51 protein-coding genes and 1 pseudogene (2 of these 52 running past the window's edge) are annotated in these 56,871 nt (G+C 73.0%); 38 read left to right on the top strand and 14 right to left on the bottom strand.

Annotated features, from left to right (window positions below):
* Window positions 1–604: the end of an FAD-dependent oxidoreductase gene (locus tag ACZ573_RS13195; protein WP_471302961.1), read on the top strand. Its footprint begins 980 nt before the window's first position; 604 of the gene's 1,584 nt are visible here — the last part of the coding sequence; its start codon lies off the left edge, out of view; the stop codon is at window positions 602–604.
* Window positions 601–954: a 4Fe-4S dicluster domain-containing protein gene (locus ACZ573_RS13190; protein ID WP_471302958.1), complete on the top strand. Its 354-nt coding sequence runs from the start codon at window positions 601–603 to the stop codon at window positions 952–954. The genes ACZ573_RS13195 and ACZ573_RS13190 overlap by 4 nt, the downstream gene beginning before the upstream one ends.
* A gap of 76 nt (window positions 955–1,030) precedes the next feature.
* Here ACZ573_RS13190 and ACZ573_RS13185 read toward each other — a convergent pair whose 3' ends face one another.
* Window positions 1,031–1,951: an NADP-dependent oxidoreductase gene (locus tag ACZ573_RS13185; protein WP_471302956.1), complete on the bottom strand. Its 921-nt coding sequence runs from the start codon at window positions 1,949–1,951 to the stop codon at window positions 1,031–1,033.
* Window positions 1,952–1,993: 42 nt separating this feature from the next.
* Complete coding sequence (locus ACZ573_RS13180; RefSeq protein ID WP_471302954.1) at window positions 1,994–2,713, bottom strand: DUF2470 domain-containing protein; 720 nt, start codon at window positions 2,711–2,713, stop codon at window positions 1,994–1,996.
* A gap of 155 nt (window positions 2,714–2,868) precedes the next feature.
* Between ACZ573_RS13180 and ACZ573_RS13175 the strand changes: the two genes are divergently transcribed.
* The 4 genes from ACZ573_RS13175 (at window position 2,869) to ACZ573_RS13160 (ending at window position 5,931) form a co-directional block, all read left to right on the top strand.
* Window positions 2,869–3,264 carry a cell division protein SepF gene (locus ACZ573_RS13175; protein WP_030012729.1) on the top strand — a complete coding sequence of 132 codons (396 nt, stop codon included), beginning with the start codon at window positions 2,869–2,871 and terminating at the stop codon, window positions 3,262–3,264.
* Between the two features lie 328 nt (window positions 3,265–3,592).
* Window positions 3,593–4,894 carry an AAA family ATPase gene (locus ACZ573_RS13170; protein ID WP_471303314.1) on the top strand — a complete coding sequence of 434 codons (1,302 nt, stop codon included), beginning with the start codon at window positions 3,593–3,595 and terminating at the stop codon, window positions 4,892–4,894.
* Window positions 4,895–4,980: 86 nt separating this feature from the next.
* Window positions 4,981–5,322, top strand: a complete 342-nt coding sequence (locus ACZ573_RS13165) for a nucleotide pyrophosphohydrolase (protein WP_471303311.1) — start codon at window positions 4,981–4,983, stop codon at window positions 5,320–5,322.
* A gap of 123 nt (window positions 5,323–5,445) precedes the next feature.
* Window positions 5,446–5,931, top strand: coding sequence for a DUF6099 family protein (locus tag ACZ573_RS13160; protein WP_471302952.1), 486 nt, complete (start codon window positions 5,446–5,448; stop codon window positions 5,929–5,931).
* 44 nt (window positions 5,932–5,975) lie between these two features.
* On the opposite strand, the gene ACZ573_RS13155 is transcribed toward ACZ573_RS13160, so the two are convergent.
* Window positions 5,976–6,230 (bottom strand): hypothetical protein, encoded by a 255-nt coding sequence (locus tag ACZ573_RS13155; protein WP_471302949.1) that lies wholly within the window; start codon window positions 6,228–6,230, stop codon window positions 5,976–5,978.
* Window positions 6,231–6,433: 203 nt separating this feature from the next.
* Between ACZ573_RS13155 and ACZ573_RS13150 the strand changes: the two genes are divergently transcribed.
* From ACZ573_RS13150 to ACZ573_RS13110, 9 genes are all read left to right on the top strand, one after another.
* Window positions 6,434–7,357: an LLM class F420-dependent oxidoreductase gene (locus ACZ573_RS13150; protein ID WP_471302946.1), complete on the top strand. Its 924-nt coding sequence runs from the start codon at window positions 6,434–6,436 to the stop codon at window positions 7,355–7,357.
* A gap of 14 nt (window positions 7,358–7,371) precedes the next feature.
* Window positions 7,372–8,277: a homocysteine S-methyltransferase gene (gene mmuM / locus ACZ573_RS13145; RefSeq protein WP_471302944.1), complete on the top strand. Its 906-nt coding sequence runs from the start codon at window positions 7,372–7,374 to the stop codon at window positions 8,275–8,277.
* Window positions 8,278–8,380: 103 nt separating this feature from the next.
* On the top strand, window positions 8,381–9,874 hold the full coding sequence (locus tag ACZ573_RS13140; RefSeq protein WP_471302941.1) for a 3' terminal RNA ribose 2'-O-methyltransferase Hen1: 1,494 nt from the start codon (window positions 8,381–8,383) through the stop codon (window positions 9,872–9,874).
* Window positions 9,871–12,453, top strand: coding sequence for a polynucleotide kinase-phosphatase (locus tag ACZ573_RS13135; RefSeq protein WP_471302939.1), 2,583 nt, complete (start codon window positions 9,871–9,873; stop codon window positions 12,451–12,453). The genes ACZ573_RS13140 and ACZ573_RS13135 overlap by 4 nt, the downstream gene beginning before the upstream one ends.
* A 185-nt stretch (window positions 12,454–12,638) precedes the next feature.
* Window positions 12,639–13,145, top strand: coding sequence for a hypothetical protein (locus ACZ573_RS13130; protein ID WP_471302936.1), 507 nt, complete (start codon window positions 12,639–12,641; stop codon window positions 13,143–13,145).
* A gap of 46 nt (window positions 13,146–13,191) precedes the next feature.
* A complete protein-coding gene (locus ACZ573_RS13125) occupies window positions 13,192–14,418 on the top strand; it encodes an arginine deiminase (RefSeq protein WP_301365636.1) in 1,227 nt (408 codons plus the stop codon).
* Between the two features lie 147 nt (window positions 14,419–14,565).
* Complete coding sequence (argF, locus tag ACZ573_RS13120) at window positions 14,566–15,594, top strand: ornithine carbamoyltransferase (RefSeq protein ID WP_471302934.1); 1,029 nt, start codon at window positions 14,566–14,568, stop codon at window positions 15,592–15,594.
* Window positions 15,595–15,768: 174 nt separating this feature from the next.
* Window positions 15,769–16,596, top strand: coding sequence for an enoyl-CoA hydratase family protein (locus tag ACZ573_RS13115; protein ID WP_301365630.1), 828 nt, complete (start codon window positions 15,769–15,771; stop codon window positions 16,594–16,596).
* A 4-nt stretch (window positions 16,597–16,600) separates the two neighbouring features.
* Window positions 16,601–18,850: a bifunctional salicylyl-CoA 5-hydroxylase/oxidoreductase gene (locus ACZ573_RS13110; RefSeq protein ID WP_471302932.1), complete on the top strand. Its 2,250-nt coding sequence runs from the start codon at window positions 16,601–16,603 to the stop codon at window positions 18,848–18,850.
* Between the two features lie 18 nt (window positions 18,851–18,868).
* Here ACZ573_RS13110 and ACZ573_RS13105 read toward each other — a convergent pair whose 3' ends face one another.
* The 4 genes from ACZ573_RS13105 to ACZ573_RS13090 form a co-directional block, all read right to left on the bottom strand.
* On the bottom strand, window positions 18,869–19,708 hold the full coding sequence (locus tag ACZ573_RS13105; protein WP_471302931.1) for a GNAT family N-acetyltransferase: 840 nt from the start codon (window positions 19,706–19,708) through the stop codon (window positions 18,869–18,871).
* Window positions 19,709–19,752: 44 nt separating this feature from the next.
* The gene (locus ACZ573_RS13100) at window positions 19,753–20,103 is read right to left on the bottom strand and encodes a hypothetical protein (RefSeq protein WP_471302930.1); all 351 of its coding nucleotides are present in this window, start codon (window positions 20,101–20,103) and stop codon (window positions 19,753–19,755) included.
* A gap of 131 nt (window positions 20,104–20,234) precedes the next feature.
* Window positions 20,235–21,035 carry a PaaX family transcriptional regulator gene (locus ACZ573_RS13095; protein ID WP_471302928.1) on the bottom strand — a complete coding sequence of 267 codons (801 nt, stop codon included), beginning with the start codon at window positions 21,033–21,035 and terminating at the stop codon, window positions 20,235–20,237.
* A gap of 9 nt (window positions 21,036–21,044) precedes the next feature.
* Window positions 21,045–22,730 carry an AMP-binding protein gene (locus tag ACZ573_RS13090; RefSeq protein ID WP_471302927.1) on the bottom strand — a complete coding sequence of 562 codons (1,686 nt, stop codon included), beginning with the start codon at window positions 22,728–22,730 and terminating at the stop codon, window positions 21,045–21,047.
* A 146-nt stretch (window positions 22,731–22,876) separates the two neighbouring features.
* Between ACZ573_RS13090 and ACZ573_RS13085 the strand changes: the two genes are divergently transcribed.
* A complete protein-coding gene (locus tag ACZ573_RS13085) occupies window positions 22,877–24,037 on the top strand; it encodes an acyl-CoA dehydrogenase family protein (RefSeq protein ID WP_471302925.1) in 1,161 nt (386 codons plus the stop codon).
* Window positions 24,034–24,432, top strand: a complete 399-nt coding sequence (locus ACZ573_RS13080; RefSeq protein WP_471302922.1) for a RidA family protein — start codon at window positions 24,034–24,036, stop codon at window positions 24,430–24,432. The genes ACZ573_RS13085 and ACZ573_RS13080 overlap by 4 nt, the downstream gene beginning before the upstream one ends.
* Before the next feature lie 92 nt (window positions 24,433–24,524).
* Here the strand turns inward: ACZ573_RS13080 and ACZ573_RS13075 are convergent, their stop codons facing one another.
* On the bottom strand, window positions 24,525–25,283 hold the full coding sequence (locus tag ACZ573_RS13075; RefSeq protein ID WP_471302920.1) for an SDR family NAD(P)-dependent oxidoreductase: 759 nt from the start codon (window positions 25,281–25,283) through the stop codon (window positions 24,525–24,527).
* Between the two features lie 119 nt (window positions 25,284–25,402).
* Between ACZ573_RS13075 and ACZ573_RS13070 the strand changes: the two genes are divergently transcribed.
* A complete protein-coding gene (locus ACZ573_RS13070; protein ID WP_471302917.1) occupies window positions 25,403–26,311 on the top strand; it encodes a LysR family transcriptional regulator in 909 nt (302 codons plus the stop codon).
* Window positions 26,312–26,318: 7 nt separating this feature from the next.
* Here ACZ573_RS13070 and ACZ573_RS13065 read toward each other — a convergent pair whose 3' ends face one another.
* A complete protein-coding gene (locus ACZ573_RS13065) occupies window positions 26,319–27,692 on the bottom strand; it encodes an aminopeptidase P family protein (RefSeq protein WP_471302916.1) in 1,374 nt (457 codons plus the stop codon).
* Window positions 27,693–27,865: 173 nt separating this feature from the next.
* Here ACZ573_RS13065 and ACZ573_RS13060 point away from each other — a divergent pair, with 173 nt between their 5' ends.
* The 6 genes from ACZ573_RS13060 to ACZ573_RS13035 all read left to right on the top strand — a co-directional run bounded on the left by ACZ573_RS13060 (window position 27,866) and on the right by ACZ573_RS13035 (window position 35,426).
* Entirely contained in the window at window positions 27,866–30,244 is a 2,379-nt protein-coding gene (locus tag ACZ573_RS13060) for a collagenase (RefSeq protein WP_471302914.1), read from the top strand.
* A 100-nt stretch (window positions 30,245–30,344) separates the two neighbouring features.
* Window positions 30,345–31,547, top strand: coding sequence for an NAD(P)/FAD-dependent oxidoreductase (locus tag ACZ573_RS13055; protein ID WP_471302911.1), 1,203 nt, complete (start codon window positions 30,345–30,347; stop codon window positions 31,545–31,547).
* Window positions 31,547–31,858, top strand: coding sequence for a (2Fe-2S)-binding protein (locus ACZ573_RS13050; protein WP_471302908.1), 312 nt, complete (start codon window positions 31,547–31,549; stop codon window positions 31,856–31,858). The genes ACZ573_RS13055 and ACZ573_RS13050 overlap by 1 nt, the downstream gene beginning before the upstream one ends.
* The gene (locus tag ACZ573_RS13045) at window positions 31,839–33,413 is read left to right on the top strand and encodes an FAD/NAD(P)-dependent oxidoreductase (protein WP_471302905.1); all 1,575 of its coding nucleotides are present in this window, start codon (window positions 31,839–31,841) and stop codon (window positions 33,411–33,413) included. The genes ACZ573_RS13050 and ACZ573_RS13045 overlap by 20 nt, the downstream gene beginning before the upstream one ends.
* A 75-nt stretch (window positions 33,414–33,488) precedes the next feature.
* Complete coding sequence (locus tag ACZ573_RS13040; RefSeq protein ID WP_471302903.1) at window positions 33,489–34,403, top strand: dihydrodipicolinate synthase family protein; 915 nt, start codon at window positions 33,489–33,491, stop codon at window positions 34,401–34,403.
* 18 nt (window positions 34,404–34,421) lie between these two features.
* Window positions 34,422–35,426 (top strand): proline racemase family protein, encoded by a 1,005-nt coding sequence (locus ACZ573_RS13035; RefSeq protein WP_471302902.1) that lies wholly within the window; start codon window positions 34,422–34,424, stop codon window positions 35,424–35,426.
* Between the two features lie 64 nt (window positions 35,427–35,490).
* On the opposite strand, the pseudogene ACZ573_RS13030 reads toward ACZ573_RS13035, so the two are convergent.
* Window positions 35,491–36,578: pseudogene (locus tag ACZ573_RS13030) on the bottom strand (RNA-guided endonuclease InsQ/TnpB family protein).
* Between the two features lie 143 nt (window positions 36,579–36,721).
* Between ACZ573_RS13030 and ACZ573_RS13025 the strand changes: the two are divergent.
* The 7 genes from ACZ573_RS13025 (at window position 36,722) to ACZ573_RS12995 (ending at window position 42,957) form a co-directional block, all read left to right on the top strand.
* On the top strand, window positions 36,722–37,741 hold the full coding sequence (locus ACZ573_RS13025; protein WP_471302899.1) for a proline racemase family protein: 1,020 nt from the start codon (window positions 36,722–36,724) through the stop codon (window positions 37,739–37,741).
* Window positions 37,742–37,770: 29 nt separating this feature from the next.
* The gene (locus tag ACZ573_RS13020) at window positions 37,771–38,679 is read left to right on the top strand and encodes an ornithine cyclodeaminase family protein (RefSeq protein ID WP_471303308.1); all 909 of its coding nucleotides are present in this window, start codon (window positions 37,771–37,773) and stop codon (window positions 38,677–38,679) included.
* 70 nt (window positions 38,680–38,749) lie between these two features.
* Window positions 38,750–39,460, top strand: coding sequence for a GntR family transcriptional regulator (locus ACZ573_RS13015; protein ID WP_189739203.1), 711 nt, complete (start codon window positions 38,750–38,752; stop codon window positions 39,458–39,460).
* Between the two features lie 78 nt (window positions 39,461–39,538).
* Window positions 39,539–41,626, top strand: a complete 2,088-nt coding sequence (locus ACZ573_RS13010) for a CHAT domain-containing protein (RefSeq protein WP_471302897.1) — start codon at window positions 39,539–39,541, stop codon at window positions 41,624–41,626.
* 12 nt (window positions 41,627–41,638) lie between these two features.
* Window positions 41,639–42,073 carry a hypothetical protein gene (locus tag ACZ573_RS13005; protein ID WP_471302895.1) on the top strand — a complete coding sequence of 145 codons (435 nt, stop codon included), beginning with the start codon at window positions 41,639–41,641 and terminating at the stop codon, window positions 42,071–42,073.
* Window positions 42,074–42,280: 207 nt separating this feature from the next.
* The gene (locus ACZ573_RS13000) at window positions 42,281–42,511 is read left to right on the top strand and encodes a CD225/dispanin family protein (RefSeq protein ID WP_390798697.1); all 231 of its coding nucleotides are present in this window, start codon (window positions 42,281–42,283) and stop codon (window positions 42,509–42,511) included.
* Between the two features lie 11 nt (window positions 42,512–42,522).
* The gene (locus ACZ573_RS12995; protein ID WP_471302893.1) at window positions 42,523–42,957 is read left to right on the top strand and encodes a DUF2752 domain-containing protein; all 435 of its coding nucleotides are present in this window, start codon (window positions 42,523–42,525) and stop codon (window positions 42,955–42,957) included.
* Between the two features lie 50 nt (window positions 42,958–43,007).
* Here ACZ573_RS12995 and ACZ573_RS12990 read toward each other — a convergent pair whose 3' ends face one another.
* Window positions 43,008–44,930, bottom strand: coding sequence for a bifunctional metallophosphatase/5'-nucleotidase (locus tag ACZ573_RS12990; protein WP_471303306.1), 1,923 nt, complete (start codon window positions 44,928–44,930; stop codon window positions 43,008–43,010).
* Window positions 44,931–45,204: 274 nt separating this feature from the next.
* Between ACZ573_RS12990 and ACZ573_RS12985 the strand changes: the two genes are divergently transcribed.
* The 6 genes from ACZ573_RS12985 (at window position 45,205) to ACZ573_RS12960 (ending at window position 51,431) form a co-directional block, all read left to right on the top strand.
* Entirely contained in the window at window positions 45,205–46,950 is a 1,746-nt protein-coding gene (locus ACZ573_RS12985) for an ABC transporter substrate-binding protein (protein ID WP_471302890.1), read from the top strand.
* A 23-nt stretch (window positions 46,951–46,973) separates the two neighbouring features.
* The gene (locus ACZ573_RS12980) at window positions 46,974–48,023 is read left to right on the top strand and encodes an ABC transporter permease (RefSeq protein WP_471302888.1); all 1,050 of its coding nucleotides are present in this window, start codon (window positions 46,974–46,976) and stop codon (window positions 48,021–48,023) included.
* A complete protein-coding gene (locus tag ACZ573_RS12975; RefSeq protein WP_471302886.1) occupies window positions 48,020–49,006 on the top strand; it encodes an ABC transporter permease in 987 nt (328 codons plus the stop codon). Before ACZ573_RS12980 ends, ACZ573_RS12975 begins: the two co-directional genes overlap by 4 nt.
* Window positions 49,007–50,032 carry an ABC transporter ATP-binding protein gene (locus tag ACZ573_RS12970; protein ID WP_471302883.1) on the top strand — a complete coding sequence of 342 codons (1,026 nt, stop codon included), beginning with the start codon at window positions 49,007–49,009 and terminating at the stop codon, window positions 50,030–50,032.
* Window positions 50,029–51,009 carry an ABC transporter ATP-binding protein gene (locus tag ACZ573_RS12965; RefSeq protein WP_471302881.1) on the top strand — a complete coding sequence of 327 codons (981 nt, stop codon included), beginning with the start codon at window positions 50,029–50,031 and terminating at the stop codon, window positions 51,007–51,009. Before ACZ573_RS12970 ends, ACZ573_RS12965 begins: the two co-directional genes overlap by 4 nt.
* Window positions 51,010–51,101: 92 nt before the next feature.
* A complete protein-coding gene (locus ACZ573_RS12960; RefSeq protein WP_471302879.1) occupies window positions 51,102–51,431 on the top strand; it encodes a hypothetical protein in 330 nt (109 codons plus the stop codon).
* Window positions 51,432–51,489: 58 nt separating this feature from the next.
* Here the strand turns inward: ACZ573_RS12960 and ACZ573_RS12955 are convergent, their stop codons facing one another.
* Window positions 51,490–53,547, bottom strand: coding sequence for a S9 family peptidase (locus tag ACZ573_RS12955; RefSeq protein WP_471302877.1), 2,058 nt, complete (start codon window positions 53,545–53,547; stop codon window positions 51,490–51,492).
* Between the two features lie 89 nt (window positions 53,548–53,636).
* Between ACZ573_RS12955 and ACZ573_RS12950 the strand changes: the two genes are divergently transcribed.
* On the top strand, window positions 53,637–55,184 hold the full coding sequence (locus ACZ573_RS12950) for an MFS transporter (protein WP_471303303.1): 1,548 nt from the start codon (window positions 53,637–53,639) through the stop codon (window positions 55,182–55,184).
* Between the two features lie 22 nt (window positions 55,185–55,206).
* Here ACZ573_RS12950 and ACZ573_RS12945 read toward each other — a convergent pair whose 3' ends face one another.
* Both ACZ573_RS12945 and ACZ573_RS12940 read right to left on the bottom strand, forming a co-directional pair.
* Window positions 55,207–55,716, bottom strand: coding sequence for an FBP domain-containing protein (locus ACZ573_RS12945; RefSeq protein WP_471302875.1), 510 nt, complete (start codon window positions 55,714–55,716; stop codon window positions 55,207–55,209).
* 103 nt (window positions 55,717–55,819) lie between these two features.
* On the bottom strand, window positions 55,820–56,871 hold the 3' portion of the coding sequence (locus ACZ573_RS12940) for a cytochrome P450 (RefSeq protein ID WP_471302873.1). The gene runs 367 nt beyond the window's last position; only the last 1,052 of its 1,419 coding nucleotides appear in the window; its start codon lies off the right edge, out of view — the gene reads right to left on this strand; it ends in the stop codon at window positions 55,820–55,822.

Below are 56,871 nucleotides of genomic sequence, written 5' to 3'. Positions count from 1 at the left end.
CGACTGCGCCACCGGCGTCCCCGGGCTGTACGCCGCCGGGGACGCGGCCACCCGCGAGGAGATCTGCGGAGGCTTCACCGGAGGCGGCAGCCACAACGCCGCCTGGGCCATCTCCTCGGGCAGCTGGGCGGGCCGGGGCGCCGCCGGGCACGCCCTGTCCCTCGGCCCCGGCCGGGCCGCGGGCCGCCCCGTCACCGGCGCCGGCGGTGCGGGCCTGCGCCCGACGGGGAGAGCGGCCGCCGGACCGGACCACCGCGAGGCCGTGGCGCTCGTACAGCGGGAGGTGCTCCCCTACGACAAGAACTACCTCCGGCACGGCGAGGTCCTGACGGCTTCCCTGCGCACCCTCGACACGGCGTGGTCACAGCTGCGCGAGGGCCTGCACGGCGAGGGGGCCGACCTGGTCAGGGCCCGGCAGGCGGCGGCGATGACGGCGCACGCGCGGTGGATGTACGCGGCCGCCCTCGCCCGGTCCGAGACCCGGGGGATGGCCAAGCGCCTCGACCACCCGGACCAGGACCCGGCTCAGCACCACCGGATCCTGGCCGGCGGCCTGGACCGGGTGTGGACCAGGCCCGCGGCGAAGACGGTGGTGACGGCGTGATCGAACTCGTCTCGGCGGAGCGCTGCATCGCCTGCGACAAGTGTGTGGAGGTGTGCCCGACGGATGTCTTCGAACGGGGGCCCGAGGGGATTCCGCTGCTCGCACGGCAGGAGGACTGCCAGACCTGCTTCCTGTGCGAGGCGAACTGCCCGGTGGACGCTCTGTTCGTGGCTCCGCTGACCCGTCCCCTTCCGGAGGATCCGGCCGTACGGGACGAGGCGGGGCTGGCGAGCCGCGGGCTGCTCGGCAGCTACCGGCGCCACATCGGCTGGGGCGAAGGGCGGACTCCCGGATCGCTGCGGGCGATCGGGCCGCCGCTGGGCCGGTCCGCGCCGCCGATCACGTCCTGAGCGGGTGAGCGCCGCCGGAGCCCCGTGCTCCGGCGGCGCTCACGTGCGCCGCGGGGCCGGTCGGCCGGTCGGCGGGTCAGACGGTCAGGACGATCTTGCCGCGGGTGCGGCCCGCGGCGCTCAGCTCCCAGGCCCTGGCGGCCTCGGCGAGCGGCAGCGCGTGCTCCACGTTGACCGTGAGCTTCCCCGCGTCGGCCAGTTCCGCCAGGAAGGTCAGGTCGGCGGTGTCCGGGCGCACCCACAGCTGGTGGGCGCCCTTGGCGGCCGCGTTGTAGTCGGCGATGGAGACCACCCGGTGGCGTTCCCTGACCAGGGACTGGAGGGTCTCGACGACGTCGTCGCCGTAGAAGTCCAGGCCCGCGTCGACGCCGTCGGGCGCGAGCTCGCGGATCCGGTCCGCCAGTCCCTCCCCGTACAGCACGGGCTCCGCGCCGAGGGAGCGCAGGTAGTCGTGGTTGTGCGCGCCCGCCGTGCCGATGACCCGCAGGCCGAGCGCGACGGCGATCTGCACGCCGAAGGATCCGGTGCCGCCGGCCGCCGAGTGGATGACCACGGTCTCCCCGGCCTTGAGGCCGGCGCGGGTGAGGGACTGGTAGGCGGTGAGGCCGGCCAGCGGGAGGCCCGCAGCCTGCTCGAAGCTCAGCTCGCGGGGCTTGCGGGCGAGGGTGCGGACGGGGGCGGACACCAGCTCGGCGTACGTGCCGAGTTCGACCCACTCCTTGCGGACGTAGCCGTAGACCTCGTCACCGACGGCGTAGTCGAAGGTGTCCTCGCCGACCGCTTCGACGACTCCGGCCACGTCCCAGCCGGGTATGACCGGGTAGCGGACTTCGAGGATCGGGTCGAGGTATCCGGCGGCGAGCTTCCAGTCCACCGGGTTGACCCCGGCGGCCTTGACGCGGACGAGCACCTCGCCCGGGCCCACCTTGGGCTGCGGTACGTCAACGAGCTGGAGCGTGGCGGGAGTTCCGTATGTGCTGTATGTGATGGCCTTCATGATCGTCCCCAACGCGGGTCCGCGGCCGCGTATTCCGGCCCGTCAGGCCGGCAGGGAGTTGCGGTGCGAGCTCCGCCGGGCCGCGCTGAAGAGGGCCTGGATCTGGGTGCCGGCCTGCTCGACGTCGTCGAGGGGAGAGGGGAAGGGCAGCCGCGCGTCGCGGTGGCCGCGCCGCTCCTCCAGCCGCAGGGTGATCCCGTACCGGTCCATGGCGACCGGCAGCGCGCGGAGCACGGTGGCGGTGGGCAGCGGCCGGACCAGCCGCAGCAGCAGGGTCACCAGGTCGTGGTGGTCGTCGAGGAGGTGCGTGAGCATGCCCGCCTCGTACGGGGACAAGGGGTCGGGGCAGGCCGCGTCCAGCTCTTCGAGGCCGACGTGCGAGCGGCCTTCCGGGGTCTCCAGGACGGCCCGGTCGAATTCCATGCAGGTGGAGTCGGCGCCGGAGCCTTCGGCCAGGTCGGAGTAGGGGGTGAGCAGGCGGCCCAGCACGGTGACGCGGGCGCGCACCCGGTCCCGTACGGGGGTGGGGGCGATGTCGGTGAACTCCAGCCGGATCGACGGCCGGTACTCGGACTCGCCGCCGGGCTCGGCGGGGTGCAGGTGCAGCCGTCCCATCGGGTCGCCGCCGTCGAGGTGGCGGACCTCGGAGCGCAGCCCGTCGGTGACCACGGTCATGGAGTGGGCGGCGGTCAGGATCGACCGGATGCGCTCGGCATCGGTGGGCCGGTCGGCCGGGGTGGCGGGGGCACCGAACAGGCGCATGCGGATCTCTCCTCGTTCGAGTGACTTAGGTATGCCTAACCTAACTCATCTGCCTCTCCGAGAGTACCCGTCACGCTCGTGTCGTTGTTGGGCTGAACGGGTGAAACGCGAGAGGATGGGGGGATGCACATGAAGCGCACGGCCGAGGCGGCCCGGTGAGCAGGTACGACGTCACCGACGAACAGTGGGAGGGGCTCGCGCAGGTGGTCCCCCTGCGCAGTCGCAACGAATGGCCCTCCCGGGTGGACCACCGCACGATCCCGACGGCGCCCGGGGCGTCGGCGGCGGAGCAGCGGCGCTTCGTGGTGATCAGAGTTCAGATCTTCGCGGACGCTCGGGAGGTGGCGGAGTACCTGATCGCGCAGATCCCGGTCCTGCTCGACCTCACCGGGGCGGACAGCGAAGTGGCCAAGCGCATCCTGGACTTCAGCAGCGGCGTGGTCTTCGGCCTGGGCAGCGGGATGCACCGGGTGGACCGGAACGTCTTCCTGCTCGCGCCGGTGGGGACCGAGGTCGAGGGGATCGCGGCCGCGGCCGTCCCCCGATCGTAGGAAGGTCCCCGCGAGGGAACGGTTCGCCGGAGCCACGGGGGGTCCGGCGGGCCGTACCGTCCCGCGCATGGACGCCACCCTGGACGCGGCAACGGCGGGGCGCACGGCCGCCGTCGTCGTCGCGTTAGCCGATACCCGAACCGACTGCCCCGACGAGGCCGGACGACCGGACGGCGGCCGGCTCGCCACGGCGCCCCCGGCCCCACCCACCCCACCCGACGCACCGACCACGTCCGTGGCTTCCGGGGCTCCCGCGATCTCCGCGACCTCTGCGGCATCCTCGGCTTCCCGGGTCGCCGCCGTGACCGGCCCACGCCCCGTTCCCGCCATGGCGGCACCCGCGGCCCCGACTCGGCCCGGCCCTGCCGCTGCGGCACCCGCAGCCTCGGCTCCGCAGGGGCCTGTCGGGGTGGCGGCCGGGGTCGCCGACGACACGGTCGAGCCGTCGCAGGCGAGCCTCCGCGTCTCCGGTCGTCCTGCCGAGCCCGCGCAGCGGCAGCCGCGGCAGCCGCGGCCCGTGGTCACCGAGCTGAGGCTCTCCGCCTTCGGGCCGCACCGCTCGGCGGTCTTCCCGCTCGGCCCCCTCACCCTCTTCGCCGGGCCGAGCGGCAGCGGCAAGTCCCACGCCCTGGCCGCCTACCAGGCCCTGGCCGGGCTGGGCTCCGGGGCGACCCTGGAGGAGGCCTTCCCGGATCCGCGCGCCCGCATCCCCGACCGGGCCGTCCCCGACGCGCAGCGCCGGCGCGGGTTCCGCCTCGGCTGCACCGTGGACGGACCCGTCGGCCCGGTCCGGCTCGACCTCGCCGTCCAGGCCGAGCCCACGCTGCGGATCGTCGGCGAACGGCTCTCGCAGGACGGGCAGATCCTGCTCTCCACCGCCCTGCGCGACCCCGGCCGGCGCTCGGTCCAGGCCGCCTGGCTGACCGGCGGCGCCGTCGGCGCCACCAGGGCCCCGCTGCCCGACGACCGGCTCGGCACGGCACTGCTCCCGCTCCGCGTCGCCGGTTCCACCGCGGGCCAGCGCCAGGTCCTGGCCGCCGCCGAGCAGGTGGTCGTTGCCCTGCGCGCGGTCTTCCCGTGCGACCCCCGCCCGGACCGGATGCGCGCCGCCGTCCCGCCGGGCGAGGGCCGGCTGCTGGGCGACTGCGCCAACCTGGCCGACGTGCTGCGCCGGACCCGCAGCGAATGCGGCACCCGCCACGCGCTGCTCGCGCAGGCGGCCCGCACCGGCTGCGCGGGGGCCGTCACGGGGCTGGACGTACGGGCTCCCGCGGGCGGCGGCCCCGTCGCGGCGGTCCTGGACCGCGGCCCCGGCCGGCCCGCCACGGAGCTGGCCCGGCTGGGCGCGGGCGAACTCCGCTTCCTCGCGCTGGCGCTGGTCCTGCTGACCGGGCCGGGGGTGCTGGCCATGGATCCGGCGGCCGAACTGCTCTCCGCGCGGCAGGCGCTGACGGTGCTGGCCGACGGCTTCGACCGGGGCCTCGACCGGCGGCAGAGCGCCGAGCTGCTGCGCCTTGCCCTGCTGTCCTGCGGCCGTGGCCACATCCGGCTGGTGGCGGAGGTGGGGGAGGGGACGGCCGCGTCCGCCCGCGACCTCCCGGGCGTCGCGATGGTAGACCTGAGGGCATGAACGAGACGCAGGAACAGCCCGAGCGGAGGCCGGAAACCCCCGAGGGGCGGACCGGTGGGCGGCCCGACGAGCGGCCCGACGAGCGGCTGGACCGACTGCAGCGCCGGCTCGCGCAGTTCGCGGCGGCGCGCGGCTGGGAGCCGTACCACACGCCCAAGAACCTGGCGGTGGCGCTCAGTGTGGAGGCGGCCGAACTGGTCGAAATCTTCCAGTGGCTGACACCCGAGCAGTCGGCGAAGGTCATGGAGAAACCGGAATCGGCCCACCGGGTGGCCGATGAGGTGGCCGACGTGCTCGCGTATCTGCTGCAGTTCTGTGAGGTTCTCGGGGTTGATGTGCTGGATGCGCTCGCCGCGAAGATCGAGAGGAACGAACTCCGCTTCCCCGTGCCGGGTGCACCGACACCGAATCGTCACTCTTCGGAGTGATGGACTCATCCACAATCACGTTTGTGTCCACATTTTCCGAATACCCCTGGCTTTACTGGCTCATTGCCCTCACTCTGGGTAGTGGTGAGGACGGCGGAATGTCGTGCGGACGGGGGACGGCATATGGATGCGGTACGGCTCATCGCGGCCGGTCGGCACGCGCTGGCACAGAGTGGGGCCGCGTGGGACATCGTGGGCGAGGCCTGGCAGGCCCAGGCGCTCGCCCAGGGCATAGGCGGCTATCTGGCGGTCACCGGACCGCCGGAGCTGAGATCGGAGGCACGGGGACTGGGGGAAGCGGGAGGCAGAGGCTGCGGGGTGCTCGACCGGGCGGCCCTGCGCGGAGAGGGCAGCGCGCCCGAGTATCCGCCGCGGGCCGCGCAGTTGAGCGAGGTGTCGGATGTCCGGCAGGCGCTGCTCGGACTCCAGGCGCTGCTGGGTGAAGTGGGGATAGCCCTGGTCGGGGTGGCCTGCGGGACGGACGACGAGGCCCTGTACTGGCAGTGCATAGAGTCGATCGACGCGGCCGACGAGTCGAGCGACCGGGTGCGGGCGATCCTGCGCCGCATGGCGGTCCGCGAGCGGGGGTCGGCCTCGGGCGTGGCCTGAGGGCGGCACAGAGGGTCCCGTCGTGCGCGGCGGGACCCGCACGGTCAGGACGAGCGGTAGGACGGGCGCTCGCCCTCGGGGGTGCGGTCCGTGGAGGCCTGGAGATCGGCGTCGAGCCGGGACAGGTCGGCGTTCAGCGCGGCCATCAGTTCTTCCATCTGCTGCAGCAGGCCCTTCGGCGCGCCGCCGCCCTGGGCGGGTACCACGGGCTCCTGACCTGCCTGGTCGTGTGCTGCCTGCGCTGCCTGTCCGGTCGCTCCTGTGTGTCGGTGGGTCTCCGGCACGGCCTCGTGGGACATGGCGGCCTCCTCGGCCCTGGCCCTTCCAGGGCGGAAGGGGGCGGTGGACGCCCCGGCGGGACGCCGGCGGCGCGCGGGCCGGGCGGTCCGGCTCCGTCCGAGCCAACGATCTCCGTCCGGGCTGGTCACTGGCGGGCCCGGGGGTGGACCGTCCGGTTGACGGAGATTCACCCTGCCGGGGCGGGAAGTGCAGGATGGGAGGTATGGACCTCCGCATTTTCACCGAGCCCCAGCAGGGTGCGAGCTACGACACCCTCCTGACCGTCGCCAAGGCCACCGAGGACCTGGGCTTCGACGCGTTCTTCCGCTCCGACCACTACGTGCGCATGGGATCTGCCGACGGCCTGCCCGGCCCCACCGACGCCTGGATCACCCTCGCGGGCCTGGCCCGGGAGACCAAGCGGATCCGCCTCGGCACGCTGATGACGGCAGGAACCTTCCGGCTGCCCGGAGTCCTCGCCATCCAGGTGGCCCAGGTCGACCAGATGTCCGGCGGCCGCATCGAACTGGGCCTCGGCGCGGGCTGGTTCGAGCAGGAGCACAAGGCGTACGGGATCCCCTTCCCGGCGGACCGGATGTCCCGCCTGGAGGAGCAGCTGGCCATCGTCACCGGCCTGTGGGCCACCGAGGCCGGCGCCACCTTCGACTACGCGGGCAAGCACTACCAGGTGGAGAACTCGCCCGCGCTCCCCAAGCCCGCCCAGGCCAAGGTCCCCGTCCTCATCGGCGGCCACGGAGCCAAGCGCACCCCGCGGCTCGCCGCCCGGTACGCCGACGAGTTCAACATGCCCTTCGCGTCGATCGCCGACAGCGAGCGGCAGTTCGCCCGGGTCCGGGAGGCCGCCGAAGAAGCCGGCCGCAAGGCCGACGACCTCCGCTACTCCAACGCCCTCGTCGTCTGCGTGGGCAAGGACGACGCCGAGGTGGCCCGCCGGGCCGCCGCCATCGGCCGTGACGTCGACGAGCTCAAGGCCAACGGCCTGGCCGGCTCCCCGGCCGAGGTCGTGGAGAAGATCGGCGCCTACGGCGCCGCCGGCTCCTCCCGCGTCTACCTCCAGCTGCTCGACCTCGACGACCTGGACCACCTGGAGCTGATCTCCGCCCAGGTGCTCTCCCAGCTCCGCTAGGAAGGCGGCGACCCATGCGCGCGTCCGGCCCGCTCGGCGAAGCCCTGGCCCGCGGGGCCGTGCTCCTGGACGGCGGGCTCAGCAACCAGCTCGCCGCCCAGGGCTGCGACCTGTCCGGCGACCTCTGGTCGGGCCGGGTGCTCGCCGAGCACCCGGAGCAGGTGGCGGCCGCCCACACGGCGTACGCCCGGGCCGGCGCCGAGGTACTGATCACCGCCAGTTACCAGGTCGGCTACGAGGCCTTCGCCGCCCACGGCCACGACCGCGCCGAGACCACCGCCCTGCTGCGGCAGAGCGTGCGCCTGGCCGCCCGGGCGGCCGAGGCCGCCGGCCACGAGGTGTGGGTGGCCGCCTCCGTGGGCCCGTACGGAGCGGTCCTCGCGGACGGCTCCGAGTACCGCGGCCGGTACGGGCTGAGCGTGCGCGAGCTCGCCGCCTTCCACCGCCCCCGCATCGAGGCCCTGCTCGCCGCCGGCCCCGACGTCCTGGCCGTGGAGACCGTCCCCGACAGCGACGAGGCCGAGGCGCTGCTCAGCGTCCTCGCCGAGACCGGCGCACCCGCCTGGCTCTCGTACACGGTGGCCGCCGGCCGCACGCGGGCCGGACAGCCCCTCGGCGAGGCCTTCGCCCTCGCCGCCGCCTCTCCGGGGGTCATCGCGGTCGGCGTCAACTGCTGCGACCCGGCCGATGTCCTGCCCGCGCTGGAGGCGGCGGCCGGCGAGACCGCCAAACCCCTCGTGGCCTACCCCAACGACGGCTCGGTCTGGGACGCGGCCACCCGCACCTGGCGCGCCCCCGGCACCCCCGTCCCCTGGCCCACGCGGGCCTGGTACACCACCGGCGCCCGCCTCATCGGCGGCTGCTGCCGCATCGGCCCGGCCCGGATCGCCGACCTGGCCCGGACCCTCCGCGCCGGCTGACGGTCACAGCCGCCCCGATGTGCCGGAGCACGGGGACGAGGCGTGTCACGGCGTGGGGAAAATCCCTGGTCGGCGGGGAGGGCCACGGACGATACTCGGTCATGTGTTCCTGACGATCTCCACCACCGGTTCCCCCGAACGACCCGCCACCGACCTGGGCTATCTGCTGCACAAGCATCCCGGCAAGACGCAGGCGTTCTCCACCTCTCACGGCACCGCTCACGTGTTCTACCCCGAGGCCTCGGTCCAGCGGTGCACGGCGGCCCTGCTGCTGGAGGTGGACCCCGTCGCGCTCGTGCGGCGCGGCCGGGGCAAGGGCCGGGGCGGGGCGCCGGACGCCGCGCTCGCGCAGTACGTGAACGACCGGCCGTACGCCGCGTCCTCGCTGCTCGCCGTCGCGCTCAGCGGAGTGTTCCGCACCGCCCTCAAGGGACAGTGCACCGCCCGCCCCGAGCTGCCGGAGCAGGCCCGCCCGCTGCGCGTCGAGATCCCCGTGCTGCCCGCCCGCGGCGGGGCCGCGCTCGTGCACCGGCTGTTCGGCCCGCTCGGCTGGGACCTCGTGGAGGCCGAGCCCGTACCGCTCGACGAGCAGTTCCCCGAGTGGGGCGACTCCCGCTACGTACGGCTCGTCCTGGAGGGCGAGCTGCGCCTCGCCGACGCCCTGCGCCAGCTCTACGTGCTGCTGCCGGTGCTCGACGACGCCAAGCACTACTGGATCTCCCCGGACGAGGTCGACAAGCTGCTGCGCGCCGGAGACGGCTGGCTCGCCGCGCACCCCGAGAACGGGCTGATCACCTCCCGCTACCTGGCCCGCCACAAGCGGCTGACCCAGGACGCCATCGAGCGCCTGGAGCTGGTCCGCCTCGCCGAGGCCGACGGCAGCGAGGTCGAGGAGCTCGACAACGCGGTGGACGAGACCCGCGACACCGAGGAGCGGCCCGTGCCGCTCGCCGTGCAGCGGCGCGAGGCCATCCTCGCCGCCCTGCGGGGCGCCGGCGCCCAGCGGGTGCTGGACCTCGGCTGCGGCCAGGGGCAGTTGCTCCAGGCGCTGCTCGGGGACCCGGCGTACTCCGAGATCGTCGGCATGGACGTGTCCGTGCGGGCCCTGCAGATCGCGGCCCGGCGGCTGCGGCTGGACCGGATGGGCGAGCGGCAGAGCGCGCGCCTGAAGCTCCTCCAGGGTTCGCTCGCCTATACCGACAAGCGGCTGGCCGGCTACGACGCGGCCGTGCTCAGCGAGGTCATCGAGCACCTGGACCCGGAGCGGCTGCCCGCGCTGGAGTACGCGGTCTTCGGCTCGGCCCGCCCCCGCACGGTCCTCGTCACCACCCCCAACGTCGAGTACAACGTGCGCTGGGAGACCCTGCCCGCCGGGCACGTCCGCCACGGCGACCACCGCTTCGAGTGGAACCGCGAGGAGTTCCGCGCCTGGGCCGGCGAGGTCGCGCGGCGCCACGGCTACGGCGTCCGCTACGTGCCCGTCGGCGACGACGACCCCGAGGTCGGACCGCCGACCCAGATGGCCGTCTTCACCCAGCACGACACCACCGACACGATCCGCACCACCGACACCCCGAAGGAGGGCGAGGCAGCATGACCAGCACCGAGACCCCCCGTACGCGCACACTTCCCGTCACCGACCTGTCCCTCGTCGTCCTGATCGGGGCCACCGGATCGGGCAAGTCCACCTTCGCCCGCAAGCACTTCAAGGCCACCGAGGTCATCTCCTCCGACTACTGCCGGGGCCTGGTCTGCGACGACGAGAACGACCAGAGCGCCAGCCGCGACGCCTTCGACGTCCTGCACTACATCGCGGGCAAGCGCCTCGCCGCCGGCCGCCTCACCGTCGTCGACGCCACCAGCGTCCAGGCCGACGCCCGCCGCGGGCTGGTCCAGCTCGCCCGCGAGCACGACGTGCTGCCGATCGCCATCGTCCTGGACATGCCCGAGGAGGTCTGCGCCGAACGCAACGCCGCCCGCCCCGACCGGGCCGGCCTGCCCCGTGCGGTCATCCAGCGGCACCGCCGGGACCTGCGGCGCTCGCTGCGCGGTCTGGAGCGCGAGGGCTTCCGCAAGGTCCACGTCCTGCGCTCCGTCGAGGAGGCCGAGACCGCCGAGGTGGTCCTGGAGAAGCGGTTCAACGACCTCACCCACCTCACCGGCCCCTTCGACATCGTCGGTGACATCCACGGCTGTTCCTCCGAGCTGGAGACCCTGCTCGCCAAGCTCGGCTACGAGGACGGGGTCCACCCCGAGGGCCGCACCGCCGTCTTCGTCGGCGACCTCGTCGACCGCGGCCCGGACAGCCCCGGCGTGCTGCGCCGCGTCATGGGCATGGTGAAGTCCGGCAACGCCCTGTGCGTGCCCGGGAACCACGAGAACAAGCTCGGCCGTTACCTGAAGGGCTCCAAGGTCCAGCGGACCCACGGTCTCGCCGAGACCATCGAGCAGCTGGAGGGGGAGCCGGAGGAGTTCGTCCAGGAGGTACGGGAGTTCATCCGCGGCCTCGTCAGCCACTACGTCCTCGACGGCGGCAAGCTGGTGGTCTGCCACGCCGGGCTGCCCGAGAAGTACCACGGCCGCACCTCCGGCCGGGTCCGCTCGCACGCCCTCTACGGGGAAACCACCGGCGAGACCGACGAGTTCGGCCTGCCCGTGCGCTACCCGTGGGCCGAGGACTACCGGGGCAAGGCCGTCGTGGTCTACGGCCACACCCCGGTCCCCGACACCGCCTGGATCAACAACACCATCTGCCTCGACACCGGCGCCGTCTTCGGCGGCCGGATGACCGCCCTGCGCTGGCCCGAGCGCGAACTGGTCGACGTACCGGCCGAGAAGGTCTGGTACGAGCCGGTCAAGCCGCTCGTCGCCGAGGCGCCGGGCGGGCCATGGGGGTCCCCCCGGACGGAGTCCGGGGGTGGCCGCCCGCTCGACCTGGCGGACGTGCACGGCCGCCGGGTCGTGGAGACCCGGCACCTGGGCAACGTGAACGTGCGCGAGGAGAACGCGGCGGCGGCCCTGGAAGTCATGAGCCGCTTCGCGGTGGACCCCCGCCTCGTCCCGTACCTGCCGCCGACCATGGCGCCCACCGCCACCTCCCGCGAGGAGGGCTACCTGGAGCACCCGGCCGAGGCCTTCGCGCAGTACCGCGCGGACGGCATCGCCCAGGTGGTGTGCGAGGAGAAGCACATGGGCTCCCGCGCCACCGTCCTCGTCTGCAAGGACGCGGACGCGGCCCGGACCCGCTTCGGGGTGGACGGTCCGACCGGCTCCGTCTACACCCGCACCGGGCGGCCCTTCTTCAAGGATCCGGAGGTCACCGAGGAGGTCCTCACCCGGCTGCGCTCGGCCGTCGCCGACGCGGGCCTCTGGGAGGAGCTCGACACCGACTGGCTGCTGCTCGACGGCGAACTCCTGCCCTGGTCCCTGAAGTCCGCCGGCCTGCTGCGCAACCAGTACGCCGCCGTCGGCGCGGCCTCCGGCGCCGTCTTCCCGGGTGCCATCGCCGCCCTGGAGGCGGCCACCGCCCGGGGCGTTGACACCGGCGAGCTGCTGGAGCGCCAGCGCGGCCGGGCCGCCGACGCGGCCGCCTTCACCGACTCCTACCGGCGCTACTGCTGGACCACCGACGGCCTGGACGGCGTACGGTTCGCACCGTTCCAGCTGCTGGCGGTGGCCGGGCGGTCGCTGGCCGCGGTGCCCCACGACGAGCAGCTGTTCTGGCTGGACCGCCTGGTCGCCGCCGACGAGGCGGCCGGTACCGGACTGCTGCGGCGCACCGGCCGGATCCTCGTGGACACCGCGGACGAGGATTCCGTACGGGCCGGCACGGACTGGTGGCTGGAGCTGACGGCCGCCGGCGGCGAGGGCATGGTCGTCAAGCCGCTCCAGGCGTACGCCAGGGATGGCAAGGGCCGGCTGGTCCAGCCCGGGGTCAAGGTGCGCGGGCGGGAGTACCTGCGGATCATCTACGGCCCGGAGTACACCCGTCCGGACCACCTGGAGCGGCTGCGCGAGCGGTTCCTCGGGCACAAGCGCTCGCTCGCCCTGCGCGAGTACGCGCTCGGACTGGAGGCGCTGGACCGGCTGGCGGCAGACGAGCCGCTGTGGCGGGTCCACGAGGCGGTCTTCGCGGTGCTGGCGCTGGAGTCGGAGCCGGTCGACCCGCGCCTGTGAGCCGGCACCGCCGCGCGAGGGGGCCGCGTCAGCACGGCCCGTAAAGGGGTGGCCCCCGTACGGCCTCGAATTAGGTCGTATGGGGGAACTTTCGGGGAGAACTCCGGGAAAACCACCGGCGGGATCGTTCATCCAGGGCAGCGGAATGTCCGCGACCCTGGAAGGACGGAACGTCACCTATGAAGATGACCGCGCGCGGAAGCATTGCGGCGCTCATGACCTGTATGGCTGCGGCCGGAGCGGCCACCCCGGCCATGGCCCAGTCGGTGCCGGTCGATGTCCCGCTCGACGCCGTGAAGACCACGCTGGGCGTGGACACCCCGCGCGTGGGCACGGGCGTGCCGATGCCGGTCGTGGGAGCGCCCGAGTCGCCCCGCTTCCACAAGGGGAACATGCTTCCGACCCCACTGCTCCCGTCGCTCCCGATCGGCACCGAGCTCGGCAGCACCCTCGTCACCTCCCCGGTGCCGAACCTGCTGGGCAAGCCGGAGACGGACGGCGAGGGTTCCGTCGAGGCGCCGGCCACCGACCTGCTCGCCCGGACCCCCGGCCTGGTCGCCGGCGGTCTGCTGACGATGCCGGACGCCTCCAACTCCGGTGTGCCGAACGTGAGCACGCCCGAACTGGGCCTGACCACCCCGGAACTCACCGGGGCCCCCTCGGCGCTTCTCGGCCTCACCACCCCCCGCTGAGCGGACGCCACGTCAAAAAGCCGTTCGGTCTGGGAATGTGTACGGCATGGGATTCCATGTCGACTCCGAGACCGGGCGGCTTCGCCGCGTCATCCTCCACCGGCCCGACCTGGAGCTGAAGCGGCTCACACCGAGCAACAAGGACGCACTCCTCTTCGACGACGTGCTGTGGGTGCGCCGGGCCCGCCAGGAGCACGACGGCTTCGCGGACGTGCTGCGGGACCGGGGCGTGGAGGTCCACCTCTTCGGTGACCTCCTGTGCGAGGCCCTCGACATCCCGGAGGCGAGACACCTCGTACTGGACCGGGTCTTCGACGAGAAGGAGTACGGGCCGCTCGCCACCGACCACCTGCGGTCGGTCTTCGACGGGCTGACCTCGGCCGAGCTGGCGGAGGCCCTGGTCGGCGGGATGACCAAGCGGGAGTTCCTGGAGCGGCACGCCGAGCCGGTGTCGGTGCGCTTCCACGCGCTGGACCTGGACGGCTTCCTGCTGGGCCCGCTGCCCAACCACCTCTTCACCCGGGACACCTCCGCCTGGATCTACGACGGGGTGTCCATCAACGCGATGCGCTGGCCCGCCCGGCAGCGCGAGACGGTCCACTTCGAGGCGATCTACAAGCACCACCCGCTCTTCACCACCTCCGGCGCCTTCCACTACTGGTCGCAGGGGCAGGCGGACTACCCGTCGACGATCGAGGGCGGGGACGTCCTGGTCATCGGCAACGGGGCGGTGCTGATCGGGATGAGCGAGCGGACCACCCCGCAGGCGGTGGAGATGCTGGCGCGCGGCCTGTTCGCGGCCGGTTCGGCGACGTCCATCGTGGCGCTGGACATGCCCAAGTCGCGAGCCTTCATGCACCTGGACACGGTGATGACGATGGTCGACGGAGATACGTTCACTCAGTACGCCGGGCTCGGGATGCTCCCCTCCTACACGATCGAGCCGGGCGGCGGGCCGCAGGAGCTGAAGGTCACCGACCACCCCGAGGACCACATGCACCGGGCGATCGCGGGGGCGCTCGGCCTGGATTCGATCCGGGTGCTGACCGCGACGCAGGACGTGCACTCGGCGGAGCGCGAGCAGTGGGACGACGGGTGCAACGTGCTGGCCGTGGAACCGGGGGTGGTGGTCGCCTACGAGCGGAACGTGACGACCAACACGCACCTGCGCAAGATGGGCATCGAGGTGATCGAGATCCCGGGCAGCGAGCTGGGGCGGGGCCGGGGCGGGCCGCGCTGCATGAGCTGTCCCGTCGAGCGGGACGCGGTCTGAGGAGAGTCGCGCCCGGGGTCCGAGGCGGCCGCGCCTGGGGGAGGGCTTCCGGGCCCGGGGAAAGGTCCCGGGCCCGGTCTGTATATCAATACAGAGGATCGTATAGACTTCCAACATCCCCTGTCACCGTGACGCTGGAGCGACCCCATGGCCACCGACCTCGCCGGCCGCAGTTTTCTCAAGGAGCTGGACTTCACGGCCGCCGAGTTCCGCGGTCTGATCGAGCTCGCCGCCGACCTGAAGGCCGCCAAGAAGGCCGGGGCCGAGCAGCGCATGCTCCAGGGCCGGAACATCGCGCTGATCTTCGAGAAGACCTCCACCCGGACCCGCTGCGCCTTCGAGGTCGCCGCTGCGGACCAGGGTGCGCACACCACCTACCTCGACCCCGCCGGCTCCCAGATGGGCCACAAGGAGTCGGTCAAGGACACCGCCCGGGTGCTCGGCCGGATGTTCGACGGGATCGAGTACCGGGGGGACAGCCAGCAGGCCGTCGAGGAGCTCGCCGCCCACTCGGGCGTCCCCGTCTTCAACGGCCTCACCGACGACTGGCATCCGACCCAGATGCTGGCCGACCTGCTCACCATGACCGAGCACAGCACCAAGCCGCTGAACCGCATCGCCTTCGCCTACCTCGGCGACGCCCGCTTCAACATGGGCAACTCCTACCTCGTGACCGGAGCGCTGCTGGGCATGGACGTGCGGATCGTCGCGCCCCGGTCCTACTGGCCCGCCGAGCCGGTGGTGGCCGCGGCGCGGGAGCTCGCGGCGGAGAGCGGGGCCCGGCTCACCCTGACCGAGGAGGTCGCCGAGGGGGTCGCCGGGGCGGACTTCGTCGTGACCGACATCTGGGTGTCCATGGGGGAGCCCAAGGAGGTCTGGGACGAGCGGATCGCGGCCCTGTCCCCGTACGCGGTGACCATGGACGTGCTGCGCGCCACCGGGAACCCGGACGTGAAGTTCATGCACTGCCTGCCGGCCTTCCACGACCTCGGCACCAAGGTGGCCCGGGAGATCCACGAGCGGCACGGGCTCGACTCCCTGGAGGTGACGGACGAGGTGTTCGAGTCGGAGCACTCCATCGTCTTCGACGAGGCCGAGAACCGGCTGCACACCATCAAGGCCGTGCTCGTCGCCACCCTCGGCCGGCCCGGCCGGTCCCACCTGGGTGACGCATAGTCATACGCCGCGTCAGGCGCCGGCGGGGCCGGTCCGGGGCCCGGCCGGGTGGCGAGCGTTGAGCTCCCGGATTCAACGATACGAAGTCGAATTCTCATTCCGTCGGACATTCGGCGGCGCACATATGTCGTGCTTCTGTGACGGCAGTCACGATCTGGTGATACCTTCGGTGACGTGAGCCCCTTCACCGGTTCCACACCAGCGACCGAACGGTGGCACCACCTCCGGGTCACCCGGCAGGACGGCGTCGCCACCGTCACCTTCGACCGCCCCGAGAAGCTGAACGCGCTCACCTTCGGCGCCTACGCCGACCTGCGCGATCTGCTCGGCGAACTGTCCCGCGAGCGCTCCGTACGCGCCCTCGTGCTCGGCGGCGAGGGGCGCGGCTTCTGCTCCGGCGGGGACGTCGACGAGATCATCGGCGCCACCCTCGCCATGGACACCGCCCAGCTCCTCGACTTCAACCGGATGACCGGCCAGGTGGTGCGCGCCATCCGCGAATGCCCCTTCCCGGTGATCGCCGCCGTGCACGGGGTGGCCGCCGGGGCCGGAGCCGTCCTCGCGCTCGCCGCCGACTTCCGGATCGCCGATCCCACCGCCCGCTTCGCCTTCCTCTTCACCCGCGTCGGCCTCTCCGGCGGCGACATGGGCGCGGCCTACCTGCTCCCCCGGGTCGTCGGCCTCGGCCACGCCACCCGCCTGCTGATGCTCGGAGAGCCCGTCCACGCGCCGGAGGCCGAGCGGATCGGCCTCCTCAGCGAGCTCACCGAGGAGGGCAAGGCCCACGTACGGGCCGCCGAACTCGCCGCACGCCTGGCCGCGGGCCCCGCCCTCGCCCACGCGCAGACCAAGGCCCTGCTCACCGCCGAGCTCGACATGCCGCTGGCCGCGTCCGTCGAACTGGACGCCAACACGCAGGCCCTGCTGATGCACGGCCAGGACTACGCGGAGTTCCACGCGGCCTTCACCGGGAAGCGGCCGCCGGAGTGGAAGGGCAGGTAGTCACATGGCTCCTGGTGCCATGCGGGTCGCCGTCGTCGGCGGGGGACCGGGAGGGCTGTACGCCGCCGCGCTGCTGGCCCGCCAGGGCCACACGGTGGAGGTCTGGGAACGCAACGCCCCGGACGACACCTTCGGCTTCGGCGTGGTGCTCTCCGACGAGACCCTCGGCGGCATCGAGCGGGCCGACACCGTCGTCCACACGGCCCTGAGCGCGGAGTTCGTGCGCTGGGACGACGTGGACATCGTGCACCGCGGCCGGCTGCTGACCTCCGGCGGCCACGGCTTCGCGGCCATCGGGCGGCGCCGGCTGCTGGAGATCCTGCACGAGCGCTGCGCGGGCCTCGGCGTCCGCCTCCGCTTCCGCTCCGAGGCCCCGGCGTCCGCCGAGCTCGCGGCCTCGTACGACCTGGTGGTCGCGGCCGACGGGGTGCACAGCGCGATCCGCGAGGCCGGCGCCGCGCACTACGGGCCGGCACTGACCGGCGGACGCTGCCGCTACATCTGGCTCGCCGCCGACTTCGCCTTCGACGCCTTCCGCTTCGAGATCGCGGAGACCGAGCACGGGGTCATGCAGCTGCACGCCTACCCGTACGCGGCCGACGCCTCCACGGTGATCGTGGAGATGCGCGACGAGGTGTGGCGGGCGGCCGGCTTCGACCTGTGCGACGAGGACGAGTCGGCGGCCCGCTGCGCCAAGATCTTCAGCGAGGCCCTGCGCGGGCGCACGCTGCACGGCAACCGATCCGCGTGGACGCAGTTCCGCACCGTCGTCAACGAGCGCTGGTCGCACGGCAACACGGTGCTGCTCGGCGACGCGGCGCACACCGCCCACTTCTCCATCGGCTCGGGGACCAAACTGGCCGTGGAGGACGCCCTCGCGCTCGCCGAGGCCGTGGGCGCCCTGCCGGGCGACGTCCCGGCCGCCCTCGCCGCCTACGAGAGCGCCCGCCGCCCGGCGGTCGCCAGCACCCAGCGGGCGGCGGCCGCGAGCCGGCACTGGTTCGAGGAGATCGCCGGATACGTCGACCAGCCCGCCCGGCAGTTCGCCTTCAACCTGCTCACCCGCAGCCGCCGGGTCACGCACGACAACCTGCGGATGCGCGACGCACGGTTCACGCGGGCCGTGGAAGGGGACTTCGGTTGCCCGGACGGCACACCCGCGATGTTCACGCCCTTCACCCTGCGGGGCCTGACCCTGCGCAACCGGGTCGTCGTCTCACCGATGGACATGTACTCGGCCACGGACGGGCTGCCGGGCGACTTCCACCTCGTCCACCTCGGCGGGCGGGCCCTCGGCGGGGCGGGGCTGGTGATGACGGAGATGGTCTGCGTGTCCGCCGAGGGCCGCATCACCCCCGGCTGCACCGGCCTCTACACCCAGGAGCAGGCGGCCGCCTGGAAGCGGATCGCCGACTTCGTCCACACCTCGGCGCCCGGAACCGCCCTCGGCGTCCAGCTCGGGCACGCCGGCCGCAAGGGCTCGACCCGGGTGATGTGGGAGGGCATGGACGACCCCCTGCCCGAGGGCAACTGGCCGCTGGTGGCCGCCTCGGCGCTGCCCTACCGGCCGGGCGTCTCGGCACTGCCGCGCACCCTCGGGCGCGCCGACCTGGCGGCGCTGCGCTCCGATTTCGCGGCCGCCGCCGTCCGCGCCGCCGACGCCGGATTCGACCTGCTCGAACTGCACTGCGCCCACGGCTACCTGCTCTCAGGCTTCCTGTCCCCCCTGACCAACCACCGCGACGACGAGTACGGCGGCTCCCTGGAGAACCGGCTGCGTTTCCCGCTGGAGGTCTTCGACGCGGTCCGCGCCGTGTGGCCCGCCGACCGCCCGATGACGGTCCGCCTCTCGGCCACCGACTGGGCGCCCGGGGGCACCTCGCCCGAGGAGGCGGTACGGATCGCGGCCGCCTTCGCCGCCCGCGGCGCGGACGCCATCGACGTATCGACGGGCCAGGTGGTCGCGGACGAGGCCCCCGAGTACGGGCGCTCGTACCAGACCCCGTACGCCGACCGGATCCGCAACGCGCTCGGCGTCCCGGTCATCGCGGTCGGTGCCATCTCCTCCTGGGACGACGTGAACTCCCTGCTGCTGGCCGGCCGCGCCGACCTCTGCGCCCTCGGACGCCCCCACCTCTACGACCCCCACTGGACCCTGCACGCGGCCGCCGAGCAGTCCTACGAGGGCCCGGCCGCGCCCTGGCCCGCCCCCTACCGCGCCGGCAGCCGGCCTCCGCCTACCGGTCGGGGCTGAGGCACTCGTGGCACGTTCTCACGTCGGCACGACCTCCGCCCGGTCCTCGACCGGGGTGTAACCCAGGCGCAGGTAGACGCCGTTGCTGGTGGGATTGGCCAGGTCCGTGAAGAGGAGGACCTCGGTGGCGCCGGCCGCGTACGCCGCTTCGCTCACCGCGTGCGTGACCCCGGCGGCGTAGCCGCGGCCGCGGTGCTCGGGCGGGGTGTAGACGGGGCCGACGCGGGAGACCCGGCCGATCGGGCGGGAGAAGCCGGCCAGCGAGACGGGATTCCCGGCGTGCTCCCACAGCCGGAGCCCGCCGTAGGAGATCCGGTCGCGCAGCGCGTCTTCGGAGGAACGGCCCGGAACACCCGCCTCCGCCCGGAAGGCCGTGATCCACTCCAGCAGCAGCGGGAGGTCCGCCCCGGTGGCGGGCCGGGCCCGCCCGGCCGGGGCGGGATCCGGGACGACCAGGCCGGCCAGCCGGTACAGGCGCAGCTCCTCGGCGATCCGGGTGGGCCGCCCCCAGGCCTCGGCCAGTGCTTCCGCGTCCGGGCGGCGGGCGTTGAACCCGTGCGCCCCGGCGAGCAGCGGTTCGCCGGCGAGCGCGGCCCCGAGTGCCCGGACCGCCTCGCCGGGCAGCACGCCGAGCACGGCCGGGAACGGCGGGGTGCACAGCAGGCCGCCGGCGACGGCGCCGTCGGGCCCCGTCCACCAGCCGAAGAACGGGGTGCCGTCGCCGTAGGCCCCGGCCCCGCGGCGCCACAGCCCGTCGGTCACGGTCAGCAGAAGGGTGTTGGAGACGGGCTGCGCGGCCGTGGCCGGGCCCGCCGCGGCCAGATAGGCCGTCAGGTCGGTGCTGAAGGTCCAGGTCATGGCCCATCGTGGCGCGGCGCACGGCGCGTCCGCACCCGGATTTCTCACGCGGGCAGCCACCCCGGCCACCACGGCGGCACGTTGTCCGGCCCGCACAGCCCCGAATCCCCCGGATACCCGCCTGGGGTGCCCTCGACGGCGAAGAACCAGATCACCAGCACCGCCAGCACGAGCACCACCGCCACCATCCGCAGCAGCGGGTGCCTGCGCCGCGTGAGGTTCGCGACCACCACCGCGCACACCGCGAAGCCCACCACCAGGACCGGGAGCAGGAAGGCCATCTCGGCCACGGAACCCGGTTCCCAGGCCGCGTCGCAGTAGGCGCGTGCGCGGGACGCGAGGGCGATCGCCAGGCATCCGGCCGCAGCGCCCAGCAGCCCGGAAGCGACCTTCACGAGGACGCCCGGCCACGTGCGGGTGTCCGGGGCCGGGGCAGGGGCCGGGCCCCCGGGGATGGGTTCGGTTCTGACTCTGTGCGGGGGGCGCTCGGATCTCGTCACAAGATCAGATGACGTATCGGCCGCGGCTACAGTTCCACGAATCCGGCGCCGACGTCCCGCAGCCGCTCGTGCAGCTCGGTGAAGACCGCCGCCGCCCGGTCGCCCGGCCAGTCCGCCGGGAGCAGTTCCCGCGGCAGGCCCGGGTCGGCGTACGGGAGGCGCCGCCAGGTGTCCAGGGCGAGGAGGTAGCCCCGGTAGGCCTCCTCCGGGGTCGGCTCCGGGCCCGTCCGGAGCGCGCGCAGGACGGGTTCGTGCAGGTCGAGGAATTCCTCGTGCTGCTTGGCCAGGGCCGCCAGGTCCCACCAGCGGGCCACCGCCTCGGCGGTCGGGGCGAAACCGAGGTGGGCGCCGCGGAAGAGTTCCACGTACGGGGTCAGGTGCAGCCGCTCCAGGGTGTGCGCGGTCTCCTCGGCCAGCCGGGCCGGGGCGATCCACACGCCCGGCGCCACCGCGCCGAAACCGAGCCGGGCCAGCCGCGAGCGCAGCAGATGCCGCTTGTTCCGCTCCTGCTCCGGGACCGAGAACACCGCCACCAGCCACTCGTCCGACAGCTGCGGGCTGCCGTAGATCCGCCGGTCGCCGTCGTCCAGCAGCTGCCGCGCCTCCTCGGAGAGCCCGTACGCCGCCGAGCCGTCCGCCGCCCGCTCGGGCAGCAGGAAGCCGCGCCGCTTCAGCCGGGACACCGACGAGCGGACCGACGGGGCGTCCACGCCGGCCGCGCCCAGCAGACGGATCAGCGCGGCCACCGGGACCGGGCCCTCGAAGGCCCGTCCGTAGGCTCCGTAGAACGTGACGATCAGGGATCGCGGAGTGTGCTGCTCGACCACGGGTTCACTCTAGTGCTGTGGCCCTTCCCGGCCACCGCACTGGATCCTGTCGGGCGTATCGGGCCGGGTGCCGGGATCGCGCAGGCGGAAGCGCTGCAGTTTGCCCGTCGCGGTACGGGGGAGGGCCGGGAGGAAGACGAAGGAGCGCGGGCACTTGTGCGGGGCCAGTTCCGCCCGCATGAAGGTGCGCAGGACCTCCTCCGTCAGCACCGCGCCGTCGCGGGCCACGGTGTACGCCACCACGATCTGCCCGCGCCGCTCGTCCGGGAGTCCCACCACCGCCGCCTCCACCACGTCCGGGTGGCGCAGCAGGGCTTCCTCCACCTCGGGGCCCGCGATGTTGTAGCCCGCCGAGACGATCATGTCGTCCGCCCGGGCGACGTAGCGGAAGTAGCCCTCCGGATCGCGGACGTAGGTGTCACCGGTCAGGTTCCACCCGCCCTGTACGTACTCCCCCTGCCGGGGATCGGCCAGGTAGCGGCAGCCCACCGGGCCGCGCACGGCCAGCAGCCCGGGCTCGTTGTCCGGGACCGGGCGGCCGGCCCGGTCCACCACCCGGGCCTCCCAGCCCGGGACCACCCGGCCCGTCGTCCCGGGCCGGATGTCCTCGTCGGCGGCGGAGATGAAGATGTGCAGCAGCTCGGTCGCCCCGATGCCGTTGATGATCCGCAGGCCGGTGCGTTCGTACCAGGCCTGCCAGGTGGCGGCGGGCAGGTTCTCCCCGGCCGAGACGCAGCGGCGCAGCGCCGACAGGTCGTACATGCCCACGTCGTACGGGCCCAGCGCGTCCAGCATCGTCCGGTAGGCGGTGGGCGCAGTGAAGAGCACCGTCACCCGGTGCTCCGCGAGCGCGGGCAGCAGCCGGCGCGGCACCGCCTCCTCCAGCAGCAGCGCCGAGGCCCCGGCCCGCAGCGGGAAGACGACCAGTCCGCCGAGGCCGAAGGTGAAGCCGAGCGGCGGGCTGCCCGCGAAGACGTCGTCCGGGCGGGGCCGCAGCACACTGCGGGAGAAGGTGTCGGCGACGGCGAGCAGATCGCGGTGGAAGTGCATGCAGCCCTTGGGCCGCCCGGTGGTCCCGGAGGTGAAGGCGATCAGGGCCACGTCGTCCGCGGAGGTCGGGGCGGCCGGGAAGGGGTCGGGATGCCTTTCGGCCAGCCGGAGCAGGTCCCCCGGGTCCCCGCCCCCGTACACGGTGATCCGCAGCCCCGGCACCTCGGCCTTGACCAGGTCGTCCAGCACGTCCGCATGGCACAGGGCGTGTCCCACCCGGGCCATCGCGCACACCGTGGCCAGCTCCTGCGCGCGCTGCTGGGGCAGGACGGTGACGGCCACCGCGCCCGCCTTCATCACCGCCAGCCAGCAGGCGGCGAGCCAGGGGCCGGTGGGCCCGCGCAGGAGGACCCGGTTGCCGGGGACCACGCCGAGGTCGGCCGTGAGCGTGTGGGCCAGGCGGTCCACGCGCTCGCGCAGACCGCCGTACGTCCACACCTCGCCCGCGGCGCTGCGGAAGGCCGGGCGGTCGGCGCCCGCGGGACCGAACCGGGCGATGGTGGCGTCGAGCAGCTCGGCCCCGCAGTTCAGGCGGTCCGGGTAGGCCAGTTCGGGCAGATCGAAGAGGAGCTCCGGCCAGGTGTCCGCGGGTGGCAGATGGTCACGGGCGAAGGTGTCGGTGTGAGCGGAAGGCTTGAGGTCCAAGGCGGGTCGCCCCCCTTGCAGCGGTCCGGGGTGGGGTGGAGCCGGCCGTGCGGCGGTTCATCCGGCCGTAGCCGGAAGGTCCTTCCAGGAGCGTATCGTGATGGTGACGGCAGTCAACAGGACGCGATAGATGCGGGGATATTCGGATGACCGGATTCGCGCTCGGGGTGGACCAGGAGGAGTGGTGCGGGCAGTTGCGCGCACTGGCGGTGCAACAGCTGCGGCCACTGGCCGAGAAAGGGGAACCGGGGCGGGTCAACCGGCCGCTGCTGGCGGCACTCGGGGAGCTGGGCCTGCTGGAGCGGGTGTTCGCCTCGGGCGCGCTGGAACTGTGCCTGCTGCGGGAATCCCTCGCCTACGGCTGCACGGAGGCCGAGACGGCGCTCGCCCTGCAGGGGCTCGGGGCGTACCCGGTCCTGCGGGCGGGGAGCGAGGAGCAGCGGGAGCGCTGGCTGCCGCTGGTGCGGGCCGGGCGGGCGGTGGCGGCCTTCGCGCTGAGCGAGCCGGGGGCGGGCTCGGACGCGGCGGCGCTGGCGCTGGCGGCGACGCCCGATCCGGCAGCCGGGGCCAGCGGGGCAGGCGGGGCCAACGGGGGCGGCTGGCGGCTCAGCGGTGAGAAGTGCTGGATCTCCAACGCGCCCGAGGCGGATTTCTACACCGTGTTCGCCCGGACGGGTGAGGGGCCGGGCGCGAAGGGCGTCTCGGCCTTCCTGGTCCCGGCCGACCGCCCCGGTCTCTCCGGCGCGCCCCTGGACATGCTCTCCCCGCACCCCATCGGCTCCCTCACCTTCGACGGGGTACCGGTCGGCCCGGGGGACCTGCTCGGCGAACCCGGGCGCGGTTTCCGCGTCGCGATGGACACCCTGAACCTCTTCCGGCCGAGCGTCGGTGCCTTCGCGGTGGGCATGGCCCGGGCCGCGCTGGACGCGACGCTCGCGTACACGGCGGACCGGACCGCGTTCGGCGGCACGCTGAGCGATCTGCAGGCGGTGGCGCACCGGGTGGCCGAGATGGCCACCCGCACGGAGGCGGCCCGGCTGCTGGTGTACGCGGCGGCCGGGGCCTACGACCGGGGGGCCGGGGACGTCCCGCGCCGGGCGGCGATGGCGAAACTGCTGGCCACGGAGACGGCCCAGTACGTGGTCGACCACGCGGTCCAACTGCACGGCGCGGTCGCCCTCCAGCGCGGCCACCTGCTCGAACACCTCTACCGGGAGGTGCGGGCACCGCGGATCTACGAGGGGGCGAGCGAGGTGCAGCGCACGATCATCGCGAAGGAGCTGTACGGGGCGGTGGCGCCGCGATGAGCCTGGAGCGGATCAACCCGGCGGAGCTGTCGCCCGCGACGGGTTTCTCGCACGCGGTCGCGGCGACCGGCACCCGGCTGGTGTTCCTGGCGGGCCAGACCGCCCTGGACGGCGAGGGCAAGGTGGTCGGCGAGAGCCTGCCGGAGCAGTTCGAGGTCGCCCTCGCCAACCTCCTGACGGCCCTCGCCGCGGCCGGCGGCACCCCCGCGGACCTGGCCCGGGTGACGGTGTACGCGGTGGACGTGGCGGCGTACCGGACCCACGCGGCCGAACTGGGCCGCATCTGGCGGCGGTCGGCCGGCCGCGACTATCCGGCGATGGCCGTCATCGGTGTGGTCCGCCTCTGGGACGACCAGGCCCTGGTGGAACTCGACGGCCTGGCGGTCCTTGCGTAACGGCGGCGCCTCCAGCCTTCACGGGTGATCCTGACGTCGGCGTACGGCATGGTGGCGGATGTCCTTCCGGCGCAGGTGGGTGGGGTCCGGGATCAGGCGCGACCGGTGACGTGGCCGCCGTCCACGCGCAGGGCGTGGCCGGTGACGAAGGTGGCGCCCGCGAGGTAGAGCACCGCCTCGGAGATCTCCGCGACCTCGCCGACCCGGTTCAGCAGGGCGAGCCCGCCGAAGGAGTCCACGTCGGATCCCGCGTGCAGCGGGGTGCGGATGATGCCGGGGGAGACGAGGTTCACGCGGATGCCGTCGGCGGCGAGTTCGGCGGCCAGGCTGGTCGTCAGCGCGTGCACCCCGGCCTTGCTGACCACCGGCGCGGAGGACGGGAAACCCGCCAGCGCGTGGTCCACCAGGACGGTGCCGATGTTGACGATGCTGCCGCCCCGGCCCTGCGCGCGCAGCGCCCGTACCACGGCCTGGGTGGTGAGGTAGGTGCCCTTGAGGTTGCCGGTCAGGAAGCCGTCGAGTTCTTCCTCGGTGACCTCGGTGAAGGGCTTGGGGGCGAAGGTGCCCGCGTTGTTGACCAGGACGTCGATGCGGCCGAACCGGTCCAGGGCGGTACGGACGAGGGCCTCACCCGTCGCCGGCTCGGCGATGGCGCCCGCCACCCACGCGATCCGCCCGGGGTGGCCGAGGGCGGCCGCGGCCTTGGCGAGGCGGTCGGCGTCCCGGCCGTTGAGGACGACATTGGCGCCGCTCGCGAGGAAGGCGCGGGCGATGTCCAGGCCGATGCCGCTGGAGGAGCCGGTGACCAGAGCGGTGGTGCTGCCGTCGATGTCCGTGTGCGTGTCGGTCATGGCGCTGTGCCTTTCGTCGGTGTCGTCGGTCGGGGTTCCGACCGGCTGACACCACGAACCTAGGAGCGCCCAACTCATAACACCACGACGAAGATTGGAGCGTGTGATAATCCCTGTTTATGGATGTGGATCTGCGTGACCTGGAGCTCCTGGCCGCCACCGCCGAGGCCGGCTCGCTGACCGCCGCCGCCGAGCGGCTCTACGTGAGCCAGCCCGCCCTCAGCCAGCGGCTCACCCGGCTCGAGGCCCGCCTGGGCATGGCCCTCTTCGACCGCAAGGGCCGCCGCCTGGTCCCCAACGCCGCGGGCCGCCGGCTGCTGGTCGCCGCCCGCCACGTCCTCGGCGAACTGGACTCGGCGGCCCGGGACCTGCGCGAGATCCGTGACGGGCGGGACCGGCGGGTCCGCTTCACCGCGCAGTGCAGTACGACCTTCCCGTGGCTGCCGCCGGTGCTCCGCGCCTTCCGCGAGCGCGCGCCGGACATCGACGTGCGCATCGAGACCGTCGCCGACGACGCGCCGGTCCCGGCCCTGCTCGCCGACCTCGTCGACGTCGCGCTGGTCACCAAGCCGGACCTGCAGATGGACCGGGTGTCGCTGACCAGACTGTTCGAGGACGAGATGGTGGCCGTGGTGCCCGCTGGCCACCCGTGGGCCTCGCGCGCGCACCTGACCGCCCGTGACTTCGACGGCGCCGACCTCGTCCTCTACGACTTCTACGACCAGAAGCGGATCCCGTCGATGCCGCTGCCGATCCCCGTCGGCGCCCGGCCGGCCCGGATCACCACCATGCCGGTGGTGACCGACCTGGTGATCGAGATGGTGGCCGGCGGTCAGGGCGTGACCGTGCTGCCCAACTGGGTGGCCGCCCCCTACGCGGCTTCGCACGGTCTCGCCCTCGTCGGCATCGGCGCGCGGCCGCTGACCCGTACCTGGTTCTGCGCCACCCGCACCGGACCGCGCCCGCCCCACGTGGAGGCCTTCGTCGAGGAGCTGACCGCCCGGCTCACCACCCCGCACAGCGTCTGAGGGGTCTCTAAGGAGTCTCCAGGAGCCGGCCCATCCACTCCTCGATCCCGGCCACGGTGCGCGGCAGCGCACCCGACATCAGGCGTGCGCCGTTGGCCGTGATGACCAGGTCGTCCTCGATGCGGACGCCGATGCCCCGCAGTTCCGCCGGGAGGGTCTCGTCGTCGGGCTGGAGGTAGAGGCCCGGCTCCACCGTCAGGACCTGCCCCTCCTCCAGGACGCCGTCCAGATAGGTCTCCGCCCGGGCCTTCGCGCAGTCGTGCACGTCGAGCCCCAGCATGTGGCCGCTGCTGCACAGCGTGTACCGCCGGTGCAGGTCGCCCTCCGCGTCCTTCAGGACGCCCCACTCCGCCAGACCCTCCGCGATGACCCGCATCCCGGCCCGGTGGAAGTCCCCGAAGCTCGCCCCCGGGCGCAGCGCCGCGATGCCCGCCTCCTGGGCGGCCAGGACCAGCTCGTACACCTGGCGCTGGACGGGGGAGAAGCGGCCCGACAGCGGCAGGGTGCGGGTGATGTCGGCCGTGTAGAGGGTGTCCGTCTCCACGCCCGCGTCCAGGAGCAGCAGTTGCGCCCCGTCCAGCCGGCCGTCGTTGCGGATCCAGTGCAGGGTGCAGGCGTGGGCGCCGGAGGCCGCGATCGTCTCGTACCCGGTGCCGTTGCCCTCCGCCCGGGCGCGCAGGCCGAAGACCCCCTCGATCCACCGCTCCCCGCGCGGATGCGCCAGCGCGCGCGGCAGGGCCCGTACGACGTCCTCGAACCCCGCCGTCGTGTGGTCGACGGCCAGCTGCAGCTGCTCGACCTCCCACGCGTCCTTGACCAGGCGCAGTTCCGAGAGCGCGGAGGCGAGTTCGGCGTCGGAGGCCGCGTCGCGGCCGGCCGGTGAGCCGAGTGCGTCCAGGTGCGCGCAGCGGATGCCGGTGAGGCGCTCGGCCTCCGCGAGGTCCGGCCGGCGGCCCACCCAGAACTCCCCGTACCGGCGGTCCCGGTAGAACTCCCCGTCCCCGTCCGCCCGCGGCGAGCGCGGCCGCAGGTACAGCACGGCTTCGTGGGCGTGCGGGCCCGACGGCTCCATGACCAGCACGTGGCCCGCCTGGTCCTCGCCGGTGAGGCCGGTCAGCCAGGCGTACGCGCTGTGCGGGCGGAAGCGGTGGTCGCAGTCGTTGGAGCGGACCTTCAGCTCCCCGGCCGGGACGATCAGCCGCTCGCCCGGGAAGCGGGCCGAGAGCCGCGCCCGGCGGGCCGGGGTGACGGCGTGGCCGGGGACCCGGCCGGAGCCGGGCAGCGGGGTCGCGGCCCAGTTGCCCGCCATGAACCGGGACAACTCCGGGGACACCGGGCGGTCGTGACTGCCCGTGTTGAGGCGGGCGGACGCGTCGGTCACGAGGACTCCCTCAAGAAAGATGCGAACTGGTGGGCGCACAGGTCTTGTCAGTGCAATTTCACATTACTATGTTACAGCTCACATCGCGGCACGTTAACCCCCGTCAAACGCCGTGTGACGCAGGGCAGTTCACGCACCACCCCCCACCTCACCTCTCCAATCAGGAGTTCCCGGTGCTCAAGCACAGAGCTGTGCGCTCTTCCCTCCTCGCCTCCGCCGTAGCCGTGACCCTCCTCGCCACCGCGGGACAGGCCACCACGCAGGCCGCCGGGTTCACGGCCCCGGCCACCTTCACCGGCGCACAGGCCGCCCCCGCCCCCGGCCCCACGGGGAACCCGTTCGACGAGGTCGACCGCCTGGCCGACGCGAAGGACAACACCCCGGCGCCGGCGCCGGCCCCCGGCGGACAGAACATCGCCGGGCAGGTCCCCGGCGCCGCCACGCCCGCCGCCGCGCCCGCCGACGACCTGCAGAAGCGCGGCAAGGCGGTCGACGCGGCCCCCACCGCGAAGAGCGTCGCCGCGGGCGTCCCCTGCACCCTCGACGGGATCACCGGTCTCAGCCCGGAGCAGTTCGCGGACTTCCTCGGCGACCAGGCCGTCCTCGCCGACGGCTGTCTGCGCGGGCTCATCTGGACCTGGGACGCCCGCCTGGCCCCGGTCATGTCGGACGCGCACGTCCAGGCCGTCTCCCGCCGGATATCCGGCCTGGCCGCCGCCCACGACGGCCGTAACTCCTCCCACCTGGAGGAGATGTTCACGTACCTGCACGCGGTCGCCTACCACGACTACTCGCGCACCGAGATCGACGTCACCGACGCCCCCACTGTCGACGCCATGCGCCGCGCCATCGCCGACTTCGGCGCCGCCGCCCACACCTTCGACGCGACCCCCGGCAACGCCCGCACCCTGCGCGAGGCCCTCTACGCCGGCAGCGCGCCCGGCCTGCGCCAGCACCAGCTCGGCCTCATCAAGAAGGTCCTGGCCACCATGGACCCGGCCCACCCGGCCACCCACCTCGACGCCGGCTGGGCGGGCGCCGCGCTGGCCGCCCTCTCCGTCACCTACCTGGGCGTCTACCCGGGCAACCAGGACGCCGCCTTCCACTCCGCGGTGGCCGCCGACGCCTCCTACCGCGACGCCTTCAAGGCCTTTGCCACCTACACGCACCTCAAGGACACGGGCAACGCCTGGGTGGTGCGCGACGCGCTGAGCGAGTACGCCCGCTTCGGCCAGGTCGAGGGCCTGCGGGACGGGGTCGTCGCCGACCTCGGCGCGATGCTCGGCCCCGTCCGGTCCGCCTTCGGCGACGGCAGCGAGCCGTGGGCCAAGGTCGTCTCCTGGCTCAACTTCTACGAGGCCTGCAAGCCGTACGGGGTGTGCAAGGAGGACATCGAGAAGCAGCTGTTCCCCTACACCTACTCCTACGACAACGGCGCCATCAAGGTCCGCACCGCCCTGGACCGGGCCACCGTCGACCAGCTGTACTACGCGAGCAAGCAGGTGAAGTCCCAGTACCACCGCGTGCTCGGCACCGACCAGCCGCTCGCCGGCGACCCCAACTCCACGCTGAACATCGTGCTCTACGCCTCCCGCGCCGACTACGTGAACTACCACCCGATCCTGACCGGCTACGGCACCAACAACGGCGGCATCTACATCGAGAACGGCGCCACCTTCTACACCTACCAGCGCCGCGTCCCGCAGGACTCCTCCCTCACCCTCGAGGAGCTCTTCCGCCACGAGTACACGCACTACCTCAACGGCCGCTACGCCGTCCCCGGCTTCTTCGGCCAGGGCCCCTGGTACGAGAGCGACCGGACGACCGCCATGGACGAGGGCACGGCCGAGTTCTTCGACGGCGCCACCCGCGACAACGGCATCGCCGTCCGCAAGTCCCTCGTCAAGAGCATCATCAGCGACACGGCCGGCGGCGGCCCCCGCATGAGCGTCGAGCAGCTGCTGAACGCCACCTACGACGGCGACGGCTTCCGCTTCTACAGCTACGCGGGCACCTTCTTCGAGTTCCTGTGGACCCAGAAGCCCACGCTGCTGCGCGAGATGTACACCCACCTGCGGGCCGACGACGTGGCGGCGTACGACGCCTGGCGCTACCGGATGGGGGCGGACACCTACCTCCAGCGCGACTACGACCGCTTCCTGGACGCGCAGATAGCCAAGGTCGACCAGCTCTACGTGCCGAACACCTCCTTCACCCCGAACGACCGGCTGCGCGACGCGGCGCTCGCCTCGGTGAAGTCCACCTTCGCCACGGCCACGTACAACACGCCGGACTGCGTGGAGAACGGCGACCCGGGCAAGCGCCGCTTCACCTGCACCGGCCGGATCACCGCGAACCTGAAGAACTGGCGCAACGACGACCAGAACTTCAAGGACATGTCGGAGACGGTCGACTACTTCATCCTCGACCGGGCGGGCGCGGCCTCCAACAACCTCGCCGACATGAACTGTTCCTTCGGCCCGGTGGAGATCTGGACCAACAAGGTCGCGGGCACCTCCAGCTACAGCTGTGAGGGCCCCCTCCGCAGCTGACCGGCGCCCGCCCGGCACCGGACCGGTCCCGCATCCGAGGGGGGTGCGGGACCGGTCCGGGCATCTGGGCAGGCTCTAAAGAATGTGACATATTACTGCCGTGCTCAAGAGACACTCCCTGGACGCCGTGATCATCGGCGCCGGCGTCGTCGGGGCGGCCTGCGCCTACTACGCGGCCCGCGCCGGACTCTCCGTGGCCGTGGTCGACCGGGGCCCCGTGGCGGGCGGCACCACCGGTGCCGGCGAAGGCAACCTGCTCGTCTCCGACAAGGAGGCGGGACCCGAACTCGACCTCGCCCTGCTGTCCACCCGCCTGTGGACCGAACTCGCCGCGGTCCTCCCGCCGGACATCGAGTACGAGCCCAAGGGCGGGCTCGTCGTCGCCCCCGACGAGCGGACCGTGAAGGCCCTGCGGCACTTCGCGGAGGGGCAGCGCGCGGCCGGCGTCGACGCGGCCGAGGTGGCGGCGGACGCCCTGCGCGACCTGGAGCCGCACCTGGCCCCCGGCCTGGCGGGCGGCTTCCACTACCCGCAGGACGCCCAGGTCCAGCCCGCCCAGGCGGCGGCCCGGCTCCTGGCCGCGGCGCGCGCACCGGGTGCGGCCGGAGCCCCGGCCGCCGAGGTGTACCTCGGCGAGGAGGTGACGGAGATCCTGCTGGACCGGGGCGCCGTACGCGGGGTGCGCACGCGGCGCCGCGAACTCCTGGCCCCGGCCGTGGTGAACGCGGCCGGCACCTGGGGCGGTCACATCGCCTCGCTGGCCGGGGTCACCCTGCCCGTCCTCCCGCGCCGCGGCTTCGTCCTGGTCACCGAACCCCTGCCGAGGGTGGTCCGGCACAAGGTCTACGCCGCCGACTACATCGCGGACGTCGCCAGCGGCTCCGCCGCCCTGCAGTCCTCGGCGGTGGTCGAAGGCACCCCGTCCGGCCCGGTCCTGATCGGCGCCACCCGGGAGCGGGTCGGCTTCGACCGCACCCTCTCGACGGAGGCACTGCGCCGCCTGGCCGCCCAGGCCGCGGCGCTCTTCCCCGTCCTGGCCGACGTCCGGGTGATGCGGGCCTACCACGGCTTCCGCCCCTACCTGCCCGACCACCTCCCGGCGATCGGCCCCGACCCGCGGCGCCCCGGGCTGCTGCACGCATGCGGTCACGAGGGCGCGGGCATCGGCCTGGCGCCCGCCACCGGAGCACTGATCGCCGCCGCCCTGGCGGGGGCCGAACCACCGCTCCCCGCACACCCGTTCCGCCCGGACCGCTTCGCCGCGGACCCGGCCGCCACCGACACCCCCGAGGAGCAGCACTGATGCGCAGCCCCCGCTCGCTGGTCGGCGGCAGCCCGGCAGCCGCGCACGCGATCACCTTCGACGGCCGGGAACTGCCCGCCCTGCCCGGCCAGAGCATCGCCGCCGTGCTGTGGGGCGCGGGCATCCTCGCCTGGCGGACCACCCGGGAGGGCGGCGCCCCGCGCGGCGCGTTCTGCGGGATCGGCAGCTGCTACGACTGCCTCGTCACCGTCAACGGCCGCTCCAACCAGCGTGCCTGCCTGGTCCCGGCCCGGCCGGGGGACACCGTCACCACCCAGGAGGGAACCGGCCATGCCGACCTCGCCGTCTGAGCCCGCCGGCCGCGCGGGCCGCCCGGATCCCGCAGGCCCGTCGGGTCCTGCCGCCGCGCCGGCGGCGCCCGTCGTGGCGTCCGTTTCCGGGCCCGCGCCGGCCCGTGCCGATCTCGCGATCGTCGGGGCCGGCCCGGCCGGACTGGCCGCGGCCGTCACGGCCGCCCGCCTCGGGCTGCGGGTCACGCTCCTCGACGCGGGTGACCGCCCCGGCGGGCAGTTCTACCGCCACCCCGCCCCGGGCCTGGGCGCGGCCCGCCCCGAGGCGCTCCACCACGGCTGGGCGGAGTTCGCGACCCGCGAAGCCGCCCTGCGCGCCCAAGAGTCGGCCGGCCGGATCACGTACCTCCCGCTCCACCACGTGTGGACGGTCGTCCCGGGCGAGACGGGCGAGACGGGCGAGACGGGCGAGACGGGCGGGGCGGCCGGGGCGCGCCGCGGGCCCGCCGCGCCCGCCACGGAGTGGATCCTGCACGCCGTCGCCGGTCACGCCCCCGAGGAACGGGCCGTCTCCGTCACCGCCCGGGCCGTGCTCATCGCCACCGGCGCCTACGAGCGACAACTGCCCTTCCCCGGCTGGACCCTGCCGGGGGTGGTCGGGGCCGGCGGGGCGCAGGCCATGCTCAAGAGCGGGCTGGTCCTGCCGGGCAAGCGGGTGGTCGTCGCCGGGAGCGGGCCGCTGCTGCTGGCCGTGGCCGGGTCGCTCGCCGCCGCCGGTGCCACTGTGCCCGCCGTGGTGGAGGCCGCCGCGTACACCGCGTACGCGGGCCGGGCCTCGGTCCTGCTGCGCAACCCCGGCAAGCTCGTCGAGGCCGCCGTCCACGGCGGGGCGCTGGCCCGCCACCACGTCCGCCTCCTCACCCGGCACGCCGTCACCGAGGCGCACGGCACCGGCCGGGTCGAGGCCGTCACCGTGGCCCGGCTCGACCGCGACTGGCGACCGCTGCCCGGCACCGCCCGCCGGATCCCCTGCGACGCCCTGGCCGTCGGCCACGGACTGGTGCCCCAGCTGGAGTTGGCCACCAGCCTCGGCTGCGCGACCCGCCCCGGCCCGGACGGCACCGTCGCCCTCGTCCTCGACGACGGGCAGCGGACCTCCGTCCCCGGCATCTGGTCGGCGGGCGAGACCGGCGGTATCGGCGGGGCCCAACTGGCCATGACCGAGGGTGAACTGGCCGCGCACTCCATCGCGGGTACGCCGCCCGGAGCCCGCCTCACCCGCCGCCGAGCCCGGCTGCGCGCCTTCGCCGACGCGATGGCCGCCGCCCACCGCCCCGGCGAAGCGTGGACCGGCTCGCTCCGGGACGACACCGTCGTCTGCCGCTGCGAGGAGGTGCCGGCCGGACGGATCCGCGAGGCCGCAGGCGACCTCGGCGCGCGGGACGCCCGCAGCGTCAAACTCCTCACCCGGGCCGGTATGGGCTGGTGCCAGGGCCGGATGTGCGGCCCGGCCGTGGCGGCCCTGGCCGGGGAGGAGCCCGCGCCCGACCGGCGGCCGCTGTCCTGTCCCGTTCCGCTGCGCCACCTCGCCGAACTTCCGCCCGCCGAGCGCTGATCGGGGCGCCGGGGCCCTTGTGGCCACGCCGCACCCGCTAGTAAAATGTCACACATCACTCTAGGGAGCTCTCACATGACCCACGCGCACACCCCCGCGCCCCGCACCCGCCCCTGGCACGGAATCATGGTCGCCACCGCGCTCCCGCTGCGCGAGGACCTCACCGTCGACCACGACGCATACGCCGAGCACGTGGCCTGGCTGATCGCCAATGGCTGCGACGGCGTGGTCCCCAACGGCTCCCTCGGGGAGTACCAGACGCTCACCGACGAGGAGCGGGCGCGCGTCGTGCGCACCGCCGTCGAAGCGGCGGGCGACGGCGCCCGCGTGATGCCCGGCGTCGCCGCCTACGGCAGCGCCGAGGCCCGCCGCTGGGCCGACCAGGCCGCCGAGGCCGGCGCCGGCTCCGTACTCCTGCTGCCCCCCAACGCCTTCCGGGCCGACGAGGACGCCGTACGCGCCCATTACGCCGAGGTCGCCCGCGCCGGGCTGCCCGTCGTCGCGTACAACAACCCCATCGACACCAAGGTGGACCTGACCCCGGACCTGCTCGCCCGGCTGTACGCCGACGGCTCCATCGTCGCCGTCAAGGAGTTCAGCGGCGACGTGCGCCGCGCCTACGAGATCGCCGAGCTCGCCCCCGGCCTCGACCTGCTCATCGGCGCCGACGACGTCCTCCTCGAACTCGCGCTCGCGGGCGCCGTCGGCTGGATCGCCGGCTACCCCAACGCGCTCCCGAACTCCTGCGCCCGGCTCTACCGGGCCGCCGTCGCCGGCGACCTGGAGACCGCCCTGCCGCTCTACAAGTCCCTGCACTCGCTGCTGCGCTGGGACTCCAAGACCGAGTTCGTCCAGGCCATCAAGCTCTCCATGGACCTGGCCGGGCGCCCCGGCGGCGCCACCCGCCCGCCCCGCTTCCCGCTCACCGGCGAGACCGAGGCCGCCGTCCGCGCCGCCACCGAGAAGGCCCTCGCCGAGGGCCTCAACTAGCCGTCCGGGGGACCGCACATGCGTACGCGCCACGTCTACCACGCGGTGGACTCGCACACCGAGGGCATGCCGACCCGGGTCATCACCGGGGGAGTCGGGGTGATCCCCGGCTCCACCATGGCCGAGAAGCGGCTCCACTTCATCGAACACATGGACCACGTCCGGACCCTGCTCATGTACGAGCCGCGCGGACACTCCGCGATGAGCGGCGCCATCCTGCAGCCCCCGACCCGCCCGGACGCCGACTACGGCGTCCTCTACATCGAGGTGTCGGGCCTGCTCCCCATGTGCGGGCACGGCACCATCGGGGTCGCCACCGTCCTCGTCGAGACCGGCATGGTGCCGGTCGTCGAGCCGGTCACCACCGTCCGGCTCGACACCCCCGCCGGGCTGGTGAGCGTCGACGTCCGGGTCGAGGACGGGGCGGCGACCGCCGTCACCCTCACCAACGTGCCCTCCTTCAGCGTCGGCCTCGACCTCAAGACCGAGGTCCCCGGCTTCGGCACGATCACCTACGACCTGGCCTACGGCGGCAACTTCTACGCCTTCGTCGAACTCGACGCCCTCGGCCTGCCCTTCGACCGCGCCCGCGGCGACGACCTGATCGCCGCCGGACTCGCGGTGATGGACGCGGTCAACGCCGGACCGGACCGGCCCGTCCACCCCGAGAACCCCTCCATCGCCGGGGTCAAGCACGTCTACCTCGCCGCCCCCGGCTCCGACGCCCACCGCTCCCGGCACGCCATGGCCATCCACCCCGGCTGGTTCGACCGCTCGCCCTGCGGTACGGGGACCAGCGCGCGGATGGCCCAGCTGCACGCCCGCGGCCTGCTGGAGCTCGGCACGGACTTCGCCAACGAGTCCTTCATCGGCACCGAGTTCACCGGCCGGCTGGTCGGGGAGACCACCGTCGGCGGCCTCCCGGCCGTGGTCCCCACCGTCACCGGCCGGGCCTGGATCACCGGCACCGCCCAGTACTTCCTCGACCCCACCGACCCCTTCCCCGGAGGGTTCCTCCTTTGAGTCCTCCCCTTCCCTGGAGCAAGGGGATTCCTCACCCTCCAGGGCTGATGTGGGGATTTTCAGCTCACGCTGCCGGGTGGGGCGGCGCCCCACCCGGTCTTGCACGATCAGCACTGACCGGGATGAGACCAGCCCGGACCAGCATCACGTGGGCGGAGTTCTTGTCCCTGGGGGACACGGCTCCGCACACGGTGCAGGCATAGGTTCGTTCTGAGAGAGGCAGTGCGTGCTTGGTTCTCGCCCCGCACTGGGCGCAGTCCATGGTGGTGTGCGCGGGGTGTACCAGGTGCACGGCCCTGCCGTGCTTGCGGCCCATCTCGATCAGCGCCGTCTTGGTGGCGCTGATGGCCGCGTCGGCGGCCTTGCGGGCCATGGTTGTCTTGGCGAGGAACTTGGGGCGGAAGTCCTCCACCGCCAGGGCGTCGTGGTCGCGGATGACGGACTTGGCCCACTTGCGGCCGGTGTCCTGGCGCTGCCGGGCTGCCTTCTTGTGCAGCTTCGCCACTTGCTTCTTCGCCACCCGGTAGCCCTTCGGCCCGGGCTTGCCCTTCGCCGGTTTGCGGCGCGCCATCATCCGCTGGTAACGGGCGAGGCCGGCGGCGGCCGTTTTGCCGTGCTCGGAGTGCGGGAGGTCGTGGGCATCGCTGGTGGTGGTCGCGGTCTCCTTCACGCCCCAGTCCACGCCGATCACCGCGCCGGTTTCCGGAAGTGGCTCAACCCCGGCGGGAACGACGAACGAGCAGTACCAGTGCCCGAGACTGTCCGGATAGACACGCACGCTGGACGGGTCGGCCTGGAGGTTCCGCGACCACACCACGGTCAGGGCGATGCCGCCCGCCAACGGGACTTCCCGAAATCCCGGATCAACTGCTGCTGCGGTACCGAGGACGCTTCGCGAAGCCAGGTGTTCTTGGCGCGGGCTTCGGTCAGCATCTTGTCGAGCTGCGCCGGACCGCACGTGCGCTTGTCCTCGCCTTCGGGCCGGTCCTTGTTCCGCAGATGGGTTCGCTTCGACTTCGCACAGCACTCGTTCCAGATCCACCGGCACCGGTCCCACTCGGCCGTGAGGGCGGCGAGCGCGGCGGACGACACGCGCACACGAAAGTTCCACCGGGCATGCCCGGCATCCCCCACCATCGCTGTCGTCGCCACCCCAACAACGTATCCCCGACCACTGACAACAACCGAAAGAGCAGGCCAGACGAGATGCAAACCGACCTCCGGTGCTCCGAGCCTCCGGTCCACGAGCCTGTTCCTGCCGAGCCTGAAGGCCGGGGAATCCTGGGAGGAATCCGTTGAGAATCGTCCGCACGGTGGACTACCACACCGCCGGGGAGCCCTTCCGGATCGCCGACTGCGCCCTGGAAGGGATGCCGCCCGTCCCCGGGGACACCGTCGCCGAGCGCTGCGCCACCGTCATCGGCCCGGGCGGCTCCGGGACGGCTCCGCGCCCGGGCGCGCTGGACGACGTACGGCGCCTGCTCGTGCAGGAGCCGCGCGGGCACGCCGGGATGTATGGGGGGTTCGTGGTCCCGGCCGACGACGACGGGGCCCACTTCGGCGTGCTGTTCTGGCACAAGGACGGCTACTCCACCGCCTGCGGCCACGGCGCCATGGCCCTCGGGGTCTGGGCCGTGGACACCGGCCGGGTCCCGGCCCCGGACGACGGGGACGCCCCGGTGCGCATCGACGTACCGTCCGGGCGGGTCACCGCCACCGTCCACCGCGGCGGGGGCCGCACCACCGGGGTCACCTTCCGCAACGTTCCGGCCCGGGTCGGCGCCCGCAAGGTCCCCGTCGCCACCTCGTTCGGGCTGGCCGAGGTGGACATCGCGCACGCCGGAGCCTGCTACGCCGCCGTCCGCGCGCGCGACCTCGGCCTGGACGTCTCCCGGGCGGCGCTGCCCGCCCTGGTCCGGGCCGGACAGGAGATCCGGGCGGCGCTGGCCACCCACCCCGCCACCTGGCACCCGGACGGTCCGCTGCTCTCCGGGGTCTACGGGGTGATCCTCCACGAGGAGCTGCCGGGCACCCCCTTCGGGCCGCACCAGCGCAACGTCACCGTCTTCGCCGACGGGCAGATCGACCGCTCGCCCTGCGGCTCCGGGACCTCGGCGCGGCTCGCGCTGCTCGCCGAGGACGGGCGGCTCGGGCCGGGGGAGGACCTGCTGCACGAGTCGGTCACGGGCACGGTGTTCACCGGGCGGATGCTGGACGGCGGGGTCACCGAGGTCACCGGCACCGCCCACCGCACCGGCGAACACGCCTTCGTGGTGGACCCGCACGACGCGCTCGGTACCGGATTCCTCCTGTGACGGGCATCCCCCAGCTCGCCGCCGGGCGGATGGCCGCCCTGCTCACCCCGGCGGCGGCCGCCGACGCCGTGGCCGCCGCCCTGCTCGGCGGCCTCGACCCGGAGAGCTGCCCGCCGCGTTCCGCGATCGAGGTGCCCGGCGGGGGCGAACTGCTGCTGATGCCGGCCGCGTCCGGTTCGTACGCCGGGGTGAAGATCGCCGGGGTCGCGCCCGGGAATCCGGCCCGCGGGCTGCCCCGGATCACGGGCTCCTACCTCCTCCTGGACGGGCCCACCCTGCGCCCGCTGGCCCTGCTCGACGGCGCGGCGCTGACCACCCTGCGCACCCCCGCGGTCTCCGCCCTCGCGCTGCGCCACCTGGCACCTGCCGGGCGGCCGCTGCGCCTGGTGCTCTTCGGCTCGGGGCCGCAGGCGTACGGGCATCTGGAGGCGGCCCTGGCCGTACGGGAGTTGGCCGAGGTCGTGGTGGTCGCCCGGGACCCCGGCGGCGCGGAGCGGCTCGCCGCGCACGCCCGCACCCTGGGCCCCGCCGCCCGGACCGGCACCCCGAAGGACGTGGCCGACGCCGATCTGGTGATCTGCTGCACCACGGCCCGGGAGCCGCTCTTCGACGGGCGCCTCGTCGGGCCGGGCGCCACCGTCGTCGCCGTCGGCTCGCACGAGCCGACGGCCCGGGAGACGGACACCGCCCTTGTGCGACGGGCGGCGGTGTACGTGGAGTCCCGGGCGGCGGCCCTGCGCGAGGCGGGGGACCTCCTCGTCCCGGAAGCCGAGGGGGCAATCGGGCCCGGTCATATCACCGGCACCCTCGCCGACCTGGTGGGCGGGCGGATGCCGGCGGCCGGGCCGCGGAGTTGTCCACAGCTCTTCAAGAGTGTGGGCATGGCCTGGGAAGATCTCGCTGTGGCGGTCGCGCTGTTCGAGGCCGCCGGAGTGTGAGCAGCGCAACGTGACATTGTACGCTGTTGCCCTCCTCGTCGGTGGTGTCGGGGGTCTCGGAGGAAAAGCAATGGGTGACCTGAAGCAGCACAGTCTCATCAAGGCCCAGGAGCGCCTCCGCGACCAGGTCGGCCACGCCCTCCGAGCCGCGCTGATAGCGGGTGAGCTGCGCCCCGGCAGTGTCTACTCGGCACCGGGCCTCGCGGCCGAACTGGGCGTCTCGGCCACACCCGTCCGCGAGGCCATGCTCGACCTGGCCCGGGAAGGACTGGTCGAGCCCGTCCGCAACAAGGGCTTCCGGATCACCGAGGTCAGCGAGCGCGACCTGGACCAGTTCACCGAGCTGCGCACGATGATCGAGGTACCGACCATCGGGCGGATCACGAAGATCGCCACGGCCGAGCAGCTGGAGGCGCTGCGCCCCGTCGCCGAGGAGATCGTCACCAGCGCGCGCGAGCACAACCTCATCGGCTATCTGGAGGCCGACCGCCGCTTCCACCTCTCCCTGCTGGCCCTCGCGGGCAACGACCGGCTGGTGGAGACGGTCGGCGACCTGCGCAAGCGCTCCCGGCTCTACGGCCTGACCGGCCTGGACGAGGCCGGCAAGCTGGTCTCCTCGGCGGAGGAGCACATCGAGCTGCTCGACCTGATGCTGAGCGGCGACGCCGAGGCGGCGCAGGAGTGCATGCTCCGCCACCTCGGCCACGTCCGCTCCCTGTGGGCCCAGGGCCGCGACGAACCGGTCGGCCGCGTCCCCGGAGGCCTCGGCTCCGGCCTTTAGATCCCCACCTCGCAAGCCCCTGGGTGGACGCCGTGAAATATCGGGTGTGAACTGTATCCAGGGGTGGAGGTGGATTGGATGAAAGGTCTCCCATTCCAGCTCGAAATCATTGAAGCCGACACCAACTGGATCGTGTCGTGTGCTTCCGAGTACGGTGAAGCGCTGATCCGAGTCCCGGCACCCTATTCCGAGAACGAGCTCCAGTCCGCGCTCTCCCGGGTGGAGATTTCGCTGGCCAAGTCGTACAGCCCTGTGGTCGTTCGGGGCGCGCCCGTATCGGAAAGGCCTGTCAGGGAATTCGGGGAACGTCTCACCGAATCGATATTCCGGGATGACATATTCGTCCTGTTCGATCGATGGCGCAGCAGTGCCGCCCGCACGCAGGAAAATCCGTTGCGCATCCTGCTGCGGACCAACGGCCCGCATGTCGCCCACATCCCGTGGGAATTTCTCGTCGATCCTTCCCGGGACGACTATCTCGCGCTTCGCGTCCCCGTTGTCCGGTATTTGCGGCTCATGGACCCGGTACCCCCGCTGCCTCTGACTCTTCCGTTGCGCGTGCTGGGAATTTCGGCACAGCCGCACGACCTGCCCGTACTTGAGGGGGCGCGGGAAGTACAGCAGGTGTCGCAGGCGCTTCAGCGGTGCAGCTCCGAGAGTGTGGACGTCCACTGGCTTCCCGGGGACAAATGGCAAGACCTGGCGAAGGAGCTTCGATTCGGCTCCTGGCACGTCCTCCACTGCGTCAGTCACGGAGGGTTCGACGAGGAGAGAAATGCGGGATACATCCAGCTCTCGGGTGCCGACGGATCGGCGAGGAAGATATACGCCAGCGACTTCGAGCGGTTGATCGCGGACAGTCCCAATCTGCGTCTCATCGTGCTGAACTCCTGTGAGTCCGCGGTCAGCGGATCCGAGGACGTGTTCGCAGGCACGGCAGCCAATCTCGTACGCGCCGGCGTGCCGGCCGTGGTCGCCATGCAGTACGAGATCACCGACAAGGCCGCCCTCGTCTTCGCCTCCTCCTTCTACGAGCGGATCGCCGAGGGAATGCCGGTGGACCGGGCGGTGACCCTGGCCCGTGAAGACGTGAAGATGGATCTGGACAGCCTTGAGTGGGCCACCCCTGTGCTGTTCCTGGCATCCGACGAGACCCGGATCTTCTCGGTGCCGAACACGCCGCGGGGCCCGCAGCGTCCGCCACCGCAGACGCCCCCCGTCCGCCCGCCCCCTCCGCCCCAGCCGCCGCCTCCCGCACGGCCGCCCCTCCTCTCCCAGAGCTTCCTGCTCGCCGACATCGGCCCGTGCAGCCATCTGGCGCTGGGGCCCTCGAACCTCCTTGCGGCTGCCTGCCGTGACGGTGCCGTCCGGGTCCTGAACGCAGTCGACGGCGGGCTGGTCAGGCAGTGCATGCCCGTGCAGCGCGAGAACCCGGTACAAGTGGCCTGGGGTCCCTGGCGGCGGAACCTGGCCAGTCGGCACAACGACGGCACCGTCGTCGTCTGGGACCTCCGGACCGAGACGCCGGCACGCGTGATGAACGTGGGCGAAGAGGGCGGTGCCCTCGCGTTCAGTGCGGACGGTCACTGGCTGGCGGTGACCGTCAAGGACCGTGTCTATGTCTACAACGCGTGGGGTGCCCGGGTGCGGGACCTGCCCGCACGGTCGGGGAAAGAGCCGAAAGTCTGGCAGCGGATGGGCGGGCGCGGCAGTCTCGGTGCCCTTGCCTTCGCACCGGGTGACCGGCACGTCGTGGTCGCGACCGGTGACGGCATGGTGCGGCAGCTGGACGTGCGGGGAAAGCCGGTGGCGACCTGGCGGCACCCGCAGCCCGTGACGTGTCTGGCCGTCACGGCGAAGGCGCTCGCCACCGGATGCGCCGACGGCAGGGTGCGCCTGTGGTCCTGGGACGGTCGTCTCCTGCGGCAGACGGAGCACGGGCGACAGCCTTCCCATCTGGTCTTCGCCACCGACTTCCCGGCACTGGCCATGTCGGACGAGGACGGCACGGTGACCCTGTGCGATCTGAAGACCGGCGAGCTGACCGTCGTGGCGGAACTGGTGCACCAGCCGGCAGGGCTGGTGTTCCTCGAAGGCGGCAAGGGGCTGGTGACCGGCACCCGGTCGGGACGCGTCGAGCGCTGGTCGCTGCCCCGCCGGCCGTAAAGGGAGACAGTCATGGCAGACCCCGAGGTAGAGATCTTCTGGCCCTCATCGCTCCCCTCCACTCCGGCGCTGGAGCAGCGGGATGCGTTGCGCGAAGCCGGAGTCACCGCCACCTGCCTGCTGCGGCCCACGCGGAGAGGGGCGGCCGATGCCGTACTGGTGCTGCTGACGTCCGCCGTCCTGGAGCCGTTCCTCAGTGCGCTGTTCCAGCGTCTGGCCGACGAGGCCCACAAGGGGCTGAAAGCGTTCGTGGACGGGCTGCTGAGAGACGGCCGGGACGGAGCGGCGCCGCCGCCCGGGGGCGTGGTCGTCGAATCGGCGACGGGCGGCCGGGTCACTTTCACGGCGGATCTGCCGGAGCAGGCGTACGAACAGGCTGTCGGCCTGGAGGCCTGTGGTGACCGGTGGATCTGGGATTCCCGACGAGCGATGTGGACCCCTGCCTGAGGGCCGGGTCCGGAGAGGTGTGAAGCCATGGCAGACCGACAGCAACCCCCGCCTCCCGAGGACGAGAACTGGGGCCCGGCGACTTCCTGGCAGGACCCGCTCCTCCCGCCGCAGTCCCCGCCGCCGCAGTCCCCGCCGCCGTACCAGCCTCCCCAGGCCCCGCCCCCTCAGTGGCACTCAGGGCAACCGCGAGCGCCGGAGACGTACTTGACCGGCGCCATCCTCGTCACGCTCTTCTGCTTCCTGCCGACGGGAATCGCCGCCATCGTCTTCGCCTCGCAGGTCTCGGAGAAGTGGAAGGCGGGTGATGCCGTGGGTGCCGCCGAATCGGCACGGAAGGCGCGGCTCTGGGTGATCGTGAGTGTGGTCGCCGGCTGCCTCATGTGGGTGCTCCTCTTCCTCATCGGCCTGGGTGCCGACACGAGCACCACCACGTAGCCGCCACCGCCGTGAACAGGCTGCGCTTCCCGGCCCGCTGCCCTGGTTCGTGGGCCCGCACGCCGAAGCGCGTCCGCGACGCCTGGCTCGCCGCCGGCGTTTTCGCAAGCGTCGCCGTTGTCGTAGGACGCGCGGATCCGGCGCGCCCCGGCCGGTTCCCCAGCTGTCCGTTCCGCGCTCTCACGGGCTTCGACTGTCCGGGCTGCGGCAGCCTGCGCGCTCTGTACCAGCTCCTTCACGCCCATGTGGCGGCCGCGGCGGACTACAACCTGCTCCTGGTCGCGGTACTGCCGTGCGCCGCCTTCGTGTGGCTGCGTGTCGTCACCGGCAGGGCCCCTCGGCGCACTGCCCCTCCCTGGTGGGGGCCGCGTGCGATCCTCGTCGTGATCGCGCTGTGGACAGTGGTGCGAAATCTGCCCGTCCTCGGCGGAGCGCTGGCCGCCTGACGGGCGGCGTGGACGGGCGCTCCGGTGGCCTCCGGGCGGCCGGCGCCGTATCAGCAGGGCGGGCGGCCGCCGCCACGGGCCGGGAGCGGCCGGTCCGCCGAGATGATCGCCGCCTCCGGGCGCGGCACCGGCGTGCCGTCGGGCAGGAGCAGCACCGGCGGGTCCACCACGGCGCCCACGGCGCCCGCCGCACTGCCCGCGTTCGCCGCCGTGACCCGACCCCTGGGCTGCGGGGTCAGCACCGCCGTCTCCCGCACGTACGCCACGAAGCTCTCGAAGTCCCGCTGGTGCCGGTAGGGCTCCTGGAACTCGGAGAGGGCCGGATAGCCGTCGCTCGCCAGGAGCGTGTACGAGGGAGCCGCGAGCCGGTAGCTGCGGACGGGGTCCAGCGGGACGCCGTCGATGAAGACCTCCGCGGGACGCACCCGGTCCCCGACCGGCCCCCGCGCGTCGAAGCTGTAGCGGACGTTGCGGGAGACGGCGAGGGGCGCGAAGCGCAGTTCGCCGCTCTCCGTCGTCGTCCACTGTTCCTCCAGCGCGTCGTGGATCTGCTGCCCCGTCACCCACGCGCTGACGATCGGATCGCCGAACCCGATGGCCCGCCAGGCGCTGCCGAAGGTGACGGTGCCGCCCGAGGCCCGGTCCAGGACGAGGTCCCCGGCGATGACCGCCTGGCCGACCCGGGGTGCCACGGCGACCATGGCGAGCTGGGCCGGGACGTTGGGGTGGACGTTGGCGTCGTTCTCGGGATCGGTGGGCCTGCCGCCCGCCCACAGCGCCCAGTCGGCGGCCAGGTTGCCCATGGTGCTCTCGCCCGCCGTGTTCCGGGCGCGCAGGAACGAGCCGCTCTGCCGCCCGACCGCGGACCGGTCGCGCGCGGCCGCCTGCCCCGCCCAGTAGGTGACGACCTCCTGCAGCTCCGGATGAGGGGCGATGTCCCGGGTGTTGGGGTGGTTGGTGGACACGGTCAGCTCGCGGATCACCCGGCCGGTGAGCGGGTCGAGCCGCAGGTTGATCTCGTTGATGACCTGGCCGTAGCAGCCGGCCTCGACGAACGGGCGGGGGACGCCGTCCGGGTCGGGGAGCATCATGTTGAACCGCGTGTGCCAGTGCCCGGTGACGATCGCGTCGATGTCGGGGGAGACCCGCAGCGCGAGGTCGAGGGCCGGCCCCGAGGGGTCGGCGCCGCTGTTGAAGTCGGCTCCCGCCACCGCCCCGTCGTGCAGGCTGAGCACGATCGCGTTCACGCCCTGGCTCTTGAGCAGTGCCGCGTAGCGGTCGGCGGTGGCGACCTCGTCGAGGGTGGCGAGGCCCGGCTGGTAGGAGCCGGGGAAGCGTTCGCTGCCCACGGCGGTGAGGTGGATGAACCCGATGGACAGCTCCCGGCCGTCGGCGGTGGGCACCCGCTCGATGTTGTAGGCGGGCAGGACCGTCCGCCCGTCCTGGCCCCGGACGAGGCTGGCGCTGTAGTAGCGGAAGCCGGCGCCGTGGAAGCGCAGGCCGGAGGAGTCGGTGAAGGAGGTGTCGCGGCCCTCCACCGGGAACGGGATGCCCTGCTCCATGTGGCGCTGGAGCATGGCGGGCGATTTGTCGAACTCGTGGTTGCCGGCCGTCGCGAAGTCGAGCCCCATGCGGTTCAGGGCCTCGATCGTCGGCTCGTCGGCGAAGGCCGCGGCGTCGAACTCCCAGCCGGAGAAGGCGTCTCCGGGGGTGAAGAAGAGGGAGTGGGGGTGCCCGTCGCGGAGCCGTTCGAGGTGCGCGGCCATGTACGCGACGCCGCCGACGGTGTAGCTGCGGCCGCCGTTGCCGACGATGACGGAGTTGCTGCCGGGTGCGCCCTGCAGATAGCCGTGCAGGTCGGTGACATTGAGGAGCTGGACGTCGACGTACTCGGCGGCGGTGGCGGCGTCCCGGGCATCGGCGGTGGCCCGCGCGGGAACCCCGAGCGCGAAGGTCGCCGCCACGGCCCCCATCGCGGTGAGGAAGTCCCGCCGCCCCGGTTCCCGCCGGCCCTGCTCCGGCCGTCCTGACTCCCGGCGCCGTGAACTCCTGCCCGGCTGCGTGGCCTTGGCCTGCGTGATCACACCCGGCATGTTCCCCGCCCGCCGGGCCGGCTGTCGCGCCGACGCGCCGCCCGGCCATTTTGGACACGGCTGGATAACGGCGGCACCAACCCCTTGTCAGTGCAATTTCACATTACTATGTTACCGGTCACATCCTAGAGCGCGGCCCTTCACTGGAGTGACCATGACCAAGCGCACCCAACTCGCCCTCGCCACCGCCCTGGTGGCAGCTCTCGCACTCGGCGCCTCGGGCTGCTCCGACACCAAGAAGGGCAAGGACGGCGCCGCCTCCGGGGTGAACCCCGCAGCCGCCAACGACGGCAAGATCCTCGGCGGGACCCCGGTCAAGGGCGGCACCCTCACCGTCCTGTCCAACCAGGACTTCGCGCACCTCGACCCCGCCCGCAACTGGACCATGCCGACCATGGACTTCGGCACCCGGCTGCTCTACCGCACGCTCGTCACCTTCAAGGCCGAGCCCGGCAAGCCCGGCAGCGAGCTGGTCCCCGACCTCGCCACCGACCTCGGCACCTCCTCGAACGGCGGCCGCACCTGGACCTTCACCCTCAAGGAGGGCGTGAAGTACGAGGACGGCACGCCGGTCAAGGCCCAGGACATCAAGTACAACGTCGAGCGCTCCTTCAGCCCCGACCTCACCGGCGGCCCCGACTACGCCGCCCAGTACCTGGCCGGGACCGAGGGCTACAAGGGTCCGCTCCAGGGGCAGCACCTGGACTCCGTCAAGACGCCCGACGACCGCACGATCGTCTTCGAACTGAAGCGCCCGGTCGCCGAGTTCTCCGCGACCGCCACCCTGCCGACCTTCGCCCCCGTGCCCCGGTCCCAGGAGAAGGGCACCCAGTACGACGCCCGCCCGTTCTCCTCCGGCCCGTACAAGATCGAGTCGTACGACCGCGACAAGAAGCTGGTCCTGGTCCGCAACGAGCACTGGGACCCGGGCACCGACACCGTCCGCAAGGCCTACCCGGACCGCTTCGTGGTGGTCATGGGCCTCAAGGGCGGCCAGATCGACGACCGGATCATCGCCGGCGAGGGCGCCGACGCCTCCACCGTCCAGTACGCCGACATGCGCCCCGAGAGCGCCCCCAAGGTGCTGCCCAAGCCCGAGATCAAGGCCCGGCTGCTCGCCGAGTCCCAGGGCTGCACGGAGATGCTCCACCTGAACAACTCCCGCGCCCCCTTCGACGACCCGAAGGTCCGCGAGGCCATGCAGTACGCCGTCGACAAGGAGGCCGTCATCACCGCGGGCGGCGGCCCCGCCCTCAACGAGATCGCCACCGCCTACCTGCCCCCGGCCCTCTCCGGCGGCAAGCAGGCCGACGTCCTGAAGATCGCCCCGGCCGGCGACCCCGCCAAGGCCAAGGAACTCCTCAAGGCCGTCGGCAAGGAGACCCTGAAGGTCTCCCTCGCCGTCTCCACCGGCGACAAGGGCAAGGCGGAAGCCATCCAGCAGGGCCTGTCCCGCGCCGGCGTCGAGGTCGTCATCGACACCGTCGACCCGGGCGCCTACTACGACGTCATCGGCGACCTCTCCACCACCCCCGACATGACCCTCACCGGCTGGTGCCCCGACTACCCCTCCGGCTCCACCTGGATCCCGTTCGTCTTCGACGGACGCACCATCAAGGAGAAGGGCAACCAGGGCAACTACAGCCAGTTCCGCGACGAGGAGGTCATGAAGCGCATCGACGAGATCAACGCCATGGCCGACGCCAAGCAGGCCAACCAGGCCTGGATCGACCTCGACGCGGCCCTGATGGCCAAGTCCCCGAACGTTCCGCTCCTCCTGGAGCGCAAGCCGCTCCTCATCGGCACCAACATCGCGGGCGCCTTCGGCCACCCGGTGTGGACCGGCACCATCGACTACGGGACCGTCGGCCTCAAGGACCCCTCGAAGAGCCAGGGCTGAGGGCCCGAAGGATCCCCGAAGCCATGACCACCACCGCACCGGTCCCGGACGACCGGACACCCCTGGACCCCGACGGCCCCCCGGCCCCAGGCACCGCCCGCACTCCCGGCAGCGCACCCGCCTCCGGCACGGCCCCGGCCCCCGATGCCGCCGCGGTCCGGCCCGCGGCGGCGCCCGGCAGCAGCCCCTGGCAGCTCGCCCGGCAGGAACTGCGCCGCCGCCCCGCCGTCCGCGTCAGCCTCTGCGTCGTCCTCCTCTTCGTCCTCATGGCCGTGACCGCCCCCTGGCTGGGCGCCCTCGGCGGCTGGTCCCCGAACGAGTTCGACAAGACCGCCATCGACCCCTACCTCGGGGGACAGCCCCTCGGCAGCCTCGGCGGGATCAGCCCCGAGCACTGGCTCGGGGTCGAACCCGTCACCGGCCGGGACCTGTTCGCCCGCGTGATCAACGGTGCCCAGGTCTCCCTCCTGATCGCCTTCGCCGCCACCGCCATCGTCGTGGTCGCCGGCACCGCCGCCGGGATCGCCGCCGGCTACTTCGGTGGCCGCACCGACACGATCCTGTCCCGGCTCATGGACCTGACCATGTCCTTCCCCTCGCTGATCTTCATGATCGCGATGCTGTCCGTGGCCAAGGACGTCAACCGGATCGCCTTGATGACCACCGTCATCGGGGTCTTCGGCTGGCCCGGCGTCGCCCGCGTGGTCCGCGGCCAGACCCTCTCCCTCAAACACCGCGAGTACGTCGACGCCGCCCGCGTCGGCGGCTCCGGCCCCTGGCGGATCCTGACCCGCGACATCCTCCCGGGCGTCTCGGGCCCGGTCATCGCCTACACCACCCTGCTGATCCCCGGAATGATCAGCACCGAAGCCGCCCTCAGCTACCTCGGCGTCGGCGTCCGCCCGCCCACCCCCTCCTGGGGCCAGATGATCGCCGAGTCCGTGGCCTACTACGAGACCGACCCCATGTACTTCGTCATCCCCAGCGTCTTCCTCTTCCTCGCCGTGCTCGCCTTCACCCTGCTCGGCGACGCCCTGCGCGACATCCTCGACCCGAGGGGCGGCCGCAGTTGATCCTCTACCTCGGCCGCCGGCTGCTCGCCCTCGCCGGCGTGCTCCTCGCCATCGCCGCCGTCACCTTCCTCATCTTCTACGTCCTGCCCGCCGACCCGGCCGCGGCCGCCTGCGGCAAGACCTGCAGCGCCGAACGCCTGGCGGACGTACGCACGTACCTGGGCCTCGACCAGCCCCTGTGGCGGCAGTTCACCGACTTCCTCACCGGCATCTTCACCGGCCGCACCCTGGGCACCGGCCAGTACGCCGTCGCGTGCGACTTCCCCTGCCTCGGCTACAGCTACGAGAACTCGCTGCCCGTGTGGGACCTGCTGATGGACCGGCTCCCGGTCTCCGCCTCCCTCGCCGTCGGCGCTGCCGCGCTGTGGCTGCTCCTCGGCCTCGGCGCCGGAGTCACCGCCGCCCTGCGCAAGGACACCGCCACCGACAAGGCCCTCATGGTCGGCGCCGTCGCCGCCGCCTCCCTGCCCGTGTACTTCACCTCCGTGATGCTCATCTACGGCGTCATCCGCGTCGCCGGCCTCCTGCCCTACCCCACCTACCAGGCCTTCACCGACAACCCGCTCGCCTGGGCCTCGAACCTGGCCCTGCCCTGGATCGCGCTCGCCCTGCTCTACGCCGCCATGTACGCGCGCCAGAGCCGCGGCTCGATGATCGAGGCGATGGCCGAGCCGTACATCCGCACCGCCCGCGCCAAGGGCATGCCCGAGCGCACCGTCGTCGTCAAACACGGGCTGCGCTCCGGCATGACCCCGATCCTCACCATCTTCGGCATGGACCTCGGCGGACTGCTCGCCGGAGCCGTCATCACCGAGTCCATCTTCGGACTCCCCGGCATCGGGCGGCTGTTCTACGGCGCCCTGGTCAGCTCCGACCAGCCCGTGGTCCTCGGCGTCACCCTCCTCGCCGCCTTCTTCATCGTCGTCGCCAACCTCCTGGTCGACCTCCTGTACGCCGTCATCGACCCGAGGGTGAGGTACTGAATGGCCGCCGCCGCTCCGCTTCTCGAAGTACGCGACCTGCACGTCACCTTCACCACCGGGCGCGGGACCGTGCGGGCCGTCGACTCGATCGGCTTCACCGTCGAGGCCGGACGCACCCTCGGCATCGTCGGCGAGTCCGGCTCCGGCAAGTCCGTCACCTCGCTGGCCGTCATGGGCCTGCACCGGGGCCCGGTCGAGGTCGGCGGATCCGTGGCGCTGGCCGGCCGGGAACTGACCGGGCTGCCGGAAAGGGAACTGTCCAAGGTCCGGGGCCGCCGGATGGCCATGATCTTCCAGGACCCGCTCTCCAGTCTGCACCCCTACTACACGGTCGGCGAGCAGATCGCCGAGCACTTCCGGGTGCACTTCAAGGCCGGCCGGGCCGCCGCCCGCAGACGCGCCGTCGACATGCTCGGCGAGGTCGGCATCCCGGAACCGGCCCGCCGCGCCGGGGAGTACCCGCACCAGTTCTCCGGCGGCATGCGCCAGCGCGCCATGATCGCCATGGCCCTGGCCTGCGAGCCCGACCTGCTGATCGCCGACGAGCCGACCACCGCCCTGGACGTCACCGTGCAGGCGCAGATCCTGGAACTGATCGCCCGGCTCCAGCAGGACCGCGGACTCGGCGTCGTCATGATCACCCACGATCTGGGCGTCGTCGCCCGCGTCGCCCACGAGGTGCTCGTCATGTACGGCGGCCGGGCCGCCGAACAGGCCCCGGCGGACGAGCTGTTCGCCGACCCCGCCCACCCCTACACCCGGGGACTGCTCGACTCGCTGCCCCGCCTCGACACCGCCGACGACGTCCCCCTGCCCTTCATCCCCGGCTCCCCGCCCTCCCTGCTCGCGCCCGCCCCCGGCTGCGCCTTCGCCCCGCGCTGCCCCGTGGCCGCCGCCGGCCCGGACGACCGGAGGGCGCGCTGCACCGGCGTACGCCCGGAACCGGCGGCGTTCGGGGACGGCCCCGCGCGGACCGTGGCCTGCCACTTCGCCGGGGAACGCACCGCCCAGGAGGCGGCCCGATGACCGACACCGCCACACCGCTGCTGTCCGTACAGGACCTCACCATGACCTTCCCCGGCCGGCGATCCGTGACCGGGCGCCGGGGGGCGCCCGTGCGCGCCGTCGACGGGGTCTCCTTCGACCTGGAGGCCGGCCGGACCCTCGGCCTGGTCGGGGAGTCGGGCTGCGGGAAGTCCACCACCGGCCGGATGCTTGTGCGGCTGCTGGAGCCCACCTCGGGCCGGGTCGCCTTCGAGGGCAAGGACATCAGCCGGCTCTCCCCGTCCGCCATGCGCCCGCTGCGCAAGCACATCCAGATGGTCTTCCAGGACCCGCACTCCTCCCTCAACCCCCGCCAGACCGTGGCCCGGATCATCTCGGACCCGCTGCTGGTGCAGGGCTGGAGCGCGGCGGACGCCCGCCGCCGCGCCGCCGAGCTGATGGAACTCGTCGGCCTGATCCCCGAGCACATCGACCGCTACCCGCACGAATTCTCCGGCGGCCAGGCCCAGCGCATCGGCATCGCCCGCTCGCTGTCCACCAGCCCCCGGCTGATCGTCGCCGACGAGCCGGTCTCCGCGCTGGACGTCTCCGTCCAGGCCCAGATCGTCAACCTGATGGAACGGCTGCGCGCGGAGCTCGGCCTCGCCTACGTGTTCATCGCGCACGACCTGTCGGTGGTCAAGCGGGTCAGCGACCGGGTCGCCGTCATGTACCTCGGCAGGATCGTCGAGATCGGGGACAAGCAGTCCCTCTACGAGAACCCGCAGCACCCGTACACCCGGGCGCTGCTGTCGGCCGTACCGCTGCCCGACCCGGCGGCGGAACGGCGGCGGGAGCGGATCGTGCTGCTCGGCGATCCGCCGAGCCCGGCCGCTCCACCCCCGGGCTGCACCTTCCACCCGCGCTGCCCCAAGGCGCAGCAGATCTGCCGCACCGACCGCCCGCCGCTGCGGCCCGCCGCCGCCCGCGAGGTGGCCTGCCACTTCCCTGGTGACTGACGGGGACCCATGGGAAGCGGCGGTGCCCCGGAGCCGAAGGCGTCTGCGGGGCACCGCCGTACGCTGCGGACCTCGCGGTGAGGGTCGTGCTCATGAACGCTGATCCGGAGTCCGGGAGTGCCCGCCGGAACCCGCTGCGCGCGGTGACGGCCGCGGCGGCTGCCGTCCTGCTGGCCCTGCACACCGTGGCGGGATTCTTCGTCCTCGGTGCGCTGCTCACGCAGTCCGAAGGGCCCTGGGACCGTACGGTGACGGATACGGCGCGCCTGATGGCCGGGCTCGGCCTGGCGGTGGAGCTCCTGGCCGTCGCGGTCACGGCGGTCTGCGTGAACACGGGCCGGCTGCGGCGCTGGTGGTACGCACCGGTGGCAGCCGTGGTCCTGACCGCCCTGATCCGGATGGTCCTCGCCCCGCGGCCCTGACCGCCCGGCCGGGCACGCCCCGCCGGTGTCGAGGCCGGCGGGGCGCAGGGGAGGGTGCTCAGGCCAGTTCGCGGCGGAAGAACTCCAGCTCCAGCGCCATCAGCTTCTCCCGGGTGCCGCCCGGGGTCATGTGGGTGACGCCGGGGAGGGCCAGCAGCTGGTGCGGGCGGCCCGCGTCGGTGAGCGCCTGGGAGAGGCGCAGGGTGTGGGACGGGTGGACGTTGTCGTCGGCCAGGCCCGTGATCAGCAGCAGGGGGCGGGACAGTTCCGGGGCGTCCGGGATGAGGGAGTCCCGCTCGTACACCTCGGACTGCTCCTGTGGGAGGCCCAGGTACCGCTCGGTGTACGCCGTGTCGTAGTGCCGGAAGTCGGTCGGCGCGGCCCCGGCGGCCGCCGCGTGGAAGACGTCGGGGCGGCGCAGGACCGCCATGGCCGCGAGGTAGCCGCCGTAGGACCAGCCGCGCACCCCGACCCGGCCGAGGTCGAGGTCGGTGTGGCGGGCGGCGAGCGCGTGGAGCGCCGCGACCTGGTCGTCGAGGGTGACCTCGGAGAAGCCGCGGTACATGGCGTGCGTGTAGGCGGGGGAGACGTACGGGGTGCCGCGGTTGTCGATGGTGACCACCGCGAAGCCCTGGTCGGCCCACCACTGGCGGTGCTGGCGGCGGCGCGGGTCGGCGGTGACGTCCTGCATGCCGGGGCCGCCGTAGCCGTCGACCAGGACGGGCAGCCGCCGGCCGGGGACGTGGTCGCGGGGCAGTACGAGGGCGGTGGGGACGCCGTGCTCGGTGACCCGCTCCAGGATCGCGTCCACCCGGTAGGGCAGCGGCTCGGACAGGTCGGCGGGGGTGAACTCCCGCCCGTCGGGAGTGCGTACGGTGCGCCGTACGCCATCGGCGTCGGCGCAGGTCAGCAGCAGGGTCCCGGCGGACGCGGCCACGGTGTGCACGCCGGGCCCGTCGGCGACCGGGGTCAGCTCCCCGGTGGCCGGGTCCAGCAGCAGCACCTGCTGCTCGGACGGGTCGCGCAGGCCCGCCTCGATCAGCAGCAGGCCCTCGTGGACCCCGGCCACCGCGCGGACCTGGATCCCGTCCCCGGTGAGCGGTTCGCCGTCCACCGCCAGGGCGCGGGCGGCGCCGCCCGCGGTGTCGGCGGAGGTCAGCATCCGCCCGTCGGCGAGGCGGGCCGGGGTGCCGGGGACCAGGGGGTCCACCCACTGCGGGTGCGTGGTGCGGGACAGCTCCCGGGTGCGGCCGGTGGCCGGGTCGGCGGAGAGCAGCAGTACGTTCTGCTGGAGCCGGTCCTGGACGGTCAGCAGGATCTCGGTGGCGGACTCCCAGCCCGCGTCGGAGACGTACGGGTAGGTGTCGGCGTCCCAGTCGAGCCGTATCCGGGTCCCGCCGTCGCCGAGCACCCACAGCTGGACGTCGGCGTTGGGCCCGCCGGCCTCGGGGTAGGCGAAGTCCTCGGCCGGCAGCTCCGGGTGCGCCGGGTCGGCGAACCAGCGCCGCTGGAGGGCGGATTCGTCGACGCGGGTGGCCAGCAGGGTGATCCCGTCCGGGGACCACCAGTGGCCCCGGTGGCGACCCAGCTCCTCGGCGGCGGCGAATTCGGCGAGGCCCCAGCGGGCCCCGTCGTCCGGGCTGATCCGGCCGCCCGGGGCGACGTACAGGACGTCGTCGGCGACGTACGCGGTGCGCGAGCCGTCGGCGTTCGGCCGCGGGTCCAGCGCGGGTCCGGCGGCCGGGATCTCCTTGGGCGTTCCGGCCCCGCCCGCGGTGACCTCGAAGAGCCGCCCGTACAGCGCGAAGACGGCGTGCAGGCCGTCGCCGGAGAGGGCGTACGAGCCGATGCCGGCGGCGACGAGCCGGGTCCGCTCGCGCAGTCGGCGCTCGGCCACGGGGAGGGGGCCGGGCTCGGGGCACAGTTCGCGGGGATCGGCGAGCCGGGTCTCGGCGCCGGTGGTGGTGTCGAGCACCCAGAGCGAGTCGAAGGCGTCGGTGGGGCCCGTCGACCGGAGGAACCAGAGCAGCCGGCCGCCGTCCCCGAAGGAGAAGGCGCGCGGGGCGCCGTAGGTGAAGCGGGCGGTGCTCGCGGAGAGCCTGAGGAAGTCATCCATGATCGTAGTGTGACATGTGAAATGTCACCACTACTAGGCTGTTCGAGTGGTGACCCCAGAGGCGCGGGCTTAGCGTCTAAAAGGTGGATCTGAACGCATCGCCGAGCAACAGCGGGACCGAAGGCAAGGTCCGGGGAAGCGGCAGCGTACTCGCCCTGTTCGTCATCGCCTCCTGCCAACTCATGGTGGTTCTCGACATCACGATCGTGAACATCGCGCTGCCCCACATCCAGACCGCTCTCGGCTTCTCGACCGAGAGCCTTTCCTGGGTCGTCAACGCCTACACCCTCGCCTTCGGCGGACTTCTGCTCCTCGGCGGCCGCACCGGCGACATCCTCGGCCGCAAACGCGTCTTCATCTTCGGCGTCCTGCTCTTCGGGCTCGCCTCGCTGCTCGGCGGACTCGCCCAGAACGAGGGCCAGCTGATGGCCGCACGCGCCCTCCAGGGCGTCGGCGGCGCCATCGCCTCGCCGACCTCCCTCGCGCTGATCACCACCACCTTCCGCGAAGGCCCGGCCCGCAACCGGGCGTTCGGCGTGTTCGCCGGCGTCTCGGCCGCCGGCGGCGCGATCGGACTCCTCGCGGGCGGCATCCTCGTCGAATGGCTCGACTGGCGCTGGGTGCTCTTCGTCAACGTCCCCATCGCCATCGTGATCGCCGTTCTCGCCACGAAGGTCCTGCACGAGTCCGAACGCCACCCGGGACACTTCGACTTCGCGGGCGCGCTGCTGTCGACCCTGGGCATGGTCTCGCTCGTATACGGCTTCATCAGGGCGTCCCAGGAGGGCTGGCGCGACCCGGTCACCCTCGGCTCCTTCGGCGCCGCCGTGGTCCTGCTGACCCTCTTCATCCTCAACGAACGCCACTCGCCGCAGCCGATCACCCCGCTGCACATGTTCGCCGACCGCAACCGGGCCGGGACCTACGGCATCATGCTCATGCTCGCCTGCGCGATCTTCGGCATGTTCTTCTTCCTCACCCTCTTCGTGCAGATCGTGCTGGGTTTCAGCCCGATCCAGGCCGGCCTCGCCTTCCTGCCGGTCAGTGCGGTGATCGCCGTGGGCGCCGCGACCACCGCGAAACTGCTGCCCAAGTTCGGCCCCAAACCCTTCATGGTCACCGGCGCGCTGTCCTCGGCGGCCGGACTCGCCTGGCTGACGCAGACCGACGTCAACTCGACGTATCTCGGCAGCATCCTGGGCCCGATGCTGCTCTTCGCCCTCGGCATGGGCCTGCAGTTCGTCTCGCTGACGCTGATGGCGCTGTCCAACGTCACCGACCGGGAGTCGGGAGCGGCCTCCGGACTGCTGAACACGATGCAACAGGTGGGCGGCTCGCTGGGCCTGTCGATCCTGGTGACCGTCTACGGCACGGCGAGCCGCAACGAGGCCAAGCAGCAGATCCCGGACTTCCTCAGCACCGCCGGGCCGGTGCAGAAGGCCTTCTTCCAGCGCACCGGGCAACTCCCGAAACCGTGGGGCGACCAGGTCCTCACCTCGGGCATCAGCGCGGCCTTCGTCGTGGCGTCCCTGTTCACCCTGGTCGGAGCGCTGATCGCGCTGTTCGTCATCCAGGTCCGCCCCTCGGACCTCGCCCGTCTGCAGGGCCACCAGAAGCCGGCGGCCGACCGGACCTGAGGTCCGAGGGCCTTCGGCCCGGCTACGCCGCGGTGACGCGGGCCGCGAAGGCGTCCAGGTTGTCGGACATCCGGGCGAGCCGCTCGTCCAGCGTCAGGGACTCCTCGTACCGCCCGGCGCGCAGCTTCGGCTGTCGCTTGCCGCGTACGTACAAGGGGCAGGCGAGGTCGGCGCAGATGTACGTGCCCACCGTGTTGCCCTCGCGGCCGCGGGCGCCCGCCAGCGGGGCGGCCAGCAGAGTGACCCCGGAAGAGGCGTGACCGGTCAGGCAGATCTGGCACAGGCTGGACTTCACCACGCTGGTGCGGCCGACGGCCGGTACGCGCAGCGAGATCCCCAGCGGACCGCCGCCGCCCTCCCGGGGCAGCACGAGATGGGCCCGCAGGGGCGCTCCCGGGTCCACCCACCCCAGGAAGTCCAGGTCCTTCCAGGGCAGTTCGGCGAAGTCGAGCGGCAGCCGCAGCCGCGACGCCTCGCCCTTCGTGCAGTTCACGAAGGATGAACGGATCTGTTTCTCGGTGAGTGGTTCCACGGGCATCGACCCTACGACCCGCCCTGACCTGCCCGCATCCCAATATCCGGCCCGGAGCACGGCCCGGAGCGCGGCGCGCGTCCGGACCGCGTCCGGGCGGCCGTCACCCGTTCAGGCGCCGGATCCGGCAGCGCGCAGGGCCGTTCGTCCGCAGGGTGATCCCGGCGCCGACCGGGATCTCGGTGTCCACGGCCTCGAACGCGTAGGCCCGCAGGATCATCGCCAGCGCTATCACCGACTCCAGCATCGAGAAGTGCTGCCCGATGCACGCGCGCGGCCCCCCGCCGAACGGGAACCAGGCGTAGCGCGGCCGCCCCGCCTCCGCCTCGGGCGTGAAGCGCCCGGGGTCGAAACGGTCCGGGTCCGGCCAGTAGGCGGGGTGCCGGTGCGTCACCCAGGGCGCCAATATCACGTCCGCGCCCGCGGGCACGGTGTGCTCCCCGATCCGGGTGGCGGCGACGGCCTTGCGCCCGATGACCGGCGCGGCCGGATAGAGCCGCATGGCCTCCTTGAGGACCTGGGTGAGGTACGGAAGCCGGTCCAGGTCGGCGGCGCCGGGCGTACGGTCGCCCAGGACGCGGGAGATCTCCTCGCGGGCCCGGGACTGCTCCTCCGGGTGGCGGGCCAGCAGGTGCAGGGCGAAGCAGAGGGACGTGGCGGTCGTCTCGTGCCCGGCGAGCAGGAAGATCAGCACCTGGTCGCGCAGCTCGCCGGCGTCGAATTCCCCGTCGTCCGAACTCCGGGCGCCGGCGAGCAGCGTGAGCAGATCCTCGCCGGGAGCCTCGGCCTCGGCTCCTGCCCCGACTCCTGCCCCGGCCCCGGCGAGCCGGCGCTCCGCGATGATCCGGTCGCACACCCCGTAGAGCTCGTCCATCGCGGCGGCCGCGCGCCGGTTGCCGGGGGTGGGCCAGTCGCGCGGGATGCTGGCGGGTGAGTAGCCACGGCGCAGCACGTAGTCGGTGATGACCGGGAAACATTCGGTCACGACATCGGCGGTGGCCTCGACGTCGGTGCCGAAGAGGATGCGGGCGACGGCGCGCAGGGCGAGGTGCGTCATCTCGTCGGAGACGTCCACGATGCCGCCCGGGGCGTCGCCCCAGGCGGTGAGGACCGATGCGGTCTCGGCGGCGACCACCTCGGCGTAGCCGTCCACCC

The sequence above is a fragment of the Streptomyces sp. NPDC040545 genome (assembly GCF_055595065.1).
The sequence above is the reverse complement of the archived record's forward strand: the minus strand, read 5'-3'. Positions and strand labels throughout refer to the sequence as shown.

Excerpts from the sequence above, each read along its gene's own strand:
- ACZ573_RS13185 (WP_471302956.1), bottom strand. The coding sequence starts at position 1,951 with ATGAAGGCCATCACATACAGCACATACGGAACTCCCGCCACGCTCCAG.
- ACZ573_RS13180 (WP_471302954.1), bottom strand. The coding sequence starts at position 2,713 with ATGCGCCTGTTCGGTGCCCCCGCCACCCCGGCCGACCGGCCCACCGAT.
- ACZ573_RS13170 (WP_471303314.1), top strand. The coding sequence starts at position 3,593 with ATGGCGGCACCCGCGGCCCCGACTCGGCCCGGCCCTGCCGCTGCGGCA.
- ACZ573_RS13160 (WP_471302952.1), top strand. The coding sequence starts at position 5,446 with ATGGATGCGGTACGGCTCATCGCGGCCGGTCGGCACGCGCTGGCACAG.
- ACZ573_RS13155 (WP_471302949.1), bottom strand. The coding sequence starts at position 6,230 with ATGTCCCACGAGGCCGTGCCGGAGACCCACCGACACACAGGAGCGACC.
- ACZ573_RS13150 (WP_471302946.1), top strand. The coding sequence starts at position 6,434 with ATGGACCTCCGCATTTTCACCGAGCCCCAGCAGGGTGCGAGCTACGAC.
- mmuM (WP_471302944.1), top strand. The coding sequence starts at position 7,372 with ATGCGCGCGTCCGGCCCGCTCGGCGAAGCCCTGGCCCGCGGGGCCGTG.
- ACZ573_RS13135 (WP_471302939.1), top strand. The coding sequence starts at position 9,871 with ATGACCAGCACCGAGACCCCCCGTACGCGCACACTTCCCGTCACCGAC.
- ACZ573_RS13130 (WP_471302936.1), top strand. The coding sequence starts at position 12,639 with ATGACCGCGCGCGGAAGCATTGCGGCGCTCATGACCTGTATGGCTGCG.
- ACZ573_RS13125 (WP_301365636.1), top strand. The coding sequence starts at position 13,192 with ATGGGATTCCATGTCGACTCCGAGACCGGGCGGCTTCGCCGCGTCATC.
- argF (WP_471302934.1), top strand. The coding sequence starts at position 14,566 with ATGGCCACCGACCTCGCCGGCCGCAGTTTTCTCAAGGAGCTGGACTTC.
- ACZ573_RS13110 (WP_471302932.1), top strand. The coding sequence starts at position 16,601 with ATGGCTCCTGGTGCCATGCGGGTCGCCGTCGTCGGCGGGGGACCGGGA.
- ACZ573_RS13105 (WP_471302931.1), bottom strand. The coding sequence starts at position 19,708 with ATGACCTGGACCTTCAGCACCGACCTGACGGCCTATCTGGCCGCGGCG.
- ACZ573_RS13085 (WP_471302925.1), top strand. The coding sequence starts at position 22,877 with ATGACCGGATTCGCGCTCGGGGTGGACCAGGAGGAGTGGTGCGGGCAG.
- ACZ573_RS13080 (WP_471302922.1), top strand. The coding sequence starts at position 24,034 with ATGAGCCTGGAGCGGATCAACCCGGCGGAGCTGTCGCCCGCGACGGGT.
- ACZ573_RS13075 (WP_471302920.1), bottom strand. The coding sequence starts at position 25,283 with ATGACCGACACGCACACGGACATCGACGGCAGCACCACCGCTCTGGTC.
- ACZ573_RS13070 (WP_471302917.1), top strand. The coding sequence starts at position 25,403 with ATGGATGTGGATCTGCGTGACCTGGAGCTCCTGGCCGCCACCGCCGAG.
- ACZ573_RS13050 (WP_471302908.1), top strand. The coding sequence starts at position 31,547 with ATGCGCAGCCCCCGCTCGCTGGTCGGCGGCAGCCCGGCAGCCGCGCAC.
- ACZ573_RS13045 (WP_471302905.1), top strand. The coding sequence starts at position 31,839 with ATGCCGACCTCGCCGTCTGAGCCCGCCGGCCGCGCGGGCCGCCCGGAT.
- ACZ573_RS13040 (WP_471302903.1), top strand. The coding sequence starts at position 33,489 with ATGACCCACGCGCACACCCCCGCGCCCCGCACCCGCCCCTGGCACGGA.
- ACZ573_RS13035 (WP_471302902.1), top strand. The coding sequence starts at position 34,422 with ATGCGTACGCGCCACGTCTACCACGCGGTGGACTCGCACACCGAGGGC.
- ACZ573_RS13020 (WP_471303308.1), top strand. The coding sequence starts at position 37,771 with ATGGCCGCCCTGCTCACCCCGGCGGCGGCCGCCGACGCCGTGGCCGCC.
- ACZ573_RS13015 (WP_189739203.1), top strand. The coding sequence starts at position 38,750 with ATGGGTGACCTGAAGCAGCACAGTCTCATCAAGGCCCAGGAGCGCCTC.
- ACZ573_RS13010 (WP_471302897.1), top strand. The coding sequence starts at position 39,539 with ATGAAAGGTCTCCCATTCCAGCTCGAAATCATTGAAGCCGACACCAAC.
- ACZ573_RS13005 (WP_471302895.1), top strand. The coding sequence starts at position 41,639 with ATGGCAGACCCCGAGGTAGAGATCTTCTGGCCCTCATCGCTCCCCTCC.
- ACZ573_RS12990 (WP_471303306.1), bottom strand. The coding sequence starts at position 44,930 with ATGGGGGCCGTGGCGGCGACCTTCGCGCTCGGGGTTCCCGCGCGGGCC.
- ACZ573_RS12985 (WP_471302890.1), top strand. The coding sequence starts at position 45,205 with ATGACCAAGCGCACCCAACTCGCCCTCGCCACCGCCCTGGTGGCAGCT.
- ACZ573_RS12980 (WP_471302888.1), top strand. The coding sequence starts at position 46,974 with ATGACCACCACCGCACCGGTCCCGGACGACCGGACACCCCTGGACCCC.
- ACZ573_RS12970 (WP_471302883.1), top strand. The coding sequence starts at position 49,007 with ATGGCCGCCGCCGCTCCGCTTCTCGAAGTACGCGACCTGCACGTCACC.
- ACZ573_RS12965 (WP_471302881.1), top strand. The coding sequence starts at position 50,029 with ATGACCGACACCGCCACACCGCTGCTGTCCGTACAGGACCTCACCATG.
- ACZ573_RS12960 (WP_471302879.1), top strand. The coding sequence starts at position 51,102 with ATGAACGCTGATCCGGAGTCCGGGAGTGCCCGCCGGAACCCGCTGCGC.
- ACZ573_RS12955 (WP_471302877.1), bottom strand. The coding sequence starts at position 53,547 with ATGGATGACTTCCTCAGGCTCTCCGCGAGCACCGCCCGCTTCACCTAC.